Here is a 57,671-nt window from a genome sequence, read left to right on the forward strand (position 1 = left end):
TAGATCGCTATTAATCCTAAACCGAATATTGGCATTACAGATTTATAGAATCCAAAAACTTCTTTTCTAAATTCCTTTTTACTATCAATTTCACTAAATCTAGGTATGATATAAAGCGTCATTATTGACGTAACGAACATCAAATAATAATCTGAAATTCGATTCATGGCTTCCCAGTATCCAGCTTGCTTGATTCCTAGTTCTTCAATTAAAAAATTACGAATCATTATTGAAGTAAACGGTAATGCAATAGCAGTAACCAAAGCCATTGTTGCATATGGCGCGAACGTTTTCAATACACTCAGACTCATATGTGATATCTTAATTTGAGGCATTAAATTTCTCCGATTGATAATACCGACAAGTGTAATTAAAAACAATAATGAAGGAGCAATCACTGCAGCAATTAATGCACCATCAATATGTTCGATATAGATAAGATATAAGGTGACACTCAGTCCGAGAATCTGACCAATAATATTAATTATCAATAACATTTTAAAATTTGAAAACCCGTTCATTATTCCGAAACAGAACATATTCAAAGAATAAAATGGAAGTGCCAATGCTAATACCTGAATCACATAGCCATAGTTATAATTTGAAGAAAATAGAAAGTCATTTATAAACTCCGCATTATAATAACACAAAAAAGACATTAAAATGGTTGAAAAGAACCCTAAGTAATAGGTCGTAGAAATCGTTTTACTTAACTCTAAAGCATCATCTTTACATTTAGCTACAGTTTTAACAAAGCCGTTGTAAAAGCCTAGAATAGCAAACGATTGTATGGCACTTAAAAAGTTTCTTAAATTACCAATAAGCGCCATCCCTTCTACTCCAATAAAAATAGCGATTGCCTTAGAAGTTAAAATTCCAGCAATTATTTTGGTAGCAATAGTAGCCGAATTAAGATGTGCAACCTTAAACAGCACATTGGTATTAATGTACTTAATAAGCTTTTTCAATTAATAACGATTTAGGGCATTAATAACAGTTTGAACCTCTTCATTTGTCATTACAGGACTTATTGGTATACTTACCACAGTCTCATGAATAGATTCTGTTACAGACAAATATAGTGTTTTATAAGTCGAGAAGGCCTCTTGCTTATGAGGCGGAACAGGGTAATGAATAAGATAACCTATTTGATTACGCTCTAAATATGTTGTAAAATCTAACCTATCTTTTACACGAACTACAAACACATGAAACACATGGTTTTCAGAGTTGTTGTATTCGGGAAGTTCTATTTTATTATTCTGAATTTTCTCCAGATAGATTTTTGCAATATCACGTCGTCTATTATTGTCTTCATCGAGATGCTTAAGCTTTATGTTCAAAAAAACGGCCTGTAATTCATCTAAACGACTATTAATACCTAACGATTCATTTATATATTTTTTTGAGCTGCCATAATTACGTAACAGGCTTATCTTATGTGCTAATTCTGTATCATTAGTAGTTACAGCTCCTGCATCACCTAATGCTCCAAGGTTTTTAGTAGGATAAAAACTAAATCCAGCTGCATCAGCCAAATTTCCCGCTTTTTTTCCTTCATTATCCAAAACAGCTCCATGTGCTTGAGCAGCATCTTCAACGACTAGTAGGTTATGGTTTTTTGCAATTACATTTATGCTTTTCATATCTGCTAATTGACCATAAAGATGAACTACAAGAATCCCTTTTACTTTCGGACTAATGTGCTTTTCAATTTCAGAAGGTGATATATTAAAACTAGCTTCATCAGGCTCCACAAACACAGGTTTTAAACCAGAATTAATAACTGACAAAATACTTGCTATATACGTGTTAGCAGGCACAAGAATTTCATCATTTGGTTGCAACTTTCCAAGTTCTATATAGGCTTTGAAGATTAATGTTAGTGCATCTAATCCATTGGCTACTCCAACACAATGTTTTGTACTACAGTACTTAGAAAAATTGGTTTCAAAGGTTTTAACCTCGTTTCCAAGAATATAATATCCTGAATCTAAAAAGGACTTGAACTTTGACGAATATTCGTCTTCAAATCTAGCGTTGACTTTATGTACATCTAAAAAAGGAATCATAACCAAATGTCATTTAAACGATTATAGTTTTTAGTACTCATTTTATAAAAATCATGGCTTATAGCTCTAGCTCCAAAACTTTCCTTCCATTTTAATAACCCACGATTAACTTGCTGTCCTTGATTTTCGTTAGAAATACCAAAACTAAAATAGCGTTTGTGTTTAAATTCAGTATGAATCAATTGATCAAAAATGGCATCCAATCCTGCTAAATCCTTTTTTGAATCTAGAGTTGATATATATTGTGCATGCACAACTTGATCAGTCTCAAAAACAGTAACTCCAGCAATAATCACATCATCATGATACGCATTAAACTGTCTAATGTGTTTTGGGAATTTGGTCTTTAAGCTATTTATATCTTCAACATTGTGTGTTGGTAATGCTTCATGTCGTTCTTTTAAATTCGGAATAAGAATCATATTAAAAAACGCTTCACAATCTTCTACTTCTTTTACTACAACCTGATTTGATATTGCTTTCTTTAAGTTTCGTTTTCGATTTGAAGAGGTGATTTTCAATGGTTCCCTAAAATCTATTACTGTAGAAATGTCTTTTCTAATAATTTGTGCATCTGTTTTAAATAACAAAAAATCCATTTCATCACTAGGCAACATATGATATATCTTAGGTAGCAATTTCAACTCGAGGTTATCAAAATTGTTTTCATTTAAATATTTCAAAAGAATTTTAAATGCTTCTAAAACATCTTCAAATTTACAGTCTTTCTTAAGTAGTAAACCTCCATAACTTAAACCTTGATGAGAGTATACATGACTGCCTTTGCTATTTGCCGGAAGCAATGCAAAAAGATCGTTGCCTTTATACAACATTAAAGAAAAGTCATTGAATCTATCACTATGATAGTCCATGAAGTCTCTTTGAAATAAAAATGTAGCATTTTTAGAGGTTGCCACGAATTCATCCCAATGATCTTTAAATTCTGAATGATATGGTTTGACTGTAATAATAAACTGATATTTAATAATGATTGAAAATACTAATTTAAGATGGTTTTAAAAACTACATTTCCATTCTGATCTATTAATTCATATACATCAAAAGGTGCGTCTTTTTTTATAATACCATAACTTGAGTTATTTTCTAAAGCATTTAAATAACTTTTGTCATCACTAAGATATGAAAATAAAACCCTAAACAAATTGACATTAGATTTTAAATCTTTATCAACTTGAATATTACCATCAGGCCATTTTATGGCTAAGGCGCTTGAAAACATAGAATGCACTAAATCTTTATCAGATTGCTTTGTTTTTGATTGCTTCATATAATCAAATCCAACATATCCTCCATGATCAGCCATTATAATAATTATACCATTTGAGTCTTTATTTACGATATAATTTACTAGATCTTTAATCCAAACATTTGCTTCCTTTATACGTTTTTGATATAATCTTTTTTCTTCTTCTTTTCCTTTAGATGACATATTATCGACGCTAATATGACCTGGTAGATATCTTTCAATAAAAAAGAAATTATTGCCTTTATTAGAACTGTTTTCTAAAGCAATTTTAAAATCATGAGTAACATCTTTTTCGAAATCAAAACCTTTTGAAAAATAAGGAATCTCATTTAAATCAATGTTGCAATAATCAAATTTTAAATTAGGTCTATTAACTAAAAAATAAGGTGAATCTACAATTAAGTGAGTTTTGTAATCATTATTTTTAAATATTGAATGTACAGGATTATTACCTGCAATCATATGTCTTGCTTTTCTCAACTCACCTCCTATATTTTTTGAAAAATTATAATAATGATGCTTCATCATAAAAACAGACGCATTTGAATGCAATGTTGTAGTATAATTGCTTCTGTGATTCGAATACAATTTAAAATTTGAATCCAACAAAAAACTTTCAAAATCAGTGTTTTCAATTTCATATAAATCATTCCCTAATTCTGAAAAATTAGCATAACCATCTGGCTGAATGAAATACACATTAGGGCTTTTTTTAAATACTACTTTTTCTATGTCATCTGGAAGTTGTTTCCATTCATTATTATAGGTTATTACATTATATACATCTGTGAACAATTGAAAAACAACAATTGACGCCATCAACAATTGAACTACAATTATTTTTTTATAAAATTTATAAAATTTGATAGTTAAGACTATAGACACTACAATTGAAATAATTAAGTACATATAATTTACTCCAAAAACACTAATAATTATGAGAACAAAAAAACTACAGAAATTAACAAATGGTATTACATACTTCTTAAACCTAATAAATGTTGAACTATTAGAAGTAATTAGTAAAAATAAGATCCCTAAGACTACTGGTATAACAATAAAAATACCAATAAATTCAAGTACTCTTTTTAGAGTTTCTATATAAGTAAAATTCAAGTTACAATAATGTAATAAAGGATAAAGACCCGAAGACACTCCTGCAATAATTGGTATTTGTTTCTTAGAATTAACAAATGCTGAAATTATATGCCTTAATTTATTTATCATTTTTAACTTTTAAAAAAAACATCACACGATGAGAACCCTCAATTGGTCTTTTTTCAATAAGATCAAAGTGAGATAAATAACAATTTTCAAAATTTTCAATAGTATAAAAATCGAAATGGGCTTTAAATTCTCCTTTAGTATTCAGTAAACGTTGTACCCAAGAATCCTCACGTTTTGGAAACTCAATAATTAAATTCTGAGAAAACGATGCGAAAAAATGAGCAGACATCTCAAATGGGACATTACCAGATAAAGTCATGTGATGAATTACAGCCAATGCCGAAGTCACGTCAGGAGCATACTTTGCAATTCTTTCTATAAAGGATTGACGTTCTTTGTTTTCAAATCCTACAGCTGCTGAAGGATTAAGAACATCCAATACAAAAGGAAGCATATTACTTTCTTTGTTAGATTTAAGAGTTTTATGATTAAAGTCAACAGAATTATTATCGATATCACAAACTAATGCCAATTCAAAATCGTGATTTATTTGTCTTACAAAAGTGCCATCATTTCCTCCTACATCAATGATTGATTTGGCATTGAGACTAGTAACCCAATTATCAATTATCCTCGCTTTTTCTGTAAAAGCAGCATCTGTATAATTGGTTTTATCATAATAATTTCCCCATTCACTATGTTCTTTTAAAGACAACTTCTTTATATAATCATACAGGGAAGTTATGATATTAAGTTGCGCTTTTTTAGACAACTTAGACTCCTTTGCTTCACCCTTATAGTCTTCATTGTGTTTGTCTTCAAACTTAGCTAATAAGTGTATATTAGAATATAAAAAAGGATTCAACTTGGTCTTGAATGGCAACATTGACGATAGCATTTTTATTGGAATTCCATCAATGAAATTGCTCATCAATTTTAAAGATTGAGCACCATGGAAATGAGCTAAGACTAGAGGTCCTAAAAAATGGGTTATAAACTGTTTATAAGCTCTCCAAGGCGAATTGTCTTGATAAAAATCAAAAGACAAGGTGTCGACAAAAACGGCCTTTCCATTATGAAAAGCAACATTAAATGCCGTTGCATCTTTAAGAGAAAAATCGTTTTCTAAACAGTACTTCTGCAACTTTAAAGTAAGTAATGCTGCTTCTTTGTACTGATTAAAACTCCACTCATAAGGATAAGTTATAAAAGGAATTTGTTCAGGCTGAATTACAATTTCAGTATCAGAAGATGAAACTTCAGTATGCTTAATTAGTAAACCTGCTTTACTTAAGGTTTCAAATATATTAGCCTTTTTTAAAGCTTGATACTGTTTAAAATAAATAGGAAAGATACGACGCTTAACGATGCCTTCATCTATAAAAATATATCCTGAAGGATCACGAAAAGATGAAGAATGCCTAATGTTAGTCGTCACTTGATTTTTTGTTTTCTATATCGGAATCTTCAATATTAATATCATCAAACAATTCATCCTCTTGTGACTTAGTAGCACCAAAGAATAATTTGATCTTATACACTAGGTTCTTAGAAAACAAAAGCACTCCAGCTACTGCAGCAACAATAGCTTGAATTATCATTGCTCCCAACCCTGGATCAAAATATAGAAAATACATTGTTTATTTTTTTGTAAATATACACAAGAGATTTAATAACCGACCACTAAATAAAATGTTACATAAAAAAAGGAACCCAAAATTGGATTCCTTTTTTTTAAATATTTAAATTTTCCTTTACATATTCTTATTACGTTTACGATCTACTTCCGTTAAGTAAATTTTACGTAATCTTATGAACTTAGGTGTAACCTCTACATATTCATCTTTTTGAATGTATTCTAAAGCTTCTTCTAAAGAGAATTTAATTGCAGGTACAATCTTAGCTTTATCATCAGCACCAGAAGAACGAACATTACTCATCTTTTTGGTTTTAGTAATATTCACAGCCATATCATCACCACGAGAATTCTCTCCAATCACTTGACCTTCATAAATATCTTCACCTGGAGATACGAAAAACTTACCTCTATCTTGTAATTTATCAATAGAATAAGGGATTGCTTGTCCTTTTTCCATAGACACTAGAGATCCATTTTGACGTTCTGGAATTCCACCTTTTAACGGTTGGTATTCTTTAAAACGGTGAGCCATAATCGCCTCACCTGCAGTAGCAGTTAATAATTGATTACGTAAACCAATAATACCTCTTGATGGCACCATAAATTCACAAACCATACGATCACCTTTAGCTTCCATGCTTAACATTTCACCTTTACGCATCGTTACCATTTCAATAGCTTTACCTGAAACTGTTTCTGGTAAATCAATTGTCATCTCTTCAACTGGCTCACATTTTACACCATCAATTTCTTTAATGATTACTTGTGGCTGTCCAATTTGTAATTCATAACCTTCACGACGCATTGTTTCGATTAATACCGATAAGTGTAATACACCACGGCCAAAAACCATAAACTTATCTGCACTATCTGTAGGCTCTACTTTTAGGGCTAAGTTTTTCTCTAGTTCCTTATTTAAACGATCTTTAATATGACGAGATGTTACATACTTTCCATCTTTCCCAAAGAAAGGCGAATCATTAATTGTAAATAACATACTCATTGTTGGCTCATCTATATTAATAGTTTTTAAACCTTCAGGAGTTTCCCAATCAGCAACAGTATCACCAATTTCAAATCCTTCTAATCCAACAATTGCACAAATATCTCCTGTTTGTACACTATCAACTTTTAAACGTCCTAGACCTTCAAAAACATGAAGTTCTTTAATTTTTGATTTTACTATACTCTTATCTCTCTTTACTAATGAGATATTTTGACCAGCTTTTAACTCTCCACGAGTTAAACGTCCAATCGCAATACGACCTGTAAATGAAGAGAAATCTAAAGAAGTAATTAACATTTGAGTTGTTCCTTCAGTGATTGTTGGAGCAGGAATATGCTCGATAACCATGTCTAATAATGGTTCGATATTTTCAGTTTCATCTTGCCAATCGTCACTCATCCAGTTATTTTTTGCTGAACCGTAAACCGTTGGGAAATCTAACTGCCATTCTTCTGCACCTAGTTCAAACATAAGGTCAAATACCTTTTCGTGAACTATATCAGGCGTACAGTTTTCCTTATCTACTTTATTAATAACAACACAAGGCTTTAAACCTAAATCAATTGCTTTTTGTAAAACAAAACGCGTTTGAGGCATTGGTCCTTCAAAAGCATCAACTAATAATAACACTCCATCTGCCATGTTTAATACACGCTCTACTTCTCCACCAAAATCGGCGTGACCAGGTGTATCAATAATATTGATTTTTGTGTTTTTATAAATTACAGATACGTTTTTAGACGTAATTGTAATTCCTCTTTCACGCTCTAAATCATTGTTATCTAAAATTAGATCACCAGTATTCTGATTCTCTCTAAATAACTGACAGTGATACATGATTTTATCTACTAAAGTAGTTTTACCATGATCGACGTGAGCAATAATTGCAATGTTTTTGATATTAGCCATAATGATGCCGTATTTTAAGCGTGCAAAGGTACATTAAATTCCTGTGTAAAAAGTGATTCAGTTCAATAATTTGATTATTGCTAATCATTACTCTAATTTAAATGATATGCTATAATTAAAACTCAACAACTAAAAAACTTTAAGTACTGTGAGTTAGTTAATTATATGTTATAATTATGACAACATACAATTTCAGTTCGTAATTTACGTTCTATTAAAGATTAATAGTAAATAGCCACTTCAACCAGCCAAATTTCGGGCAATTTACATCTGATAACAATAACACATATTTAGCAGATGAAACTGATTAATAAATATTCAAAGTTTATACCTTACCTCTATTTTATTGCGGTAATAGTATATTGGTTCACAAACATCAACAGAAGTTTTGGAGTTACGGCATATCCAATTCTTTTATTCGGTATCCCGTTTATTTGGCAACTTATAAAACCTAGTAGAAAACTCAATTTTTCCTTAGGAATTACATTTGTTTGTATGTCGTCTTATCTCATTTTGGCCTACTTGTCTGACTTGTTCAATATTGTAAACATGTCGACAATTACAAAACAATTCATTATATATGGCGGACTCTTTGTTGCTGCAAATTTTGTAATGGCTTTATGGATGATTCGCAATAGTATGAAGCGTTCATTTTAAATTCAACACCTTAAAATTCCAAAATTTAATAAGATAGGTTGAGCGTTATATTTTCGTAACTTTGCGCTTTAATTTGAAAATTAAATTCAATGAATCTTCAAGACGTTCCGAAACTAAAACATACCAACTCCAATAACTTCTTTTTACTTTGTGGTCCTTGTGCCATTGAAAGTGAAGACATGGCAATGCGTATTGCTGAAAAAGTTGTAGGCATTACTGATGGTTTAAAAATTCCTTATGTATTTAAAGGAAGTTTTAAGAAAGCCAATCGTAGTCGTATTGATAGTTTTACAGGTATTGGTGATGAAAAAGCGTTAAAGATTCTTAGAAAAGTATCTGAAACTTTTGACGTCCCAACAGTTACTGATATACATGATGTTTCTGATGCTACTATGGCAGCAGAATATGTTGATGTCTTACAAATTCCAGCATTTTTAGTTCGTCAAACAGATTTAGTAGTCGCTGCAGCCGAAACTGGTAAAGTGGTTAACTTGAAGAAAGGTCAATTTATGAGTCCAGAAGCTATGAAGCACGCTGTTCAAAAAGTAAAGGACTCTGGAAACGATAAAGCCTGGATTACAGATCGAGGAACTATGTTTGGTTATCAAGACATGATTGTAGATTTTAGAGGCATTCCTACAATGAGAGCGTATGCTCCAACTGTTTTAGACGTCACACATTCCTTACAGCAACCAAACCAAAGTATTGGTGTTACTGGAGGTCGACCAGACATGATTGAAACTATTGCTAGAGCTGGAGTTGTTAATAACGTTGATGGTTTATTTATAGAAACACATTTTGATCCTGCAAACGCAAAAAGTGATGGCGCAAACATGTTGCATCTAGATAATTTAGAAAACTTATTAAGTAACTTAGTTGCGATTAGAAAAACAGTTAACGGTTTATAGGTAATGATAAAAGATATCGATTTTAGAGAAGCGACTCAAGATGATTTACCAGAAATCACCTCTATTTATAGAGATACTATTAGAGCCGTTAATTCAAGGGATTATTCTGAAGAACAAATTGAAGCTTGGTCTTCTGGCGCTGATGATTTAAAGAAATGGCAAGATAGAATTAAGAAATTCTATTTCTTAGTTGCTGAAGTTGATAATCAAATCGTAGGATTTACATACCTGAAAAACGGTTTCTATCTTGAAAATATATTTGTACATAAAGATTTCCAAGGCAAAACCGTTGGTTCAAAATTGTTACGTATCATGGAATCTCAAGTGTTGATGAATGGTCACAATGTTATAAAGTCTGATATTAGCACTTCAGCATTTCCTTTTTTTGACTCACACTATTATGACGTTGGAAAGAAACAGAAAAAATCATTCAAAGGACAAGTCTTTGATATTTACGTCGTGTTTAAAGAACTCTAAAATCACTTCAAAAACGATTTATGCTTGTGCTTCTCTACCTCTTTCAATATGAGAATAAACAGCTCGTCATTGATATCTTCTAATTGTTTATATCGCATCGATTTGACTACTTTACGATTTTCAGACACCATGTGTTCTGTATATTTCGTCAAATGAGCCGAATGCCAAAAACCAACGTCGACATAATCTTTACTTTGATTCAAGTAGCATATTGGTCTCGAGTTAACATAGTAACAAGGTATTCGCCATTTGTATTTTAGTACCGCTTCCGGAAAACTATGTTCAATAAGAATCTGCAAGTGCATTAGTATGGACTTAAATGGTTCTGACTGTTTTAATATATAGGCTTCAGCTGGTTTCAAAATTTATGGATCTTAATCTAATCTCAAAATTAACAATAATTTTTAATCAATAATTCAAATAATTTTATTTACTTTGTATTTCAAAGTACTTTTACATGGAGTCAAAAAACTATTTAGAAGATATCACCGAGATAAAATCGATGATGACTAAATCCTCTCGCTTTATTTCACTTAGTGGATTATCTGGAATACTCGCAGGAATTTATGCACTTATTGGTGCGACAATAGCCTATTACCTCGTGGCAAACTCTGTTAGAGGCTATCTAATTTTGGATGGCACAATTTTCAGGATATGTGTCGCTATATTATTAGGTGTTGCCTTTCTAAGCGTTTTAACTGGTATTTATTTGACCACGAAAAAGGCTAAGAAAAATGGCGAAAAAATATGGGATAGCTCATCAAAACGATTGTTATTCAATTTTCTAGTTCCTTTAGTTACTGGAGGCATATACATACTCGTAATATTAAATCAAGAACGTTACGGACATACAGCCGCACTGATGTTGATTTTTTACGGATTAGCACTAGTAAATGCTTCTAAATACAGTTTAGGTGACATACGGTATTTAGGTTATACAGAGATTGTTTTAGGATTAATATGCGCTACAATGCCCACTTACGGCTTTTGGTTTTGGGTACTTGGTTTTGGTATTATGCATATTATTTATGGCGCTTGGATGCACTTTAAATATGATCGTGCTTCATAACCTGAGGTTTTAATAACTTTGAGCCTTCATAGAAAATTAAAAAACTAGACATTGAGTATTATAAACAACATAAACAAAGCCTTTGATCATAGAATCCGATTAGGAATCATGTCTGTGTTGATGGTTAATGAATATGCCGATTTCAATACACTAAAGGAATTGCTAGGAGCCACAGATGGTAATTTAGCAAGTCATACCAAAGCTCTTGAAAAAGCTGAATACATTTTGGTTGAAAAACAATTTATAGCTAGAAAACCAAATACACGCTACTCTACTACAAAATTGGGTAAAGCAGAATTTAAAAAACACATTGAAGCACTAGAAAAATTAATTAATACACAATAAATCTTTTTTTTTACACGTTTACTTTGAAATACAAAGTACTTTTAAATGCACAAACAATGGAAAATTCAAACACACCTCAGCAAAACAAGCCACAAACAAACAGACTATCAAATTGGTTGAAAACATCAATCACAGCAAGAATGCTAATCGTTGGCTTTCTAGTAGTAGTATTATTAATTCCTCTATCATACATCAACACTCTAATCAGTGAGCGCTCGTTTCGTCAAGCTGATGTTGTAACAGAGATTAATGATAAATGGGGAAACAATGTATTGGTTTACGGACCAATTTTAAAACTGCCCTATAAAACCTATTCTGAAACTAAAACCTATAACGAAAAAACTAAAACCTATTTAAAGGAAACCAAAACGCATATGAATTTTGCTTACATATTTCCTGAACGTTTAAATACAGATGTAAATGTTGATTCAAAAACACTAAAACGAGGCAATTTTGAATCTGCAGTATTTACGACTAATATGGATTTCTCAGGGCATTTTATACCTATAAATCTAAATGATAAAGGCATAAAATCTGAAGATATTGTTTGGGATAAAGCTTCCGTTTTAATACAAACAACAAATTTGAAAGGCATTAAAAGTGAAATGGTATTGAAACTAAATTCAGACAGTTATAATTTTCAGACCAATTTCAATACTGATGAAAACGAAAACAGCTATTTAGATACTTTAGAATCTAATTTTATTAAATCTGAGGGCCTTTCAGATTCCGAAAATGACAATTTCAGTATCAGCATTTCATTTAATGGAACACGACAAATCGATTTGATTCCTATAGGAAAAACGACAACCATGTCTATGACATCAAATTGGGCAGATCCAAGTTTTGTTGGTAATTATCTTCCAAATGATGAAACTAAAGAAATCACAAAAGAAGGCTTTAAAGCAGACTGGAAAGTTCTTCATATTAATAGAGCTTTTTCACAACAACACCTCAATAAAGTCCCAAACCTTAAAGCGTTTGCATTCGGAACGAAATTCATGGTCATGGTTGATGAATATCAAAAAAGTGAACGTTCTGCTAAGTATGGATTTTTAGTCATCGGATTGACATTTTTAATCTTCTTTTTAATTCAAACTATGAGCAAGATTGATATTCATCCATTTCAATATTTAATGATTGGAATAGCATTAACCATGTTTTACACATTACTAGTTTCTATCTCAGAACATAGTGATTTCTTAAAAGCGTATTTGGTAGCAGGTGTTTCAGTAATTGCACTTATTACGCTGTACTCTAAATCGATCCTTAAAAACTTAAAGTTCCCAATGTTCATCTGTTTATCATTAACCGCTTTATACACGTTTATCTATGTTATCATTCAATTAGAGAACTACGCGCTATTAGTTGGTAGTATTGGCTTATTCATGATTTTAGCAATTGTCATGTTTGTGTCAAGAAAAATAGATTGGAATAATGGTTAATTAGTTGGTGGTGTGACCTCGTTCCGCTTTCCTTTTTGAAATGAACGAGGTTTCATTTAATTCACTTTATAATGAAAAACAATATAAATCACACAGGACAAGTTACTGCGCTAATGAGCTTTATAATTGGTACTTCGTTGTTAGCCTTATATCTTTATTTTGGACATAATTTCATTCCATTAGGGTTTGCTTTAGCTTTTATAATTATCGCAATTATTGTCAATAGCGTCTTATTTATAGCCATCATAGGAACAACAATATTGAGAAAAACATACCAATTAGAAGCTTTAAAAACCTGCGGATTGATGCTACTTAATATTCCTATCGCTATACTTTACTTTTATATGGTCGTAACATTTCCATATCAAAATATGCTATTATGAAACAAGCTTATTAAAAATCGTATCACTTGTACAAATCAATACTAGCGAACAGCATGTGACAATTAAAAAAAACAATAAATAAAACACACATGAAACTTAAAATAAATAAAGTCTATCTTATTCTAACAATAATCATTCTGCTTTTAGAAATCTGTATTGCAGCATTTTTAACCGAAGGTTTTATACGACATACTTTTGGAGATTTTTTGGCGGTCATTTTATTGTATTGTGGTATTAGAACTTTTATTGAAGCCAATCCAATCTATATTGCAATTAGCGTTTTAGCTTTTGCTTTTATTATTGAGTTTGCACAATTGTATAATATGTTAGATTACTTAAATCTAAGACAATATAAGCTCGTCACAATTATACTAGGAAGTACGTTTCATGTCTCAGACTTAGTAGCCTACGCATTTGGAACGATTACAATTTTACTTATAGATTTAAAAACAACAGTATGGAAACCTTAAAAACACTAATTCTTGACCGATTTAAAATACTATCGATTCTTACTATTTCTATGGTTCTGAGTATCGTTCTCTTAATGGTAAGAATGAAATTAAATCAATCCTTTTACTTATTATTTTTAGTGTGGAATTTATTTCTAGCCGTCATTCCGTTTGCGATTACTACTAGTTTAATAAGCAAGACTAAGCCTAACAAAATCAGATTAATACTATCATTTGGAGTCTGGTTACTTTTCTTACCAAATGCACCTTATATCGTCACAGATTTATTGCATTTAAATAATTCTCCACAACGTTTATTATGGCTAGATGTATTGGTAATTGTATCGTTTGCCTTTAACGGATTGGTTTTGTTTATGCTATCACTTTCTGATATGGAAAAACTACTAAAGCTATATGTAAAACCACAATTCATGTTCTCGATAATGCTTTCCATTTTTGGGCTGACAGCTTTCGGAATTTATCTCGGACGCTTTTTACGATATAACTCATGGGAACTACTCAATAATCCGATAGCGCTTTTCTCTGATATTATACACATCCTTTTTCAGCCTAATATTGAAGCGTGGATATTCACCTTAACCTTTGGCGCTTTTTTAGGGATGAGTTATTGGATGCTTAAAGCATTTTCAAACTCAAAAATGTAAAAAAAGAGACGCTTACAAACAATAAAAGGAAAGCATTTGCTTTCCTTTTATTGTTTAAATATTATATAATCTAATTATCTGTAGGATCACTTGGATCTGTTCCGTTGGCTATTTCATCTCCATTTGAAACCGTATCGCCATCACAATCAAGTGCATTCCACTCATCAGTTTGATCATTGAAAAAATTACAGCTTCCATTATTAATTAAATCGAAAACACATTCATTTAATGGTTCAGGGTCACAAGCATTTGGATTCGGATCACCATCACAATTAGCTTCTTGCCAGTAGCCATTTACTAAATTAATATCAAAATTAGCTACATTGTAGTCACAGACATCAAATGCATTTGTACCATCAATAGCTTCTTGACTATCAAGAACTGAATCACCATCGCTATCAACATCAGGAACACTAGTATCATCATTTGGATCTGAACCATTTTGTGCCTCAAAACAATCGGTAAAACCATCATCATCACTATCATCATCATTTGGATCTGTTATGTTTCCGTTAGGATCACAGTTAGAATTAGGGTTATTTACTCCTGAAAGTTCTTCACAATCGGTTAAACCATCTTGATCAGAATCTACATAATTTTCATAAAAATATAATTCAGAAATATCAGATTGATTAGACACAGTATTTGTAGCTTTTACAAAAACTGAACTTGTAGATCCATCGTCAATAAACGGATTAGGCAAAGGATTTACATCAGCTTCTGCGTCTGCTTCTAACAAGTAAAATGAATACGTATTATTTATTAAACCTGAGTAAGCTTGCGCAATTATCACATCAAAATCAAAGACTAAGTTTGGAATACAACCTGTTCCAAAAACTTCAGCAGCATAGATTAACACATCTAATTCGTCTAAATAATCTGGTGTTTGGTCACCATCACTATCATCATTAGTTGGATCTCCATCATTATCACGATCCTCGTCAGCAGTATTAACACCATCTCCATCATCGTCTTCATCTAAATAATTTGGAGTTCCATCTCCATCGGTATCATCATTATCAAGTTCGCCATCACCATTTAAATCTTCATCTATGTCTAAAACACTGTCATTATCGCTATCTGTTAAATCTACACAAGACATTTGCGTTCCTAAATCTGTAGTTGGAACCGTAAAGTTCCCATTAGTAACATCAGTTGTTTGTCCATTTAATAAATCGACTACTAGCGCGGCATATGTTGTATTATCACTACAATAAGCAATAGTTAAATCTAACATTCCATTATCTATAGGAATGGTTTGAGTAGAATCGTTATAAAACAATTGCATATAACCGTTAGTAATTGGGTTTCCTGAACAATCGTTAAATACACCAATGAAATTGGTAATCAATGCATCTGCATCAGGTACTTGAATTGTAATGTTCTGATCGGAAGCAAAAGGTCCAATAGTTGTCGTAAAACTACTTGACACGCACCCAAAATCTGGAACGACCAAAGTTAACACATCATCTGCTGGAACTAATCCGCATTCAACACCATCAATATTTGTATAACCATAAGATCCTGTAGAAGCCAAAGCAGGAGAATACAAATCAAGTGCTGCATAAGGCAATGGGTTACCATTTGTGTCAGTTAATGTAATGCAAAGTGTCACTGCAGGATACTGGAAATCCCAATTCCAAAAAGAGAAGTGAGACACGTCTCCAACATATTTATTTCCTTGAAGCGTTGCTTGGCTTTCTTCTTTCCAATAACCGCCTTCTTCATCAAAAGACCAAAGTGGTATAGTTGAAGGTGTCGAAGTTACATTTTGAGGAACAGGAACAGATATTTCTGCGGTACTGCCATCGGCTAATTGTAATTCTTCATCTGAAGCACTAAGCAGTTCAACTGCAATCATACCATAAGTTTCTAATACTCTTGGACTTCCGTTCGCGTTTTCGGCAAACAACATTCCTGGCATTTGATACTCCATACTATTATCATCTGGGCTTAAATGTTTTAATACCACTTTTACTGCTCCATTATAACTAACGCCTTGTAGATTTGCAAAGTTACCATCAAATGTAACTTGTGTTCCATTAGGTAAATCTACTGTACTTGTTTCACCAGAATTAATAGTAGCTGTAGTATCTAAACTCAATAACATAATAGTTACTTTATTAATACCAGCTGAAGGCACCAAAGCTCTAGAACCATCAATAAATCCGTCTTTAGAGGCTTTTATGTACGCAAATTTCTCGAAAACTGATGCGTCTTCTATTGAAAAAATACCATTTGCATCAGTAATAGCAGTACTAAGTCCAACTGAGATTGTAACACCTGAAACAGGGTTTTTATCTTCGTTAAGTACAGTTCCTATAAAACGAGCATTATATGGGCTTCCAAAATTTTCAGAAAAATTGGATTCTTGTTCTTGTTGCTCATCTGGTTTATCTGTATTCCAATTGTCATCTTCTGAACAAGATGAAACGATTAAAACTAAAAGAACGAATAAGACACTTTTAAATACTTTCATAGATTTATTTAATTGTTGTTATTAGATAGATGTACTATTATACAAATGGTTGCGTGTTAAAAATAAGAATATTTAGTCAAGAAATCTTCTCCACTAAAATTAACTTATATATATAAAACAGTTTTATCCTACATCTACATAATTCTGTAGATATTTAAAGCGTTCAGTAAGTTTACCATCTTCAGTAGTAATTTTTGCTCGTTTTAATATTCCACGTTCGTCATCATTAAAAAAAGCAGGAATCACGTGTTCTAAAAACATCTCTCCAAATCCTTCACTAGCATCTTTAGGAAGTTCACAAGGCAAATTATCAACAGCCATCATCGTTATGGCTTTATCAGCATCATAAGCGACTTCTGTTTCTGTGTGAGGATCGTAACCATAAAATGGATCTGCAATTGTTGATGGTCGGATTGTACTTGCTACTGGTCCATCAATATCGCATGAGATATCAGCTACTAAATTGATTCTAAAATCAGGATGTTTTGCGTCTTCTCTAGTAAACAGATATGGTGCATTATTACCATAGAAATGTCCTGCAATAAAATAGTCGGTTTCTTTAGCATAAGGCATAAAGTTACTTTCATAACCTGATGGGTCTTTATAGAATTCTGACTTCATACCTACTTTACCATCGATGCGTTTAGCATATTCCATCACATCTGCCATGACGTAAACTGGTTCTGAAAATTGAGAAGTAAGATATATAGCATCACTCACTTGTTTAATTTTTAAGTGGTCGAGTATTTCTTTTGCTCCCATGGCTACTTTCCCAGTTCCGGTAAGTAGTATTTTTATATTTGGAAGGGTGATTTTATCTAATTCGGCTTTGACTTCATTTAGGTCTGCTAGTGTTTCAACCTTTGGAAGTTCAAACAATCCATCTCTTAAACCTAATGCTCTAAATCCGTTATAAGCACCAACCAATCCAGCATAACGCCCAAACCCAATGAGTCTGGTTCCGCTTTGTTTTACAATTGTTTCGTGATCATACATTTCGATATTTTTGTTAAGCATATCGACCAATAATTTTCTATTGTAAGGTTGTTTTTTAATGGTATGTGAAAAATAGAAGTATTTTTTATTTGGTAGTAATGCCTCAAGAGGCACTTCTTTTACACCAATCATGACATCACAATCAGACACATCATTGGTTACTGTAAATCCTTGAGCTTTATACGCATCATCTGAAAACACTCGAATATCGGAAGACTCGACAACAAATTCTGCTTGTGGAAATTGTGCTCTAGCTTCTGCCAATTTTTCTGGTGAAAATACCACGCGTCTATCTGGTGGATTCTTACGTTCTTTGATGATTGCGAATTTCATATGAAACAGGAATTATTAATGTAATAACTGACAAAGTTGGCAGTTGTTAATATTGGTATAGAATTTGTACGAAAATAATAGTAAAAGTAGGGTTATACAAACTTTTTGATAACTTTGCATGATGCGTTAAGGATGGAATGGTTTGTTTGAGCTCCTCGCAGAGAGCGAGTAGTGAGAGCCTGACCTGAAAGGGAACGCCAAAATAAGATTTACTAAAATGGGGTCGACTGGTTTTGACAGCGAGATTCATTAAACAGTAAGCACGTCGTGTAATGACATTGATACACGTAAAAGGCTAGGTCAACTTTTTAAACGGCGAGAATAACTACGCTTTAGCTGCATAATCTGAATTATAGTAAGATTAAGCCTTGTCCTACTAGGTAGGAGTGCTGAATGTCTCAAGAAAGCCTTGGTTAATGGCGTTCTTAATATAGGCATCGTAAATATTGACTTAGATTAGGTAGCACTTTGATGCCTTTTCGAGATTAAGAAGTTAAGTTGTAAGTGGGTTGTCTTTTGCCAGTTTACAATCGAAAATCTAATGAAAGAATACACGTGTAGAAAGCTCTTTAATAGCTTGTTTGGACGAGAGTTCGATTCTCTCCGACTCCACTTATGAAATCCTGTAAATATCTTATAATTAGATTTTTACAGGATTTTTAATTTAAAAAATGTACGATTAATGTACGATAAAATATCTTGTTTATGAATCAAATGCATAAAATCTATTATGACATGAGACTAATTACTAAATTATTAGAGCATCAGGTTAATCATGATTATGATATTGATACCATCTTGATTGATAAAAATTTTGATGATGATAATAACGAAGATGAAGTCGATTTATTGAATATTGAGAAGTTAATGAACTATCTAACTTTAAATAAAACCCATTCTAAAACAGTTTTAAAAAAAATTTACACTCAAACTAAACAAGCTATGGACTTGTATTACGAAATAGAAAACCTTCCAGTTAAAAACATAGAAAAAGAATTTTGGTATTATGATAATAAGACAAAAGAAGTTGAACCAAGTCCTACTTCTGATTTTATTAGGGTAAAAAACTTCACTCATTTTTATACTATAAATCCATTTTCAGATAAATCATTTTCCATTACATCATACTTTGATACAAAATACTGTGGTTTTTGTGAGCATAATTCAGTTACGAAAGAAAACATCAGAATAATAGAAAAGTCTGCCTATAGAAACAATTGTAATTGTAAAAAAAAATATATCGAATCATTGAATTTTAGACGTATTTCACTCATAAAATTAATTACTCAGGTTGATGTTTTAATGAGCTGGCTGTTATTTACATATCCCAAATTTGAAAAGTCAAAAAACAAACCTCCACATGCTAATAAGGATAAACAACTTTCAAATTCGACATCAAAAGACTCCAATTCGAATGAAATATCCGAACAAACCCAAAAATTGATTTGGTTTAAATTAGGTCTACATTTTGCCAAAGATGAAGTTTTACCTCTTGTGAAAGAAGGTCTATCAAAATCCAAAATAGCTATTAAATTAGGTAACTCGTCTTATAAACCTTATCTATTATCTTCACTCAGCCAAAATTACGCTTCCAATCAAGATAAAAACATCTTTAATAAAGACTACGATAAAGTTGCAAAAATAGTTAAGTATTGTAACGATAATAAAATAGAAATATGTACTTCTTTTACAGAAATGTCTAATTTACAGTGATTTAAAAAATGATACTCGATACTTTAGATACTAATTTGAAGTACCAAAAGTACCAACGTTGATTTACATCATAATAATTAAAATTATAATGTATGAACAACGAAACAATTATTCTTCAAGGAGTATCCTTAAACGAACTCACAAACTTGATTAATCAAGGAGTGAAAACACAACTCGACGACCTAAGTCGAAAACTACTAAACAAAGAAGATCAAACTGAACTTCTGACAAGAACAGAAGCCTGTGACCTTCTAAAAATAGATTCAAGTACACTTTGGACTTGGACTAACAAAGGAAAGGTCAAAGCCTATGGGATTTCCAATAGGCGCTATTACAAACGAACTGAACTTATTGAATGTTTAACGCCTGTAAAATAATCGTATGGAAAAAGCAGAAAAAGCAGCAAAAGAAGCTAATCAGATGTTCCTTATAAAGGGCACGTTGAGTGAAATTAAAATCATGAAAAAATGTGATCCAGAAATGAATGCAGTAAATGTGAAATATATCTTAGATGATACGAAACCACCTAAGGTAGGGTATTTAACCGTATACATAAATTAAATATGAGTCAATATATAAGAATTGGAACAGATTACTATAAAATGGCACAACGTCCTTTACATAGTGGAGACAAAATCAATACGCTTTTAAAATGGAAAAAAAGTGAGATAATTACTGATGAAGGTAAAGATGCCCTTGATAATGTGGAACGTTATGATGGTTTTTGCTTAATTCCATCACATAAAAACTACCAACAAACTATTGATGGATTCTATAACCAATATGAATCTATCTCAGAAGATTTGAAAGTTGGAGAATTTCCAAAAACGTTATCATTCTTAAAGCACATATTTGGAGAACAATATGATTTAGGCTTAGACTACATTACAATTCTATGGCAAAATCCTACACAGATACTACCTATCCTCTGTCTTGTCAGTGAAGAACGAAAAACAGGGAAAACAACCTTTCTAAATTGGCTTAAATTGATTTTTCAAGGCAATATGACTATCAATAAAAATGAAGACTTTAGAAGTCGATTTAATTCTGATTGGTCAGCAAAATTAATTGTCGCAGTGGATGAAGTTTTATTGGATAAACGAGAAGATAGTGAGCGTATAAAAAACTTATCTACTGCATCTTCTTATAAAACAGAATCTAAAGGCGTTGACAAATCGGAATCCTACTTTTTTGGAAAATTTATTTTATGCTCTAATAATGAAACTAATTTTATTCAAGTTGATAAAGATGAAATTCGGTATTGGGTAAGAAAAATAGATAGCATTGATGATAATAATGAAAACCCTGATTTACTTTCAGAGTTAAATAAGGAACTCACCCATTTCATGTATTTCATAAATACTCGAAAAGTAAAGACCAAACGAAAAAGTAGAATGTGGTTTACCAAGACACAAATTTTCACAGAAGCATTGTCTCGCTTAGTTAATGGAAATAGAACTTTTCTACACAAAGAGATTGAGCAAATTCTAATTGATGATTTTATAAAGTTTGAAGTTGACGAACTAAAATACACATCAGGCGATTTAGTAGAAAAATTGACTACCAATAATATTCGAGCTTCTGCCTTCCAAATAACTAACATTTTGAAAAAACATTTTAATTTGGAAAGCAAGAATGGCTCATATCCCAAATACTACTTAACCCAAAGTCAAATTGACAATAAACATAGTGTTAGCAAGACAAATAACAAGGGGAGATACTTTGTGTTTGAAAAAGAAAACTTTCTGGAATAGAAATATGTTGAGTTGTTGAATAGTTGTTTCCTTTAATTGTTTCTAAAAGGATTAATGGGAACAACAACAATTCAACAAATGGTCAACAAATATATATTTCATCATAATTGTATCCTGTCGAATACTTGTTGAACTTAAGTTTCCTCAGAATACATTATTTCTATTGGTAGAAAAAGACAAATTCAACAATTCAACACAAAATGATGTTTTATATAAATATCTGGCGATTTTCATGTGTTTTGAGTACAAAACGACTCATTTTGAGTACAATTGTTATCAAAATCGATAATTTGCAATGGTGTTGCAATGGTGTTGCAATGGTGTTGCAATGGTTTAGCAATGGTTTGATATATGATAACATCTGTAATCAAATAATTAAAAGTTTTAAAAAACATTTCAAATGACACATATAATGACTTTATTTATTTCTTATCAAATCATAATTATTTTAGACTTTTATACGTAGTTCTACGTATAAAAAAGTGCATATAATTGTTTAATTTTGAGAACAACATTAACTTGTATTTTTATAATACGGATATAAACAATTGATTATATCTTAATGTTGCCCACAATTAAACGAAACCAAATGTCAGAGGAAATAAAACAAGTTTGGTATGCCAGTTATGGTTCTAACATTTTGGAAAGCCGATTCCATTGCTACATTCTTGGTGGACAACCGAAAGGCTCAAAGAAAACTTATAAAGGTTGTTCAGATAAAACTTTACCACAGGGCAAAGAGGAAGTTTATATCAACAGCGAACTTTATTTTGCAAAAAAATCTAAAAGTTGGGATTCTTGTCGTGTTGGATTTATAAATACGGAATTCAACGATAAAATTCAGACTTTCGGGAGAATGTACTTAATAACACCTGAACAATATGTTGAAATTGTAAAACAAGAAACTAATCATAAAGGAGAATTACTCATTGATTTTAAGAAAGCTAAAGAAAAAGGCTCTCTTATTATTAAAGAAAAATCTTGGTATGGAAACTTACTTTATTTGGGCGAGCAAAATGGGAATCCTATTTTCACATTTACGAATGAAAAAAATCTGAACGAAGAGATAAATCCGCCAAGTGAACAATATTTATTAACGATTATAAACGGACTAAAAGAAACCTATAATTTAAACGAAATCGAGATAAAAGAATATTTTGAAAATTTGTCAGGAATTAAAGGTCACGGAATTGAAAAAAAATTAGCGGAATTAATAAAATCGGAATAAAATAACTGTGGGCAACAACGTGTATAATTAATTGCTATAGCAAGTGCTTACTTGGAAAATTCCTTCGGAATTTTATCTGGCAAGTATTTGTTTACTAAATTAGTTGCTTAACCACGCAACTAACCATACGCATACACGTTTTAGGCAATTTAAACCACACCGCATAAATTATGGATGAAACTTTACGAATTTATTGGAAGCTTTATAACGAGATATTTACTAATGAAATATTGATTCATAAAAGCCATAATTTACTTAGAAAATTTGAAGAAGAATTCATTGAGGGACCAATACTTGAATTAGGTTGCGGACAAAGTAATTTTTTGGTAGAGTTTTCAAAAACTGGAAAAGAAATATTTGCAATTGACAACGAAGAATTCCAATTAAACTTATTAAAAAAACGAATTGAATCATACGCTGGGAAAGATGCTGGAAAATTGCATTTATTAAATATTACAATCCCAGAAAAAGAAATTCCACAAGAGATATTTTCTTTAGTTATAGCTACTGATTTTTTACATTTTTTCCCAATGAGAGGATGTAAAAATATCATATCTCAGATAATTTCAAGAACCCAAAAAGGTTCTTTAATTTACATCAAAGTTCATTCAAAATCACATTCTTATAATGATACCTCAGATACAGGAATACACGAGTATTATAAACATTTTTTTACAGAAAAAGATTTTACGGAACTGTTTGACGATAAATATTTCGAAAGAATAATTTTCTCTAATACAGTTCAGAATATTAGATCTAAGTTTACACGAGAAATGCAAACAAAGTGGACTAAAAAAGTGTTAGATGAATATCAAATTTTTGATCAATTAGAAAGGCAAGCAATTTTTGAAGAAAATAATAAAGAATTAAATGTTGGATCTTTAGAATGTGTCTATAGACGAAAATAAAAACTACCTACAACAAAGTACTGTGGTAAAAACAATTAAAATTAGTAAGAATAAACAAATAGTAATTTATTTCTTATATAATTCAGAAAAGTCAAAAATTTTAATCACTATACGTAGAACTACGTATAAAAAAGTGCTTACAATTGTTTAATTTTGAGAACAACATTAACTTGTTTTTTTTATAATACGGATATAGGCAATTGATTACTTCTTATTGTTGTGCATAATCTAAAAATCTAAATGAAGAAAGAGAAAGAACATAAAATAAGGAATTTTTACTGGTTAATTTTACTCGTAATTTCGCTATGGATTATCAGTTGGATTGTTACAGATAATTTATATTGTTCAGTTGCAGATAGAGGTGCTTTTGGAGATAAGTTCGGTTTTATTAATTCACTTTTTTCTGGACTTGCATTAGCAGGTATTATTTACTCGATTTTTCTACAACAAAAGGAACTTTCCCTACAACGGACTGAATTAAAAGAAACTAAAGAAGAATTTAAAGACCAAAATTTCCAAACGACATTTTTTAATCTTCTTAAATCACAAAATCAAATCGCTAACGATATTTCTACTTCTATATCAAATATAAAAACTTATGAAAGAGAAAATAGTTTTTCAGTTAAAGGGAGGCATTTTTTCAATCAATCAAAAGTTGAACTACAAAGAATAAATAAAGTATTATCAAATGATAGATATTCAAATTATTCTAAATGGTCGCAAGAAGATGAATATGAAGGACCACAAAGTCAATGGGAAGCAGATGACTTAACAGATTCAATGAAAATTTCTTTTACATTTAAATACTACAAAATTGACAAAGAAACTTGGGAGAATTCTAAAGACCAAAGCCCAATTGATAGAGCCGAAAGGCTTTATGCAATTTTCTTTAATAAATTTCATTTTGTCATAGGTCACTACTTTAGACACATTTATCATATTCTATTATTTCTTGAACAAACTGAAATTGAAAAAGGAGATAAAACAGAAAATGATTTAGAAAAAACAAAAGTTGAAGCGGAATTTAAACAATTTGCTGAATTTGTTCAGGCTCAAATGTCAACACCTGAATTATTTCTGCTATTCTACAACTCACTTTCCTTTCCTAAACTTCAACGTCTTTTAATTAAATATAACACCTTGGAAAATCTTGCAATTGAAGATTTGTTAAGTACAGAACATAAAATAGATGGAGTAAATTTAAAAAGTAGAAAAGAATTATTGAAGTAAAGACTATGCACAACAATGGCTATAATTAATACGGGTTTTGGTGCTTAACCCAAAGTGAAGCGCATTAAACAAAGTCCGCAAAATTTTCAATTTTGCGTGTCTATTAAATAAAGAAAAAATTAAAAATTTGGCTAAGTGTTAAATCGAAACTTCAGTTCTCTGAATTCCCGTACTAACCATAGCTGAGCCGTTGGCGATCATTAAAAAAACCAGAAAAACATATTTATGATTCATAAAATTGAAAAGCTAATTTCCATTGGTAAGTTTAAAAATCATGTTGCAAGTGGAGATGTAGCCTTCAAAAAATTAACTCTTTTTTATGGGGATAATGGTAGCGGGAAAACAACACTTACCTCCATTTTAAGATCTCTTACTCAAAACAAAAAAGAGATAATAGAACGTAGAAAATCTATTAATCAGTCGACTCCCCAAGCTGCTCAATTTGTACAAAGGACTCTTACTGGTGATATTAATCACACATATAACGAAACTAGAGGTTGGTCATCTCCAATAGCTGATATAGAAATTTTCGACATTCATTTTGTAAATGAAAATATTTATTCTGGATTCGAGTTTAATGATGAGCACAAAAAGCAGTTACATCAATTTGTAATCGGTGCTCAAGGAATTGCATTACAGCAACAAATAGAACAAAACAAACTTGACAAAACAGCTTCAAGGCAAACTCAGACAACGTTAGAAAACCAGCTTATTCAGTGGGTAGGAAACAATTTGACATCAAATCTAATTACCTCATTTTTATCAACACGTGTTTCAGCTTCGAATAATATTGACCAACTAATAACGTCAGCAGAAACTGTTTTAACTAATGCCAAAGCTAATGCTGTAATACAGTCTTTGAATACTCTACAATCCGTTGCAAAATTAAATTCAGGGATTGATTTTATTTCACTAATCACAGACTTACAAACTACCTCTGAGGCAATTCAAGATTTAAGCCTTCAAGAATTATTTTCAAATCATTGCTCAGATTTGACATCAAATAGTCTTGAAGAATCAGAAAGCTGGTTAAAAAAGGGTTTTGGTTATTTAACCAAAAAGAAAGATGACAATAGCACAAATTTGAATTGCCCATTCTGTCAGCAAGAAGTTGACGATTCTATGGATATCATTAAGGCTTATACAATTAAGTTTAATACAGAGTTTAACGCGTTGGTTAAAAGAATGGAAGGCCATTTAAAAACTGTTCAAGATTTCAATCTTGACCTTGCAATTCAAAACCTTAGTAATAGTAATACCGCAAATACAAAACTAATTACAGCTTGGACGGCACATTTACCAAGTACTACTCAAGCTCCCGTTTTTACCGTTATTAGTGATGAAACTATTTTACGTACTCAATTTGCTGCTATTGAACAGTCTATCCAACAGAAGATCCAAAATCCATCGCTGTCGGTTGCGATAGATGCCTGTAATACTTTTAAAACCTCCTTGGAGACAATTGACACAAATATTGACACCTATAACTTAAGTGTCGTATCATATAATTCTGGTATTACAAGTTTTCGATCAAACTTAAAAACCGTTGTTGATGCACAAGTAGAAGTTGACAAATTAAAAAGAATTAAAAAGCGTTTTGAAACAAATATTAATTCCTTATGTACCCAACTGACTGCGGAAAGGCTAAACTTAAGAACATTAACCAGCGCATATCCAACTTTAGTCCAACAACAAGAAGCCGCAGCCACTACTTTTTTCAGTAGTTATAAAACAAGAATAAATCATTATTTAGGCACTGTATTCAAAACTCTATTTCGAATTGAAGATGTTATTCATGTTCCTCCACGAGGTGGTGCCTCTCAAAGTAAAATAGGCTATAAACTAACAATTGATGGTAATGACATTTCGTTTGATTTAAGTCAAATCAACAATGCAAAAGACTGTTTAAGTGAAGGAGATAGGAGTACTATAGCATTAGCGTTTTTCCTTTCCAAGTTGGATATAGATCCAAATATCAGTAATAAAACATTGGTTTTTGATGACCCTTTGTCAAGTTTTGATAGTAATAGAAGAATGTATACCGTACAATTAATAAAAGATTTATTCCCAAGGATAAAACAAGTAATTGTTCTAAGCCATAATGAATATTTTTTACATGATTTATCAAAAGGATTTGCCCCGAACATAAAAAAGGCTTTACGAGTCTCTGAAGATTTTATTGCTAAAGCATCAAGGATTGAACCGCTTTCTCTTGAGCTATTAGTTGAAAACGAATATTTTAGACATATAAAAGAATTAGAAGAGTTTTTGCGAAACCCTGACTTGAACAAAAAGGAAATTGTATTAGGCTGGTTAAGAAATGTCCTTGAAGCACACCTTAGATTTAAATTTTATCGACAATTAAGTGGTTTACAACCTAACAGACAAACATTTGGAAATTTAATAAGTCATTTAATAAGCCAAAATGTTGTTTTCAGAGAAGGCTCTAATAGAGCTACAATAATTTCTAAGTTAAATTTAATAAATGGTATATCATGCCGACCACATCACGGTGACCCAATTCCTGATTATTCTACTTTAGGAGTAGATCCAAATTCAATGACAGTTACAGAATTGGCTCATTTTGTAACTGACACATTAAACTTAGTCGACAATGAGCTTTAAAAAAACGAATCGTTAACAATGTGTATAGTGCATAGCACCCTGCGGGATACTACGACACCATACACGGAACGTTGCCAGTAATTTGAGTGAACAGCAGAAAACAAAAAAAAATTATGACATCATACATCAATTGCAACAAACCTAAAGAGCCATTTGGCAGAATTAAATGTAATAATTGTAAAGCTCAATTTGACTTTGAATTTGATTCTATACAAGCACCATACAAAGAATCTGGAATTTTAAAATGTACTTGCGGAGTTGATTTGGTAAAATGGAATAGTACAACTGAACCATATTTAGTAGGTATTAATGATAATTGAGATAAATACAGATTATTGTTTTGAATGTGGTTATAAAGCGACTGAATTTCATCATATAATTCCTCAAGTCTTTGGAGGAACGAAAACAGTACCTTTATGTTCAAGTTGTCATATGAAAGTTCACGGAATAAAAAGTGGAAAACGAATTGACAATCACGTAGAAAACACTAAAAGAGGAATTGACAGAAAAAGAGTTTGGGAACTATTTTCAGGTTGGATAATCATTAAAAAGTATAATTTCGACAACAGAAAAGATTTTAAAGAATATTACTATAGTATTTTTGGTAAAACACTTTCTTATAACAAAATTTATAGCATTTATGAAAGACTAAACCAACTCGAAGACGACTTCCTTTTATCGCTATTTAAAAACGAAATGAACAGTACACTAATCTCATTTTTTATTGACGAAAATGAATTTAAAGTTATTGACGAAAAAATAATTAATCTTATTTCAAAAAATATAAAAAACAATGTTGGAACTTTAGGAAAACCTAAAAACTTAACTAAACAAGCTATTAAAAATGGAGTGAAAAAGAGAAAGCAAAAAGCTCTAATTGACCCAATAAACATTGAGAATATAAGATATATCGTAAAACAAAAAAATAAAGGTCTAACTTTTTACGAAATTACTAAAGCAATGAATGAAATCGGTTTAAAAACAAGAAGTGGTAAACCAATGAACCAAGTTCAATGTAAAAGACTTTTTGAAAAAAGCTTGAATAATTAATTTAATGAACGAAACGATGAAAACACTACTGCAATAAAGGAGACATTTAAACATCATTTTGGAATTGATACAGATCAAATAAAACCAATATAAATAACATTGTATAACACCATGTAAAATTAATTGTTTGGCAAAAGCCTACTTAAGAAAGTCCTCACGAACATTTCATATGTGATTTAACAACTAACTTTAGTTCTTAAAATACACAACTAATCTTACACAATAACGATGACACCAATTAAAAAAAATGATAAAATTCAAAAATGAAAATTCCTTTTTAGAAAATTTAGGATTTGCAAACTTGGAAAGAATGCATACCGAATTTTTAGCATGGTTGATATCGGATAAATGTAATGCTGTAACAAAAGAAAATAAACTTCATTTTCTATCAAATATTACAGAAATAAAAGACATAACTGAAATAAAGAGCATACAAACGGAAATTGACCAAATTGACCTTTTAGTAGAAACAGATAAAGGCTTAATTGTACTTGAAAATAAAATTAAATCTTCACAACATTCAAATCAATTAGAAAAATACAGAAAACATGTTTCTAAGTTTTATCCTAATTCCGAATATTTCTTTATTTTTTTAACACTCGCACCAGAAGTTCCTCACGATTCCCATTGGAAACATATATCATATAGCTCTATATATCCATATTTAGAAATTTTATCTAAAGAAGAACACAAGGACAAAGTGTTTATCGAAGATTATATACTTAATCTGAGTAAAATTTTAGCCTCATTAAATAATGTAATTAAATATCCAGAAAAATACGATAGTGTATTCGAAAATGGAAAATTAAAAAAGTCTGACAAAACCTCATTAGTTTTCACTAATAATATTGAAACATTTATATGCGAAAACCAGTTGGAAACTATTTTTCAAAAAGCTTACCTAAGTAATATATTAAATTCTTATGAATTTAGCATGTTACAAGGTTTTATGACTGAAACAAGGGGCACTGCTTTATTAGACTTCCCGATTACAGAAAATATTAGTATTAATGATAGAAAAGAAAAATACAGAACTTTCATACAACTGCAAGGAAGCAATATTAAATTTGCTCTATCTGTACAAAAGGACTACTCTAAGTCACACAAAAATTGGATTAGTCCTATTCTTGAAACCTTTAAAAAACTTAAAGAAAATACTTCCAATAACTACACAAGTTATAATCCACCCATATCGAAAGCATACGTTTCAGTTTCTAAAAAAACAATAAAACCATACTGGAAAATGCCAAAAAAGGAATTATCAGAACTAATTAAAAAAGAAATTGCTTTTGGAAAAGGGCTGTCAAAAATACTAATTGAAAATTTGAAGTAAAAACTGCTGGAAACACCGTGTATAATTAATGCTTTACTCCTACTTCAATTAAAATTTACATATTTAAACAACTGATTTGTGCAACATTTAAGAAAAAGCAGTTAAGCTTAAATGACAGAAAAGGAAAGGTATTAAAAAATTACTTTAAAATTCAAATATTAACTTTTAAAAACGATCATTAAAATCTTATGAAAAAAATTATATGCATTTTATTTCTAACATTTTGCGTAGGCTGTATTTCAAAAAAGGAATCTGGTTTAAAATCCAATATAATGGACTTAAAAAAAAGAAAATGACAGTTTAAAGGTTGAATTAGAAAAATTAATTACGGCAAACAAAACATTAAGGTATAGAGTAATTGAAAATGACACAAAACAAAATTATTATAAGGGAATTAAAAAATATTCTCATCAGGAAATAATTGACATTTTGTTAGAGAATAGAAAATCCTATTGTCCAGATATTGCAGAATATAAAGATTTCGTTGTAAGGGAAATTGAGGGTAATGTTTTTGATGTAAGATTTAAAACAAAAGAACATGATATAATTACGGATTCTTATCAAGGAGAACCTGATATAATTGTAAGACCATGGTTAAATCAAATTTATCGAATTACATTTAAGGAAGATGATGAATTTAATCTGAAACAAATAAAAGGTTCAATGCCTTGTTTGTTGAAATAACGCTGTACAACAACGGATATAAAAGATCACCACTTTTAACCTACATCAAAACGTACTTGCTATTTTCCTGCTTATGAATTTCATATACTTTTAAGACTTCTCAATTTAAATAATTAACGAATAATATAATTCACTATTAAATCTAAATAACTTTTCTCATTGGGCAAAGTGTCAATAGCTACTTTGTTTTCCTTTTCGTCAGTTGCATGCCAATTTAATCTAAAAATATTTTTAGCTATTAAGTTTTCGTTTATCCAGCTTTTTGGCTTGTGATTACCTAATTCAGAACTATCTCTTAATAGAAGAAACGAGTTTAAAATAAAGGTTTTGCTGTGGTTTTTAGACAACTCTTTTTCTAATCTAACTAAAGTATCATTATTTGCTTTATCTGCAATTTTTACTTTTTCATTGTCTAAAAGTGTCGTTGCATCTTGCATTCCCATTTGTCCTTTAGGGTCTATAAAATTGATATAAATTGTATCTTCTTTTATCATCCATAATATAAAATCTGGATAGAATACTTGAGAATCATCATTTAAATAAATCCCTATACTTTTTAAGGTTTCTACATTACGCATTAAGTATATTTCGTATTCCTTAAAATCCTTGTTATCGTTAAAGTAGTTTGAAGCATCTTGGATAAATTTCTTTTCACCTGCATTTAATTTGTCTGGTGTTATTTTTAAATCTTTCTCACCATCAACATTATTTCGCACTTCTCTTAATAAAGGATTATAAATATGATTGCCAATAGTATCAATTTTTAAACTTTCAGCTATGGCATCTATTTCATTTTCAAAAGCAGTTACTTCTTCATCTATTTCTTTCTGCTTTTTAAACGTAGTTTTACCTCTTGACTCTTTAGTAGATTCTATTGTTTTAATTATGTAATATTTATCAATAAAGTCACCTTTTAATTTTACTGTACTTTGATTTAATGGCTCTTCATATTCGTAATTACTATTATTAATGTACCAATTTACTTTGTTTTTTAATTTCTTTAAAAAGTCTACTGTTACCTGTGTAACCAAATTTCCAATTAGTTCAACATTAGTTGTATCTAAAGATGATTTATACTTTATTTCAGTAATAAAAGTAAGAACATCATTAATGCTTAATTGCTTACTATTTGTATTGAGATACAATCCATTATCTTCTTGAAACTCTGAAATAATATTTTGTAATTTATTTAGATTAATAAAGACACTATAATCCTTTAAGAAATTTGAGAGCTCCCCTTTAATATTTACACCTTCTTTATTTCTATCTGGTCTGTAATCTAAATTGATTGAAAAATTATTTACCGTATCGTCTTTACTAACTCCGTTTTGATAGAACTGTACTTTAAAACTATTATTTGACAATAAAGCTACTCTGCGTTGTGCAATTTCAACTTTAGATAGTTTAAAAATAGGAATGCGTTTTCTAAACTCTTCAAACTTAATTTCTGTATTGTCATTTAGTTTTATAATACTTGGATTTACTTCAATCTCATATTTTTTAATTATTTCTAATTCTTTATTTACTGCACCTGTAAAGGTTTCCAAATATGATTTTTTTAATGAAAAAACAGTTAATGTTTCAATTTTACGAAGTTTATCTTCCTCTTTTGTATTCTTTAATTTAAAGTAATCTTCATTATGTTCTGGAAAGGTACGTTTACCATTATTTTTTAATCCTTTGATACGAACACCTCTACCAAATATTTGAATAATCTTATTACCTTTTGAGCTTCCTAAATTAATTAAACCAATTACAGATACTCTAAAACAGTTCCAACCTTCAGCAAACTTTCTACTACCTATTAATACATTTATAGGCGAGTTTTGGCTGTCTATGTTTTTAAAAGAATAACGCTCTATATTAGATACAATTACTTTATCTCTTGGATTTTTAATAATGTTATCATTCTCTAAATCGTTGATAAACTTTGCTCCATTACCTACGTTTACAATCCCCCAATAACCACCATTACCATAAGATATTAGAATTTCATCATCAGTTTCTGGATTTCGTGTTAGCGTAAGTTTACCTGTAAACTCTTCATTAAAAAGGTATTTATAGGTTACTTTTTGCTCATCAGATAAATCAGCTAAAAAATTGACAATGTTTGTAATATCTGAAACCTCTGGGTCTTCGTTTTTAGCAGACTTATCCTTGTTGTTAACTGTATTACCCATAAAGGCAATTAAAGGCTTGTCTGGATGTTGTGAGGCTTTAAATATGTCCTTTTGAACAGAATAATCTATATGATGCCATAAGTCTATCTTCTCATTAATTACAGATAGATTTCTATGCAAATTATCATCAAAACTTTTTTCTAAAACATCATCACCTACTTGCTGAAAGTAATAATCTTTACCATAACCATCTTTATAAAATAAGTTATAATTATAATCGTAGACTATTGACTTTTCGTAGTCTTTTTCTAAATCTCCACTAATGTTATGAAAGGTTGCAGAATACTCAAACAAGAAACTGTTTTCTATATTTAAACGCTTACGTAATGTCATAAAAGCACCATCTGTACCTGTATTACCAGTTGTACTTAAACCAATATGTGCTTCATCTACCAATATCAATCTACGATACGATTTACTTTCTGGAAAGTCGAAAAAATCATTTGGTTTGTTTAATAAAGCAGCTGTAGTGTCTATGGTTAAACGCACCGTATTACGGTACTTTGTATTTAGAAACTCAACAAAAGGTGTTAGTTCTCTTTCGTGTTGGTCTATAAGGTTTACACCAGGCGTTGTCATTATAATTTCAAAATCTCTAAAGTTTTTACAATGTGCTATGTATTGAAAAATATTAAGATGCATTATAATGGTTTTACCACTACCTGTAGCCATCCAATAAGCTAAACTTTCTTTAGAAAATACAAAATCGTGTTCGTCTTTTTTAGCGAGATACAATTCTGTAAAGTATAAAGCTAATATTTGATAGTAACGTAAGTTTACTTCTTGCTCTTGATTACTTTTTAAATAAGCATTGTAGGTTTTTAAATGCTTTTGTACACTACTTAAAATATCATTATCTAAACCTAAAGTAGTATCGTATAACTCTAATTTGTCTTGATAAACGGTTTCCCTAAAATCTACGTCTGGATGCGTTAACCCTTGTTTACGCAGATGGTTGTATAATTTTAACTCCATTGCGTTTTTTTATTGGTTAAATATTTCTTTAGAAATAATTTTAAATTCTATATCTGTATTATCTACTTTTAGATTATTGCTTTTATCTAAATTAAGCGTTGCAAATTCTGCATTTACTTCTATGGTATGAATGTTAGTGTATTTAGAAGCTATTTCAATAATTTGGGTACTGTCATCTTCATTAATAGCAATATCTCGCCAAATAACTAACACACCATTGGTAGTTTCTATTACTTTGTAGTATTTCTTATTTAATTCATAGGTTTTAGCAGACTTTATAAAATAACCTTGTAAATAATTATAGGTTTCTATTACATCTATAAACCCTTGTTGTGTAGGTTGCCCATAACTAATAGTAGTTCTAAAAGGTGTAAATATGTTTAGTGTAGTATCTAAACTATTTTCTTCGGGTTTGTATAAATATTTAATTGGTAAGTTTTCTGGTAATGTACCTTTATATACTTGTAAATTATCTAATACATCTTCGTATTGCTCTAATACCTGATACTTAAAGATGTGTTTTGATGAACCTAAACCTGATGGCACTTTTGATTGCCATTTATTAGAAAATATACTTTTGCATATTCTTGGTTTTAATACAGAGCCAAAATGTTTCCCCATATCAATTAGAATATATTTCCTTTTTTTGTTTTCTGATAAGTTCTGGTTTATCACAGAATGACCTGTAGTTCCAGAGCCTGCGAAAAAATCTAAAACGTATCCTTTTTCAATATTCATTGAATATATAATTCTATCAATTAATTTTGTTGGTTTAGGATACTCAATAATACCGCCCAGTCCCATATTTTCCAACTCGATACTTCCATCACTTTTAAAACTAAGAATAGACCTCAATAAGAAAGATTCAACTTCTTTTAAATACGTTATCGAACTTGGTTGAGTTTTTTCATTAGTAGAATACCAAATTTTCCCTTTCATCATACTTCCATCTGGCAATGTAAACTCAATGCCATCCTTTTCAGCTTGATCAAAAGTTGTTTTAGTCCATCTCCATCCTCTGTCTGGTGCTGGTGCTGGTTTATTTGTAACAGGATTTATAACCTTATATTTTTCTCCTTGTGAATTAGCATTTGGCCAAGACATATTTATTTTCCCCCAAATTTCATAATTAGAATCAAGCTCACAGTAAAGAGTTATTCCTCTATCATATCCTTGCTTTTTATAAAACTTTTTTAATTTTATTCTTGTATCTTCTATTGAGAAACCGTCTCTTTTACACTTGTCTACAAAATCATATATTATTTCTAAATCATCTTTCAACATTAGAAAACTTAGCTCTTTTTTCTTTCTTTCATCCCAGTTTTTTGTGAATAAGTATATAAACTCGTGTATATTACCAATTCCCTTATCGTTTTTTGGTACACGTTTATTCCAAGTTATTGTTTCTATATGATTTTGTTTCTTAAAAGTTGATTGTAATAATGAGCCAAAATTTAGAAATTCATTTTCGTCACAACTCGCAAAAAAAGAACCTTCATTATTTAATAATGGATATGATTTTTGAAGAGTTTGATTTATTAAAGAACTCCACGAAGAGGATTTAAAAGAATCTTTATATATAAATCCATCTTTACTCGTGTTATATGGTGGATCGATATAAATTCCTGAGACCTGATCTTTAAATTTTGACCCAACAATATCCAAAGCTTGGTAATTTTCAGAATTAATTAATAATCCATTGGTTTTATTATCTAAGTCATCAATTTCAGAAAGTATTTTATCCTTAAATGAGTTTGTTCCATCAGGTTGTTTGAAGCATTTGGTATCTAACACTAAAGTTTGGTTGGCTTTTATATCTTCAATAGTTTTAATTTCTAAAAAAAATAGGTTTTGCCACTCTTGTAGTTGAGCATTGTTTTCTAAAATTTCTTGATAATAGTTTTCATCTATATAATCTACCGTAATACAATACTCGCTTTCTACTACTTTTTTCTTTTTAGTAAATAAGTGTTTTTGGAAATCTTCTATAGTACTTAAAAATTCAATTATACGTGCGCTTACTTTATCAAATGCTTTTCCAATTAATAAGGTCGTATTATCTAACTTACCTGCGTAAATGCTTTCTAAATCATCAAAAATGTAATTTTTAACGTATCTATTTTTTTCGTTAGTTAAAAACTCGTTTAGGTTTTCGTGTATAAAATAATCAGCATCATTACCAATGTAGAAACTGTTTAATTTTTGGTCTAATGTATAAAGTGATTTTAAAGTTTCGTCTGTAAACTGTTTTGTTTCTTCATCATATAAACGTACACCTCTATCAAAATTGTTTTTTACTTCTTTTTCAATTTTCAGTTTCTTCTGACGTAAAGCAGATAAACCTTTTATAGCTCCGTTTTGTACTTTGTCAAAATCTTTAGTTAAGTCTACAAATACTTGTTTTGTTTTATCATCTTTAGTGTATTCAAGGTATTTGTCAATATCTGTTTCTTTAAATACCTCTTTATAAATAGCTTTGAAAATATCTACTTTAGAGGTAGATGCATCAGAAAGATTAAAAACAACTTGATAAATAGTTTCTTTAGTAGCCTTGTCTTTTATTTTTTCGATTCTATCAAAACGATAATGTTTTAATTGGCTGTCTTTGTTGTTGTTTTGGCTTGTTCCTTCTTCTTCGCTATTCTCATTCGTTTCTAAACGGTATTCTATTTTTTTACCATTTAAATCAAACTTAATTGCATTGAAAGATGTACCTGTTTTAATGTATAAACTGCCTTTATGTTTCCAGTGAAACATTGTGTCACTACCATTATAACCTGCTTCGTAAGGTACTTTGTATAAATCTCTACTCCTGTCATTGTATCCAAAATCTCCGTTAGAATAATACATTTGGAAAAACCCAAGTATATGATTGTAGATTTTGTCTTTAAGCTCGTCTGTTATTCCTTCAGATTTAGATAGCGTGTTTAAGGTTTCTGTTAGTTTAGTTTTCTTGTCTTGATTTTGCTCTGTACTAATAAATAACTCTAATTGCTTGTAATTAGCTTCTGGGTCATTAAGTAAGCTATCTTGATTTAAAGTCTTTAGAAAGTTATATAAATCAATAGCATCCGTTTTTTGGTTTGCAAGATTTACTTCTTTTAATGTTTCTTCAATAGTTGGTGCTAAATCGTTAGGATTATCTCCATCGATAAAGCTTTCAATATGGTTACGTTTAAGGTTGTATATTTTATAGATTCCGAAGTCCAAATCATTTTCATTGAATTGGAACATTTCTTTAAGGAAGTATTTTAAGTTGTCTATTGATTTTGACATTGTTATTCTGTAGAGTGGTTATTATTAAAAGTATATAAAAATATAAATCTTTTTCTCTAAAAGCTTACTATCTCTAAAAATTAAAAATACTTCGTCAGCTCAACTGCCAAATCCTTGTTACTCTTACCTATATAATTCAAGAACATAGCTTCCGTGCTATGCCCTGTTACGTTAATTAATAAAGTGGTTGGTATTGTTCCGTAAAAATTAGTTGCAAATGAACGCCTACCTATATGACTGGTCACAAGTTGATGCTTAGGATACAAACCTGAAACAGTTCTTATTTTAGACACCTTTTTATCTTCAGAAATGTTCTTTTGCTTCTTACCTTCAATAACTTCATCTATTTCCGCCAATTCACAAACCTCCTTTATATACTCATTATAACGTGGGTCAGATATCTTTCTCGGGAATTCTCCATTACGTCTATTAAGTACCTCTAATACTTTTGGATGTAACGGCACCGTCATTAATTTTCCTGTTTTAACCTGTCTAAATTCTATGAATTTTTTACCACTCTCTAATCTAATCATATCCTTTGTAAACCTCATAAAGTCAGATACTCTCTGTCCTGTAAAACAACTTAGGACTAACCAATCTTTAGCATTTATCAAATAATCATGTTCATACTCCTTTTTATCAATGGCATCTAACTCCTCGAAGGTTAAAAATATTTTATCTACAATCTCACGTTTCAATTTCAAGGTATCTAACTCTGGGCTTGTCAAAACACCTTTACTCTTAGCGTATTTACAAAACGTTTTAATAATTACAAGTTCTCTATGCGTTGTATTTTGTGAGTAGCTTTCCTTTTTATAGTAATTCACAAAATGCCGTTTAAACTCATCATTTATATCAATAATGAATATCTGTTTACCGAGATAAGATTGAAATCTCAACATTTTATTTTTTACAACATAATATTTTTTAATTGAAGCAGGTTTATTCTCTCCTTTCTTTGATTTAATATAACTATCAATAACACCAATAAGATCATTAGGCATATCCTCAATTTTTTGTATTGGATTATAATACTTTTCCATCTGCTCTTTCAACCAAGCATTTGTAAGACTTTTTTTATCAAAAGTTTCATTAAAAATATCAAGAACATGTTTTTGAATTTTGCTTAAATCAAAATTAACTTCTGCTTGTTTATTTTTAATATCTAAATCTTTACTATTTGATTTATGTAAATTTTTCCAGTAGGTACGAGAAACTTCATATTGAGTTTTTGCACTTAAAACTTTATCCATAAAACCATTTTCAGAATTACCATCGGCTACCCTATACAAAAGTCTAATATTCAAATTTGAAACATCCCTTTTTGAACGATATAAAAAGTTAATTGTAGCCATGTAAGAATAAGAATTTATTTACAGTACAAACATAATACAATTATTAAAAAATTGTACGATAGTTGTACGGTAAAATCAAAACTAACCAAACCGCCCCCAATGTAGAACAACAATAAAAAATCAATAAATCCTTATATTTATTGACTTAATAGATATTATTCCATTAAAAATAAGGGTTATAAAATATATTTGTTTGAACGTATCGTGTTCTCTCCGACTCCACAAATTAACCCTTGTATTTATAATAAATACAAGGGTTTTTGTTTTCCTTAAACTAAGGTCTGTGATAATTTAATATTACATGCCTGATTTAAGAGGAGTTGCTGTTGTACTCATATCTCGAATACAAATATACTTTCCATCTCGTTTCTCAAAATAGGACATATAATTTCCGTTATCCAATTCTTTACCAGAAGCATCGAATTCGGTCCACGAACCAATCTCAACAGCAATATTGCCTTCAGCAAATAAGTCTACAACCTTGTATACATTATAATTTGTAGTGGTGTCTTTAGCTATCTCTTTTGCAATATTGTCTCTTATGGCATTCCTTCCAAAAAGAGGTTGTTCGTTTTGACCATAACTAATAGCGTTCTTGTCGTAATACGCAGCTACTGCATCGGCATCTTTAGCCTTTTGTCCTGCAGCATAGCCATCTTCCATTGCTTGGATTTCGGTCTTAACTTTTTCCATGTCAATAACTTCTTCTTTTTCTGTGTCTGCACAGGCTGAAAAAATTAAAGCCGTAAGTACTAGAAACCCAAATAATTTAATGTTTTTTCTCATAATAGTTATGTATTGTGTTGGTTTAGACAACAATATACAACTTAAGCATGTGGATAATGTAGTTAATTGCTATTATCACAGATATAATTGACGAAAAAATAGACTAACAAGGTATAGAATTGGCCTCATTGTGAAGTAATTACTGACTTTTAAGAATTATTGTGACTTTTTGGAAAAATTGGTGTCTTAATAGTAAAGGGTATATAATCATCCTTGAATAATGAAACATAAAGTAAGTCCTTAAATGCGGATCTCTAAAAAGAAACATTAAGAAAAAAAACTCCAGAGTCAGATAATTATCTGAATCAATATCGAAATACGATCGAAGTGTTTCGATATTTTTGTTTTAGAATCTAATGGAATGAAACCAAATTTTAATACTGAAAAACGATAAAAACAATCACAAAATCTATTTTTTTTTAACTATATAAGATAAAAGAGTATTTTATCTTATATTCGATGAATGTACTACAAAAAAAGGTTCTTGTTATGAAAAAAATCCTATTTACATTATTCGTTTTTACTATCCATCAAATAGTCGCACAACCGTTTACAACGCCATTACCAATACCTCCAACACTAAGTGGACCAGTATTTAATTTAAACGTCAGCCCTTCTACTAAGCAATTTAAACCTGGAACCATTACTAATACGTTTGGTGTTAACACGAACTATTTAGGGCCAACTTTATTAATGGATTCTGGAGATTTTGTCACTATTAACGTTACCAATAACTTATCTGAAATTACCACTATGCATTGGCATGGCATGCACATTCCAGCCATTGATGATGGTGGTCCACACTCCCCTATTAGTCCAGGCGAAACATGGTCACCAGATTTTACGGTCATGAACAAAGCTTCGGTTTACTGGTATCATCCACACACAATGGGACTTACTAATCTGCATGTTTCTCTAGGTATTGCCGGGTTTATTATTGTATCTGATCCTGAAGAAGCTGCCTTAACCTTGCCTCGTACTTATGGTGTTGATGATATACCTATTGTGATTCAAACAAAACTATTAGATAACGATAATCAAGTTCAAATATCATCTCAAATGGATAGTATATCTATGGTGAATGGAGAAATAAAACCATATGTAAATGCACCAGCACAAATGGTACGTTTTAGAGCATTGAATGGCTCATCATCCAGAACTCTCAATATTGGAACTGACGACAATAGAACACTTTACCAAATATCTTCTGATGGCGGATTATTAGAAAACCCAGTACCATTGACAAGAATCCTATTGTCTAATGGTGAACGTGCAGAGTTTTTAATGGATTTAACTAGTGAAAGTATTGGTAGTACCTTTCAGTTTAAAAGTTATATGTCTGAAATGCCTGCAAATATAGAAGGTGGTGCAGGTTCCGCAGGACATCCTAATCCGTTATTTGGTACTGATTGGAGTTTTATGGAAGTAAAAGTTGTTACTCAAACCGCAAGTCCAGTGACTACTTTCCCGGGTACTATGACAACCTTAACTCCATTTCTAGAAGGCGATGCTGCCGTAACTAGACCAATGGAATTATCAAATAATGCTCAAATTAATGGAGAAACCATGGACATGAATGTTATTAATGAAGTTATTGAACTTGATGATATAGAAATTTGGACGATTACAAATGTGACTGGAATAGCACACCCTTTTCATGTTCATGATGTTCAGTTTTACATTCTTGATAGAGATAATGGTGGTGGACCTGTACCTCCTTTTGCTACTGAATCTGGACTAAAGGATACTGTTTTAGTTGAAGCCGGTGAAACTGTTAGAATTATTTCAAAATTTGAAGACTATGCAGATGAAGTTATACCATACATGTATCATTGTCACAATTTAATTCACGAAGACTATGGAATGATGGGACAATTCACTGTTGTGGATTCAACTCTAGGTACTGCAGAAGTATTAAACACAACAGTCACCATTTTCCCAAATCCAACCACCGATTTTTTAAATTTAAGCATTCCGGAATATTATGATGTTGAAGGCATCATTATATTTGATGTAAATGGAAAAGAAATTCTTAATATTTCCTCTCCTATCAAGCTCATCGATCTAAGCGATTTGTCTTCTGGTGTATATCTATTAAAAGTATTTACTGCGCAAGGAGAAGTATCAAAAAAAATATTAAAGGACTAAAGTCTTACTGGATTATAAACAGGAAATTGTTTAGCAAGATTGCAATTAAAACGTGATACAAGTAGGTGTATGATTAACTAAAAGCTAATCATACATATTTAGTTTTTTTGTTTGGAATACTTTTATCCTAATGAATGTTCGGCAACTAGTTTCACGAAATCCATGGAACTAATCATTCCTTTGATTTTTCCATCTTCCATCGCAACTATATGATGTACATCATGTCTTAACATCATTTTCGCTGCTGCATTAGCACTTGAATCTGTATGAATAACATGAACATTGGAAGACGTCATTACATCCTCTACAATCGCACTACTGCTTACTTCTTTGCTTATATCTGTTGCAGTAATAATGCCACGAATAGTGATTTCAACATTTGGTGTTTCATTAGAATACGAGATAATAGGGATGGCATGAATTCCTTTTTCCTTCATAAGTGCCCTAATTTCTCTAACGCTATTTCCACCTGTAGCAGTAGTTACAGGAGTAGACATAAAATCTTTTACTTGTATTCGCATAACTAATGTTTTAAATTAATAATAGTTGACAATCCGCTTAATTTGTAGTAAAAATAAGATTCTGGAAGCCTACTTCATATGATAAAAATCATGTTTAGCCGGACAACTTAGATCTGCTTGAGTATTTCGAGTTGTTATTTTATGCCGCTCTGCAATGATAAAACAGAACACTTTTATAAATTGAATTCCTTCAAGTTCGTTATCTTTTACTAATTTAGACTTAACATATTCAACCAAATCACATACGAACAGGTTGGTGAAAAATAAAAGCAGAATCAATTCAATAGAAACACATATTGTTCCCACTGTCCCTTCTCCTATTCGGCTTCAAGAATATGGTGTTGGTATTTTCATTGCAGCTTTAACAAAATCAGCATTGAAAAAAGCACTCAAGAAAAAATTTATTAAGGTTAATGATGTCATTGCAACTTCAGCTACTTTAATAACTGGAGGAGAATGCATATGCTTATCTATTCCAGAAGAAGTCAATCCGAATACGAAACTAATCTTTCCTCTTAAAGTTTTATTTGAAGATGAATATTTAGCAGTTATTCATAAACCTGCTGGTATTTTGGTTAGTGGCAATAGTTTTAAAACTATTGCTAATGCCTTAGCTCAAAACATTCAACGAAGTAGTCTTCCAGATGCTACAAAACCTCAGCCTGTTCATAGATTAGATTATGCGACCACAGGTATTTTATTGGTTGGAAAAACGAGTAGCAGTATTCGCGAATTAAATAAAATGTTTGAGGACAAAACGATTGAGAAAACATATTATGCAGTTACTATTGGAGACATGAACGATCAAGGAAAAATTATTTCAGAAATTGATAGTAAGAAATCGCAATCCAATTATAAACTATTCGAATCAGTTTCCTCAAAAAGATTCGGCAAACTCAATTTGGTTGAATTGAAACCTCAAACAGGTAGAAGACATCAATTGCGTAAACATCTTTCTAGTATTGGATTTCCTATCCTAGGAGATAAAGAATATGGAATTGAACCTTTAATTTTAATTGGCAAAGGCTTGTATTTACATGCCTATTCTTTAAATTTCAAACATCCATTTACAAAAGAAGAATTCTATTTAAAAGATGAACTTCCTAAACGATTTATGAAATTATTTTCTACTAAATAAGACTTATGCCAAAATCATGTAAAATGGTTCCTTTGTTATCCTCCCACTAGAAAAATCATACGAATTTCACTCTGGCTAGTTTTCTTTTACTAATTTAGTTTCTGCTAACGCAACACAGGAGCAAATCGACCTAGACAGATAAACCATATTTGATCACGTTAACTGCAATTTGGGAAAATTATATGAAAAGTAAAATTCGGCAAACCTTAGCTAAACTAGGTTATTATACAAAACCAGATTTCATAATTATTGGAGCTCAAAAATCAGGTACCACTGGATTGTTTGACATTCTTGATAAACATTCGTGTATTGCTTCTTCAGCGATGAAGGAAGTACATTATTTTGATAATGATGAATGGTTTAATAATAATAAGATTTTTGAGTATCATTCCGTATTTCCATTACCTTATAAGTTGAATGCAAAATCAAAAGCATTTGAGGCCAGCCCTATGTATATATATCATCCAGAAGTAGCTTCTAGATTACATCATTACAATCCGAACCTTAAACTCATACTTTCACTAAGAGAACCAGCTCAAAGGGCTTTTTCAGCATGGACAATGTATCATCATCATTTTAAAACTGGTAAATATTCCTATTTACACGATCCACGAACATTCTCTGAAGCCATAGCTGAAGAGATTATTGGTATTGAAAAAGAATCTTACTATACAAACCCTATATCTTATGTAAAACGAGGTATCTACCATCTTCAAATAGAGAAATATCTAGAATATTTCAAAAAAGAACAATTACTGATTTTTGAAGCAAATACTTTGAGAAAACAACCTGACCAAGTATTAAAAACCATACAAGATTTTATTGATGTACCTCATGAAAAACTAGACTTTATAAGTTCAAACTCGAGTAAATTAAATGAGAAGGACAAGTACAAAAATGACATCATAAGTTTACAAGAATTTTATAAACCATATAACGAAAAACTGTTTAATCTTCTTGGTGAAAGATATGATTGGAATTCTAATGAATAATATATTAGTCAAATAGAGCAGTCTGTATTGCTTATTATTTAAGATGATTTGTCCAAAAACTAATCGGCTTTTCAATTATTAAACTTCTATTAAAGTGTTAAACTTTTGTAAATTCACAAATCATATGTTGTATATGCAACATTTATTTGTATGTTTGCATTATGAAATATGAATTACATCATTGTATAAGTTCAAGGTTAAGAAAACTAGCTAGAATAGCAGATGGTCATATGCGTAATTGCTTAAAGGAGTTTGGAATAACTGAAAACCAAATGACCATATTATTTGCTTTAAGTAAACTAGGTAAAGTAGAACAAGGCAAAATTGGTGAAGCTTTGGTCCTGGAAAGATCTACGGTAAGTAGAAATGTAAAACTACTAGAAAAGCAAAAACTGGTAAGAAAAACAACTGCCTATCGTCCTGAAATAGAATTGACAAATAAAGGAATCGCGCTGGTAAATGAACTAATTCCTCATTGGGAAAAAGTTATGGATTCTTATATCGACTTGTTAGGCGATTATGGAACAGCTCCACTCGAAAAATTAGAACAACGCCTAAAATAAAAAATTTAATAACAATGTTGTATATGCAACATATAAATTATGAAACAACCAAACATAAAATCCGATTCTGAACCTTCAGTAAAATTAGTTTCAAATACAACACCTCAAAAACCCATTTATTGGAAACAGGTTTTAATTACAACTTTAACTGTTTATCCATTACTTATGATAATACAGTGGTTACTAAATTTACTAACTCCTATGCAAAGTATTCCCAAAGAATTAGCTGTATTAATTGCAGTCTCTGCCGTAGCTGCATTAATGGTTTTTCCCATCATGCCATTAACCATGAAATTCGTAGGATCATGGTTGTACAAAAAGTAAATTTTCCAATTAGATAAATAACAATAAAATGAAAACAGAAACCATAACAAAACAGAATCATTTACTCGATACAAAGACAGTAATACTCAAAAAAAACAACAGGATTATTCGCTATGCTGAGTTGGGTAACAAGTCAAAACCGACAATTATATTATTGCATGGAGTTCCCGAAAATTTACATGCTTGGTATGCTGTCGCTCCTAAACTCTCAAACGATTATCACGTCTTGGCAATAGATTGGCCAGGTTTTGGTGGAAGTGAGCCACTTGGTTCGTCAGAATCCTATAATTCACAAAACTTTGCTGATATAGTAATTGACTTTATGGGTACAATGAAGATTAAACAAACCATTTTGTTAGCTTCAGATATTGCTCTATTACCAGCACTTTTGATTGGTCTTGAACAACCTGAACTAGTTTCGAAACTTATAGTTATGGATGGCATTCCGTTTCCAAGAAAACAATATGCGTCTTGGGAACTAAATAGTTTTGCCAGAAAGGGTTCAATCATAGGAAAAGCTTTAGTTCGCTGGTTTCCTGGTATAGCCGCTCAAACAGCCTATCTCAAGGGTTTTTACAGAGGGCATTCTATTCCTAAAGAAGTTCGCAAAGAATTTTCGATAGATGGTAAAAGCGAACATACCAAAGATGCATTTCTGTCTTATTTTCAAAACTTTCACATTGGACAATCCTATTTTGAACAAAATACTCACAAACTACTTACACCAGTATTGGTTGTATGGGGCAAATATGATCGCTTCATTAATATCAAACTTGCACACGAGATTGTTGAGAAGCTCCCAAACGCTAAACTCGAAATAATTGACAAATCTGGTCATTATGTACATATGGATAAGCCTATGGCATTAGTAAAAGCAATAACAAATTTTTTAAACTAGATAAATAACAAATAAAAAGTAAATTATGGAAACACAAATTCTAATTACCGGAGCAACCGGAACAACAAGTCAATATGCCATTCAACATTTAGTTGACAAAGGCATAAAAGTAAGAGCAATGGTAAGAACTATTGACGATAGAAGTAAACATCTTGAAACACTTGGTATTGAAATCGTAAAAGGAGATTTTCTCGATATTGATTCGTTAAGACTTGCATTAAAAGGTGTCAACAGAGCATTTTTTTGTTACCCTTTCGCAGATCATTTACCTAAAGCTGCTGCCTATTTTGCAAAAGCCGCAAAGGAAGAAAATGTTGAAATGGTAGTAGAAATGTCCCAAATGGGAGCGCATGAGAATACGCCAAGTCCTGCAACACAAAACCATCTAATTACAGAAAGTATTTTAGATTGGGCAGATGTTGGAGCTGTACATATCAGACCAGGTTTATTTGCTTGGAACTATTTAGGTTTTGCAGCACCAACGGTAGCGACTCAGCAAAAATTTTATTATCCAAATTCAGAAGCTAATTATACTATTATTCATCCAAAAGATATAGGAGAAGTTGTTGCCGAAATTTTAAGTGATGATGAACTGGAGAAGCATATTGGAAAACGATATGACCTAACCGGAAATAAAACATATAGCGCTTCTGATGTCGCACAAAGCATTGGTGAGATCATAAATCAGGATATAGAATATATTCCAATTACCGTTGATCAATGGATTGAAGCCATTAAAGATCATCCATCTATTAATCCGTTTTTAGCAAAACATTTACGAGAATTTAGTAGTGAAGTATCAGATGGAAGATTCAATAGAACGACGACTGTTGTTAAAGACATTACAGGCCATGAGCCAAGAACTTTTGAACAATACATTAAAGAACATGAAGCTGCATTTATAAACTAAGAAGTAACAGTTTTATAAAAGTAAGCACTCTTTTATAGTGCTTACTTTTATTGTTTTAATATGAATGACACCTTTAATCGCAGTCAAAATTTTATATTAGTTTCATCATTTCAATGGCGACACCAGATGCAGAAGCTGGATTTTGCCCTGTTACCAAGTTTCCGTCAGAAACCACAAAAGGATCAAATGGTTCTGTGTATGAAAACTGACCACCTTGTTTTATTAGTTCAGCATCAAGCATAAATGGAATGACCTCATTTAATGTGTGTTTGTCCATGTTCTCTTCAGCTTCAGTAAATGAATTGATACGCTTCCCTTCTAAAAGATTTTTACCGTTTGATAAAGTCACATTTAATAGTGCTACTGGACCATGACACACTGCACCAATTACACGACCGCTTTCATATACCTTTTTGATGGTGTCTTTAACCAATGGGTTAGAAACCATATCAGTCATTGGACCTAAACCTCCTGGGAAAAATATTGCGTCGTATGCCTCAATATTGATGTCACTCAATTTATGACTAAAATTTAGGTGTTTAAAGCCATTGCCTTCTTTAAAATTCTTACTTATTAATTGTGAGTCATCATATCCTACAAATGGAGGAGCACCTCCTTGAATACTTGCAAAATCGACGACATGGCCTTCATTTGTAAATTCAAAGTAAGGGTCTGCTACTTCCGAGAATTCATAACCTGCAGGATGTTTACCTGTTCCAGTAACGTTAGTACTTGTTACTATAAATAATATATGTTTCATTGTTTTGTGTTGTTTAATAATAATTCAAACTAAAGGAATCTGCATAAAGCTTCCTTTAGTATGAATGTGTTTTAGGCCAATACTTTATTTCCAGAAACACCAGCTTTATGTAATGCATCTGCAAGTTTCTTAGGTGCAGTTTCTAAAGGCACATGTCCATATTCTAAAGTCACTGATTCTTCAATCCCTAACATTTTTTGTCCATGCCTTTGTGCTTTTAATGTAATTACTCTATCTAAAGTCGTTTCAATATATGCTTTTGGAACATTTCCAAAGTTTTCATCTGTCGTGATTACTTTTTCAAAAAACGGTGTTGTAGATTGTAAAACTAATTTTGGTAATACGGCATCTATTTGTGCTTCTGTAGCTCCACCAAATATCACATTTAAGATAGTTTCTCTACTCATTGTTGCTGTGCTTTTATCTTCAGAAAAGATTAAATTTTCAAGGAATTCACTGCCTTCGTCTTCTTCAAAAATTTCAACTGCAGTTTTCCCTTCGTAAGGCATGGCTGAAGCGACAAAAACTAGCTTTTCAATTTTCTCTGGCATTTCTTCAGCAACCTGAGAAATTACGAATCCACCAAAGCTGTGTCCTACCAATATAACTTGACCTTCAGTTTTCGTTAATTCTTCTTTGACACGATTAGAATAAAGCGCCATATTGATCTCAGATGTAGGTGTTGTGTCATCACCATGTCCAGGTAAATCGATGGCATTCACGGTATGCCCATTTTTTTCTAAATAAGCTGATGTTTCTTCCCATGACCAAGCACCTTCCCATGCGCCATGGATTAATAAAAATGTTTTGTTTGAATTTTTCATTGTGGTATGTTTTTAATGTTAATAATTTATTTTTTATAAATGGGCATCGTGATTTTGATGCCCATTTACAATTGCTATTAATCGTAGTGAGGAGAATTCATTCCTCTACTTGGTAATTCACCTCTGTCTACATCAAATAATTTGACAGTTACAGATGCATTGATAGCCCTTCCTTCTTCAACATATGGTCCAGTTGCAAAATCCCAAGCTGTTTCTTCGTTTTCAAATTCATACAAACCTCCAAGTGTGTTTGTATTCATTCCAACTAACCATGTTTTACGGATTAATCCTGGTACAGTTTTTAGCCTTTCATTTACTGGCTCCCAAATTTCTGGTGTGAAATTCGGTACGTTTGATTGTAGTTCACCATACAGGAAAACTCTTTTTGATTTACTCATAATTTTTGTTTTTATATTTGTTTATTATTGTTTTAATACTGATACAAAGTTGAGGTTACTTTGAGGTTTAAAAGTTGTCATATGACAACGTTTTCAGTTTGGCTGTTTTTTGAAACTGCTCAAGGATTCTGTATGTTTTAAGGAGCGTGTCCATAGATCTATTTGCTCAATGGCTTGCGTTAGTGCCGAAATTTGAGTGTTGTCAAAATGTCGTTTTAAAAGCATGTATACTTGCTCATAGTTTTTACTATTATTAGAGTTAAGTATATAATCTGTCAAAGCGAAAAGTGCACGCTCTTTTTCTGAAAAATATGGAACCAGATTCCAAACAGAAACTAAGGACAGTCTTAAATCAGTTTCTCCAAAATTTTTTAGTTCGTTTAAGTGAAGATTAATAGAATAGTTGCAATTATTTAGGTAGCCAATTCTAAGTCTGACTAATTCTAAATGACGGATTTCTAATGTAGAATTCATGTTTCTATTAATTGTTGAAACAACTACTTCGACCTTAAGTCGAAGTAGTTAAAACTGGTTACCTATTACCCTTTAGAAATTGCTTCTCCTAATTCTTGATTAGTCATTGCTATTCCGTCAAGGTTCCATCCACCATCTACGGCATGTACAACATTCACATAGATGTTATCTTTGGGTTGTTTCCCTCCAGATAGCTTGTAAATAATTTCGGTAACTTCAGCAAAATGTTGTTTAATAACTGTTTGGTCTGCAAGTGCAAATGAAGGGACTTTCCATTCGGCCCAAGCCCCTAAGAATTCTTCTCCTCCAGAGAAAGATGAACCTTTAGGTACAATATGTACATTGGCAGTGATATTTGGTGTCATAACTGTATTGCCAGTTAAACCATGATTTTTTAATAAGGAATTAGTAATTTGAACTATGGCTTCCTTTACTTTTTCTGAAGGCAAGACACCTTCTGTTAATGTTAATGTAAGTGGCATAATATATCTGTTTTAAATTGCGAACTTTAGTGTTCATCAACATTACAAAGGTGCCACCGAATAGAATTTTAATAGTTGTCATATGACAACGTTTTCAAAGAATTGAAAATTGAAAAGAGGATAAAAAAAAAGCCCTTTACTGAAAGGCTTTTGCATGTTTAATAAAATAATTGAAACTAAGATTCAATTTTTAAAGTTGTGCCCGTAATTTACTAAGTGTAGAGTTTGTCATCCCTAAATATGAAGCTACCGCTTTGCTGGATATTCTGGTTAATAGTTTAGGTTCATGCTCCATAACCCAGCGCAATTTATCAATACCTTCCATTCCTAAAAAGCTATAAATCCGCATTTGAGAGTGGATAAAAGCAAATTCCATAAATTTATTATAAACATCTCTAAATTCAGGAACGGTTTCAACAAGTTTAAAAAAACTATCGCGACTTATAATAAGCAAGTCTGAAGGTTCAATAGAGACTAAGAAATCTCTCGATGGTTTCTGCAAAACAAAACTAGTAATAGCTGTAATTATTTGATCTTCCAAGGCAAAATATGCTGTTGCTTCATTCCCCTTACTATCAATTTCATACATTCTTAGACAACCTTTATTTATGAAGTAAAAATTCTTACAAACTTGACCAACTGAACACAAAATTTCATTACGCTTTGTTTTTAAAGGTTTAAAATGTGAAGTGACTTTTTGGATTGATTCACTATTAATGTTTGAATTATCCTTAAGGTATTGTTCTAATTGGTTATACATTTTTTACTGGTATTTATACGTTATGAAATATCGTTTTTAAGATACAAAATGTATTTAATAATTTTATAGCAGTCCGGAGTTATCTATATCTACTGGAAGGCAAAACCTGTTTATGAACTAAATAGTCAATGTTTAAAAAAAGTAAGCACTAATTTATAGTGCCCTCTTTTATTTTATTAAGGTGAATGATGCCTTTAACCCGACACAAAAATTTCTAGGGAGTTTATCAACACCAAAAATTGCTCTTGAATGAGTTCCCTTTGAGCCAAGAATTTTTACAAACAGGTCTGAAGCTCCATTGGCAACAATAGGAGATTCGTCCCAATCCTCACCAGATTGAAAATATACATCGATCTCATTTAAACCTACTATATTATCAAATCCAATTTTAGCATTAATTTGAGCTAATACATTTAACGCACAAAGCTCCATAGCTTCATATCCTTCTTGTGTTGTTAATTCATTACCTAATCTTCCCTGAAACAAATATGTCTCATTCTTAATTGGAAATTGGATGGCAATGTAAGCTATATTTCCTCTTGTATTCACTGACACATAAGAACCTCCTGGAGTTGAAACTTCAGGTAATTCGAGGTTATACTTCACTAGGTTTTCAATTGGATTCATTTTAAAAATACTTAAGTTAATTATTAATAATCGGTATATCCTATTTCACTTGGCGAATAAAAAGTATCCATATCTGGCGCTACTAATTCTGTATTATTCTGAAGTTTTTCAACCAGATTAGGGTTAGATATAAAAGGTCTTCCTACGTACACTAAGTCTAAACCACTCGCTAAAATAGCATTTGCTTTTTCTTCTGAATTAACATCACCACCTGAAATCACAACACCTTGAAAATTTTCTTTAATAATTTTTTTGATATCCAGTGTGAAATCAGGAGCACCAAAAGCGACTCTCTGATCGACAATATGAATATAAGCCAGTTCTATTTTTGCTAACTCACGAGCAAGGTAAATGAAAGTTCCTTCCAATGCTTCGTAATCAGATTGCATATCATTATACGCTCCATAAGGTGAAACTCGAATTCCTACTTTATCAGAACCAATCTCATCCGCTACTTTTTTAGCAGTTTCTAATACAAATCTAGTTCTGTTTTCAATTGAACCTCCATACTGGTCTTCTCTTCGATTGGATTTAGGGTTCATAAACTGATTCATTAAATATCCATTAGCCGCATGCAATTCAATACCATCAATTCCTGCTTCATTTACTAGTCGTTTAGCAGCAACAACATATTCGTTTTGAGTACTCACTATCTCGTCAAGCGTCATGGCTTTTGGTGAATCATGTGCAACCATTCCTGTTTCTGTAAACATCTCGCCTGCCGCAATAATACTAGATGGAGCTAACGTCACAGTTCCATCTGGCATATTTGCCTTGGCTGTAATTCTCCCTGTATGCATTAGCTGTACAAATATTTTCCCTCCTTCAGAATGTACCGAATCTGCGATTTTTTTCCATCCAGTAATTTGTTCATCCGAATAAGCACCTGGTATACGTGGATACCCAATACCATTTGGAGACGGTGAAGTACCTTCACTTATAATGAGTCCTGCACTCGCTCTTTGTTGGTAATACTTTGCCATCAAATCGTTTGGAATATTGTCTATAGCTCGACACCGAGTTAATGGTGCCATTACAATTCTATTTTTTAATTCTATGGTCTTTCCCAATTGGAAACTATCAAATACATTCATTTTTTTTATTTTAAACATTCATTGATTGACTTTTAGTAAAGTCTATGAATGTGTATTAATTATAATTTAGATTTCAATTACTATTTGTCGTAATTTCTGTGTTTCATTTCAGATTAATTGAAAAAAATCTTGCACTCCTAAATATCTACTTACTGTAAATCCTTCCGCATATTTAGCATTGATTGGTCTTCCATAAATACTATTGATGCTTTTTACTTGGTCTAATAATCCTAAGATAGAGTTAGGCTCGTTTTTTTTGGGTTTCACAAATTGTGATTGGAAGGCTTTAATCGCTTCAATTTTTTTGTCCATCTCTGTTGAAATATCGATAACAAAATCAGGATCAATAAAATAATCTTGAATGTAATGATATACTGTTTTTGGTCTCCAAGGACCTTGAGCCTCTCCATTTAAAAAAGTTTCCTTCTTTTTAAGACCTGATAAAAACGAGGAATCTGCAACCAATTTCGCAGCATTAGCGTGATCTGGATGACGATCATAAATGGCATTGGCCAATACAATTTCTGGCTGGTATTTTCTAATTGCTTTAATGACTAATAACCGACTTGCTTCGTTATTTTCTATAGAGCCATCAGCTAGTCCTAATTGTTCTCGATATTGAATTTCTAATATTTTAGAAGCATCATCTGATTCTTTTTTTCTAGTTTCTGGAGTTCCAAAAGTTCCCATTTCACCAGCTGTCATGTCTACTATAGCAACTGTCTTACCTAATGCAATATGCTTTAATAAAACACCAGCTGCTGCACATTCTACATCATCAGGATGTGCTCCAAAAGCTAAAATATCTACTTTATAATTTTTCATTTAAATTTTGGCCTTACTTATTTAACTTCTTCCTATTTCTAGAATTTGACGAATCATCTGATTTGTGAAACCCCATTCATTATCATACCATGTCATAACTTTAAGCAAGTCTCCATCTACAACTCTGGTCATATTCAAATCTACAGTTGAAGCATAAGGACTCTTTACTATATCTGAAGACACTATAGGTTCTGTTGTTGTCGACAAAATGTTGTTATATCGTGATGTTTTAGCTTCTTCCTCAAAAATGGCATTTACTTCTTCAACCGTAACAGGTCGTTCCATTACAAAAGTCAAATCTGAAAGAGATCCTACAGGAATTGGAACTCGTATCGCTACTCCATCAAATTTCCCTAAATATTATGGTAAGGCTTTCGTTGTTGCAATTGCAGCACCAGTTGTTGTGGGCACAATATTAGCAGCACCAGCACGACCCATTCTATAATTCTTTTCAGAAGGTCCATCTACCATGCTTTGTGATGCTGTATAGGCATGGACTGTTGTCATAATTGCCTTTTTAATTCCAATTCTTCTTCCCAATACTTCAACTACAGGACTAATGTTATTTGTAGTACAACTTGCGCAGGAGAAAATGTTGGTTAGACCATCTTTTGAGTTTACACCATGAACTACTGTAGGTGTATCTTCACTTTTTGTAGGTGCGGAAATGATTACAGTCTTAGCTCCTGCCTTGATATGCTTTTCGGCATCTTCACGAGCTGTAAAGAAACCCGTGCTTTCAATAACTACATCGATGTTGTTATCTTTCCATGGTAATTCTTCAGGGTTTCTTAAAGAATTGTATTTTATTTTTTGTCCGTTTATGATCAGGTTTTCAGCATCGTGAGACACTTCTTTTTCATAGATTCCGTAGACTGAGTCATACTTTAAAAGATATGCTATATTTTCAATCGAAATAATATCGTTTACTGCTAATAGTTCTAATTCTGGTGTATCTAAAATTACTTTTAAAGCCGCTCTTCCGATACGACCCATTCCGTTTATTGCTATGTTCATCTTACATGTATTTTATAGTTTGACTTTTTCTTTTAGTTCATTAATTTCTTTCTCTAGTGAGTCAATATATTTTTGTTGAGGAGAAAAGGCATCTTCAATTTCATTTACCGTATACCTTGGAGTAATGTGTTGCGGACAATTCCAATCATAGGCTTCAATATGGAAAACCATCATACGTTCTGGTCGAAATTTGTAATCTTTCAAATCGAGTGACTCAAATAACTCTTCATTATCTTTAAGTTCTATTACTTCCGCTTTAGCGAAAACCTTGAGTCGTGTCTTAGTTGGGTAATCTACCATGATTAGAGATACATTTTTATTAGTTGCCATATTTCCAACAGACACATATTGCTTGTTCCCCACAAAATCTATAAATCCTATTCGTTTTGAATCTAATACTTTTAAAAAGCCTTTTGGACCGCCACGATGCTGTATATATGGGAATTCTTTCACTCCAATTGTTGCCAAATAAAAACTATCTCGATCCATGATAAATGATGTTTCCTTATTCGTTAACCCATCAATCACATAAAACTTTTCCATACGCTCATAACTTTTGCGACTACCAGCTTTTTCTTGTAATTTTTTTACTGATTCTGTGAATGCTATTTCTGCGAAGTTTTTAGCCATGATGTTTATTATTTAATTATGATTGTTTTGATTTCAAAAAATAATAAGGGAAGAAAAATCATTATAATCCTTCTTCCCATTTTATTATTTCGCTATTAATGTTTTAAAGTCATACTGAATTAAAAAAATCAATGGTATTGCATAAGCTAAATGTCTAACTAAAGTTATTATCGGTGTCATTGGTGACATATCGATACCTGCTACTCCAGCTCCTAATAATGGCAGCATAAATAACCACACTAATGCGATTGTTTCGGCCACTACAAATAAGACAGCTCTAAACCATTTTGGTCCCCAAAGCGATGGAGCGATTCCAGCAAAAAGTATGGCTAATAAAATACCGTTTCCATAATGTCCTGCTACTCCATAAGTTAATCCTAATCCTGTTTTTGCTCCTAAAACACTTGGGATATCCCACCATGTTCCAGTTAATAATAGTCCAAACAAGTCGAATAGTATTGTTCCTAAAAATCCAGCTAGTATTGCGTTTTTCCAATTTATTGTTTTCATTTCTCTGTGTTTTAATTGTTATATAAATTTTGTTTGTAAGGCCATGGAATAATGCCTTCTCTTATTCCACAAATCGCGTTTATTGATTTTTAGTGATTCAAGTTTCGAAAGAATTACTTTTTTGTTTAGTTTTCTCATGAGTTCTATGCTTTTGAATTTTCAATGAGGCAAATTTCGGTTGTGCAAACTTTAAAAGCGTTGCCTTATGACAACGCTTTTAAAAACTATATTTACTTAATTAATGTTATTTTTTTCTAAGAAATTCAGAATGTAATTAGCTATTTCATCACCTTTCTCTTCTAAAGCGAAATGACCAGTGTCTAAAAGATGAAACTCTAAATTCTTTAGATCCTTTTTGTATGGATAAGCGCCATCTGCTGGAAAAATGTAATCGTTTTTACCCCAAACAATCAATGTTGGTGGTTGATGGTCTCTAAAATATTGTTGCCATTCTGGATATAAAGGAACATTAGTTCTATAATCATAAAACATGTTCAATTGAATTTCAGCATTTTCTGGTCGTGTAAGGTGTTGTAAATCTATATTCCAGTTGTCTGGACTAACTTTAGATACATCTTGTACACCATGTGTGTATTGCCATTTTAATCCGTCTGGTGAATGAAAACCTTCTAATGCTTTACCATTTTCAACAGTGTAGTCATTCCAATATTTCTTAATAGGAATCCAAAAGTCTTTTAAGCCCTCGTCGTATGCATTACCATTTTGAATGATTAACGACTCTACACGTTCTGGATATTTAGCTGCTATTCTGAAACCAATTGGAGCTCCATAATCCATTAAATAAATACTATATTTTTCGACATTCTTTTTCTCTAAGAATCCTTCTATAATTTTAGACATATTGTCAAAAGAATAAACAAAGTCTTTCGTTGAAGGCTGTTCACTTCTTCCATATCCAGGATAATCTGGTGCTAAAACATGATAACGTACAGACAAGTCTGTAATTAAATTTCTAAACATATGAGAAGATGTTGGGTATCCATGTAACAGTAAAATAGTTGGCTTTGATATATCACCAGCTTCGCGATAAAAAATATCGATACCATTAACTTCTATTGTTTTGTGAAATGTAGCCTGTGATTTAGGTAATAAATCCTTGCTTACGTCTGCATTTTTTGGAGAATTAAATGAAAATAATCCAAGGGATAAAACGGCTAATAAAGTAATACCCAATACTGATTTTAAAATTTGTGTTTTCATAATTTAATAATTTAAATGTTGGTTTAAAATGATTTGATAAGTGTTGCTTATCTGTTTCTTCTTTTGCTGTTCCAAGTAAAGCTGTTTGATTTTTTTGTTCTGCTTGAAATTTGATTAGTGTTTAATGTTCTCATGATTTCTGTTGATATTTAATTGGTTAATATTTTCGATCTTCTTTTTTAATAGTAATGTCATTGGCACTCATATCTCTAATCTTCATCAATCCTTCTTTGTCAAATTCCCAATGCTCATTGCCATGCGTTCGCATCCATTGTTTTGTTTTTGCATCTTGCCATTCATATTCGAAACGTACAGAGATACGATTGTCTGAGAAAGACCATAAGTGTTTTTTAAGTTTATAGTGCAATTCATTTTCCCATTTATGAGTTAAAAAGTTTGCAATATTTTCACGTCCAACAAAAAATTCTCCTCTATTTCTCCACTGAGAATCTATGGTATATGCCAAGGCTACGCGTTCTGAATTTTTCGTATTCCAAGCATTTTCTGCTGCTTGTACTTTTGCTGTTGCTGTTTCCCTTGTAAATGGTGGAATTAATGTATTCATAGTTTTTAATTTTCGTACAGACAAGTCTGTTTTTGTTATTTTTTAAAAGAATTAAATAATTCTAATTTTTAATATCTAGTTTAAGATCTTTATACAAGCTTGTTTAGCAGAATCTATTGGCCAACTATCCTTTTGAATTTGAGAAAGAATAATTGCTCCTTCTAATAATATTAGCACTTGATCACCTATACTTTTTACGTCTTCAGTTTTAAATTGTTCATCTTGTTCTAAAAGTTCATGAATCCATTCTCGAAATTCATTTTTATGTATTACGGCCTGGTGCCTTATTTTATCATGATCCTTTGGTAAATCTGTAATAATATTTTGCCATCCACATCCTCTAAATTCAACATCTTTTAACCAAACATATAAGTAATCAAAACTAGCTATTACTTTTTCTTTGTTTGTTTTATTGGGCTCTACAAAATTTGTTAAATTTCCCATCCACATGTAATGTCTTCCTTGTAAGTAAGCTACTGCTATATCTTCCTTTGATCTAAAATATCTATACATACTATCTTTAGATACGTTAGCTTCCTTTAATATTTTGTTTATTCCTGTTTGATTGTAACCTTCAAAATAGAATAAATTTGAAGCCGCTTCGATGATTCTTTCTTTTACTCCCAA

At 31.3% G+C, this 57,671-nt stretch carries 57 protein-coding genes, 1 other RNA gene and 1 pseudogene (2 of these 59 cut by a window edge); 29 read left to right on the forward strand and 30 right to left on the reverse strand.

Features of this window, described 5'->3' with window-relative positions:
• The 7 genes from RH81_RS06035 to typA form a co-directional block, all read right to left on the reverse strand.
• On the reverse strand, positions 1 to 968 hold the 5' portion of the coding sequence (locus tag RH81_RS06035; protein ID WP_033959008.1) for an O-antigen translocase. The gene continues 334 nt to the left of window position 1, outside the view; only the first 968 of its 1,302 coding nucleotides appear in the window; its start codon is at positions 966 to 968; its stop codon lies off the left edge, out of view.
• A complete protein-coding gene (locus RH81_RS06040; protein ID WP_033959009.1) occupies positions 969 to 2,072 on the reverse strand; it encodes a DegT/DnrJ/EryC1/StrS family aminotransferase in 1,104 nt (367 codons plus the stop codon).
• Entirely contained in the window at positions 2,069 to 2,944 is an 876-nt protein-coding gene (locus RH81_RS06045) for a GNAT family N-acetyltransferase (protein ID WP_241478963.1), read from the reverse strand. Before RH81_RS06045 ends, RH81_RS06040 begins: the two co-directional genes overlap by 4 nt.
• A gap of 128 nt (positions 2,945 to 3,072) precedes the next feature.
• The gene (locus RH81_RS06050; protein ID WP_033959011.1) at positions 3,073 to 4,566 is read right to left on the reverse strand and encodes an alkaline phosphatase family protein; all 1,494 of its coding nucleotides are present in this window, start codon (positions 4,564 to 4,566) and stop codon (positions 3,073 to 3,075) included.
• Positions 4,556 to 5,944: a nodulation protein NoeA gene (locus RH81_RS06055; RefSeq protein WP_033959014.1), complete on the reverse strand. Its 1,389-nt coding sequence runs from the start codon at positions 5,942 to 5,944 to the stop codon at positions 4,556 to 4,558. The genes RH81_RS06050 and RH81_RS06055 overlap by 11 nt, the downstream gene beginning before the upstream one ends.
• Complete coding sequence (locus RH81_RS06060) at positions 5,934 to 6,143, reverse strand: hypothetical protein (RefSeq protein WP_033959015.1); 210 nt, start codon at positions 6,141 to 6,143, stop codon at positions 5,934 to 5,936. Before RH81_RS06060 ends, RH81_RS06055 begins: the two co-directional genes overlap by 11 nt.
• 117 nt (positions 6,144 to 6,260) lie before the next feature.
• Entirely contained in the window at positions 6,261 to 8,060 is a 1,800-nt protein-coding gene (gene typA / locus RH81_RS06065) for a translational GTPase TypA (RefSeq protein ID WP_033959017.1), read from the reverse strand.
• A gap of 297 nt (positions 8,061 to 8,357) precedes the next feature.
• Between typA and RH81_RS06070 the strand changes: the two genes are divergently transcribed.
• The 3 genes from RH81_RS06070 to RH81_RS06080 all read left to right on the forward strand — a co-directional run bounded on the left by RH81_RS06070 (position 8,358) and on the right by RH81_RS06080 (position 10,102).
• A complete protein-coding gene (locus tag RH81_RS06070; protein WP_033959025.1) occupies positions 8,358 to 8,717 on the forward strand; it encodes a hypothetical protein in 360 nt (119 codons plus the stop codon).
• Between the two features lie 89 nt (positions 8,718 to 8,806).
• Positions 8,807 to 9,625 carry a 3-deoxy-8-phosphooctulonate synthase gene (gene kdsA / locus RH81_RS06075; RefSeq protein WP_033959026.1) on the forward strand — a complete coding sequence of 273 codons (819 nt, stop codon included), beginning with the start codon at positions 8,807 to 8,809 and terminating at the stop codon, positions 9,623 to 9,625.
• 3 nt (positions 9,626 to 9,628) lie between these two features.
• Positions 9,629 to 10,102 (forward strand): GNAT family N-acetyltransferase, encoded by a 474-nt coding sequence (locus tag RH81_RS06080; protein ID WP_052172440.1) that lies wholly within the window; start codon positions 9,629 to 9,631, stop codon positions 10,100 to 10,102.
• 2 nt (positions 10,103 to 10,104) lie between these two features.
• Here the strand turns inward: RH81_RS06080 and RH81_RS06085 are convergent, their stop codons facing one another.
• Positions 10,105 to 10,464 (reverse strand): DUF1801 domain-containing protein, encoded by a 360-nt coding sequence (locus tag RH81_RS06085; RefSeq protein WP_033959027.1) that lies wholly within the window; start codon positions 10,462 to 10,464, stop codon positions 10,105 to 10,107.
• A gap of 95 nt (positions 10,465 to 10,559) precedes the next feature.
• Between RH81_RS06085 and RH81_RS06090 the strand changes: the two genes are divergently transcribed.
• The 6 genes from RH81_RS06090 (at position 10,560) to RH81_RS06115 (ending at position 14,458) form a co-directional block, all read left to right on the forward strand.
• Positions 10,560 to 11,171: a hypothetical protein gene (locus RH81_RS06090; protein WP_033959028.1), complete on the forward strand. Its 612-nt coding sequence runs from the start codon at positions 10,560 to 10,562 to the stop codon at positions 11,169 to 11,171.
• Positions 11,172 to 11,222: 51 nt separating this feature from the next.
• Entirely contained in the window at positions 11,223 to 11,516 is a 294-nt protein-coding gene (locus tag RH81_RS06095) for a winged helix-turn-helix domain-containing protein (protein WP_033959029.1), read from the forward strand.
• A 56-nt stretch (positions 11,517 to 11,572) separates the two neighbouring features.
• Positions 11,573 to 12,961 (forward strand): cell envelope integrity protein CreD, encoded by a 1,389-nt coding sequence (gene creD / locus RH81_RS06100; RefSeq protein ID WP_033959031.1) that lies wholly within the window; start codon positions 11,573 to 11,575, stop codon positions 12,959 to 12,961.
• 71 nt (positions 12,962 to 13,032) lie between these two features.
• On the forward strand, positions 13,033 to 13,344 hold the full coding sequence (locus RH81_RS06105) for a hypothetical protein (protein WP_033959033.1): 312 nt from the start codon (positions 13,033 to 13,035) through the stop codon (positions 13,342 to 13,344).
• An 89-nt stretch (positions 13,345 to 13,433) separates the two neighbouring features.
• On the forward strand, positions 13,434 to 13,814 hold the full coding sequence (locus RH81_RS06110) for a ribosomal maturation YjgA family protein (protein ID WP_033959034.1): 381 nt from the start codon (positions 13,434 to 13,436) through the stop codon (positions 13,812 to 13,814).
• A complete protein-coding gene (locus RH81_RS06115) occupies positions 13,802 to 14,458 on the forward strand; it encodes a DUF1361 domain-containing protein (RefSeq protein WP_052172441.1) in 657 nt (218 codons plus the stop codon). The genes RH81_RS06110 and RH81_RS06115 overlap by 13 nt, the downstream gene beginning before the upstream one ends.
• A 70-nt stretch (positions 14,459 to 14,528) precedes the next feature.
• Here the strand turns inward: RH81_RS06115 and RH81_RS06120 are convergent, their stop codons facing one another.
• Together RH81_RS06120 and RH81_RS06125 are read right to left on the reverse strand one after the other, a co-directional pair.
• Positions 14,529 to 16,937 (reverse strand): carboxypeptidase-like regulatory domain-containing protein, encoded by a 2,409-nt coding sequence (locus tag RH81_RS06120; protein ID WP_033959036.1) that lies wholly within the window; start codon positions 16,935 to 16,937, stop codon positions 14,529 to 14,531.
• A 123-nt stretch (positions 16,938 to 17,060) separates the two neighbouring features.
• Positions 17,061 to 18,266 carry an NAD(P)-dependent oxidoreductase gene (locus tag RH81_RS06125; protein ID WP_033959040.1) on the reverse strand — a complete coding sequence of 402 codons (1,206 nt, stop codon included), beginning with the start codon at positions 18,264 to 18,266 and terminating at the stop codon, positions 17,061 to 17,063.
• A gap of 219 nt (positions 18,267 to 18,485) precedes the next feature.
• On the opposite strand from RH81_RS06125, the gene ssrA reads away from it, so the two are divergent.
• The 13 genes from ssrA (at position 18,486) to RH81_RS06185 (ending at position 30,791) form a co-directional block, all read left to right on the forward strand.
• Positions 18,486 to 18,881, forward strand: a transfer-messenger RNA (tmRNA) gene (gene ssrA / locus RH81_RS16730).
• A gap of 120 nt (positions 18,882 to 19,001) precedes the next feature.
• On the forward strand, positions 19,002 to 19,979 hold the full coding sequence (locus RH81_RS06130; RefSeq protein WP_152604797.1) for a hypothetical protein: 978 nt from the start codon (positions 19,002 to 19,004) through the stop codon (positions 19,977 to 19,979).
• Between the two features lie 92 nt (positions 19,980 to 20,071).
• Positions 20,072 to 20,356, forward strand: coding sequence for a helix-turn-helix domain-containing protein (locus RH81_RS06135; protein ID WP_033959044.1), 285 nt, complete (start codon positions 20,072 to 20,074; stop codon positions 20,354 to 20,356).
• A 4-nt stretch (positions 20,357 to 20,360) separates the two neighbouring features.
• A complete protein-coding gene (locus RH81_RS06140) occupies positions 20,361 to 20,540 on the forward strand; it encodes a hypothetical protein (RefSeq protein ID WP_033959045.1) in 180 nt (59 codons plus the stop codon).
• 2 nt (positions 20,541 to 20,542) lie between these two features.
• Entirely contained in the window at positions 20,543 to 21,733 is a 1,191-nt protein-coding gene (locus RH81_RS06145; RefSeq protein WP_081988238.1) for a primase-helicase family protein, read from the forward strand.
• Positions 21,734 to 22,322: 589 nt separating this feature from the next.
• Positions 22,323 to 22,961, forward strand: coding sequence for a hypothetical protein (locus RH81_RS06150; RefSeq protein ID WP_033959328.1), 639 nt, complete (start codon positions 22,323 to 22,325; stop codon positions 22,959 to 22,961).
• A 170-nt stretch (positions 22,962 to 23,131) separates the two neighbouring features.
• Positions 23,132 to 23,869, forward strand: a complete 738-nt coding sequence (locus tag RH81_RS06155) for a class I SAM-dependent methyltransferase (RefSeq protein WP_033959047.1) — start codon at positions 23,132 to 23,134, stop codon at positions 23,867 to 23,869.
• 240 nt (positions 23,870 to 24,109) lie between these two features.
• The gene (locus RH81_RS16400; protein WP_052172443.1) at positions 24,110 to 25,099 is read left to right on the forward strand and encodes a putative phage abortive infection protein; all 990 of its coding nucleotides are present in this window, start codon (positions 24,110 to 24,112) and stop codon (positions 25,097 to 25,099) included.
• Positions 25,100 to 25,324: 225 nt separating this feature from the next.
• Positions 25,325 to 27,724 (forward strand): AAA family ATPase, encoded by a 2,400-nt coding sequence (locus RH81_RS06165; RefSeq protein WP_033959049.1) that lies wholly within the window; start codon positions 25,325 to 25,327, stop codon positions 27,722 to 27,724.
• A 113-nt stretch (positions 27,725 to 27,837) separates the two neighbouring features.
• The gene (locus RH81_RS06170) at positions 27,838 to 28,044 is read left to right on the forward strand and encodes a hypothetical protein (protein WP_033959051.1); all 207 of its coding nucleotides are present in this window, start codon (positions 27,838 to 27,840) and stop codon (positions 28,042 to 28,044) included.
• Entirely contained in the window at positions 28,034 to 28,774 is a 741-nt protein-coding gene (locus RH81_RS06175) for an HNH endonuclease (protein ID WP_033959052.1), read from the forward strand. Before RH81_RS06170 ends, RH81_RS06175 begins: the two co-directional genes overlap by 11 nt.
• Positions 28,775 to 29,021: 247 nt before the next feature.
• Complete coding sequence (locus tag RH81_RS06180) at positions 29,022 to 30,107, forward strand: PD-(D/E)XK nuclease family protein (protein ID WP_033959053.1); 1,086 nt, start codon at positions 29,022 to 29,024, stop codon at positions 30,105 to 30,107.
• A 429-nt stretch (positions 30,108 to 30,536) separates the two neighbouring features.
• Positions 30,537 to 30,791 (forward strand): hypothetical protein, encoded by a 255-nt coding sequence (locus RH81_RS06185; protein WP_033959055.1) that lies wholly within the window; start codon positions 30,537 to 30,539, stop codon positions 30,789 to 30,791.
• Between the two features lie 113 nt (positions 30,792 to 30,904).
• Here the strand turns inward: RH81_RS06185 and RH81_RS06190 are convergent, their stop codons facing one another.
• The 4 genes from RH81_RS06190 to RH81_RS06205 all read right to left on the reverse strand — a co-directional run bounded on the left by RH81_RS06190 (position 30,905) and on the right by RH81_RS06205 (position 39,363).
• Positions 30,905 to 33,946 (reverse strand): DEAD/DEAH box helicase family protein, encoded by a 3,042-nt coding sequence (locus RH81_RS06190; protein WP_033959057.1) that lies wholly within the window; start codon positions 33,944 to 33,946, stop codon positions 30,905 to 30,907.
• Between the two features lie 9 nt (positions 33,947 to 33,955).
• Positions 33,956 to 37,222 (reverse strand): DNA methyltransferase, encoded by a 3,267-nt coding sequence (locus tag RH81_RS06195; protein WP_052172444.1) that lies wholly within the window; start codon positions 37,220 to 37,222, stop codon positions 33,956 to 33,958.
• 80 nt (positions 37,223 to 37,302) lie between these two features.
• Positions 37,303 to 38,577: a phage integrase SAM-like domain-containing protein gene (locus tag RH81_RS06200; RefSeq protein ID WP_052172445.1), complete on the reverse strand. Its 1,275-nt coding sequence runs from the start codon at positions 38,575 to 38,577 to the stop codon at positions 37,303 to 37,305.
• A 297-nt stretch (positions 38,578 to 38,874) separates the two neighbouring features.
• On the reverse strand, positions 38,875 to 39,363 hold the full coding sequence (locus tag RH81_RS06205) for a DUF4440 domain-containing protein (protein ID WP_033959058.1): 489 nt from the start codon (positions 39,361 to 39,363) through the stop codon (positions 38,875 to 38,877).
• A 489-nt stretch (positions 39,364 to 39,852) separates the two neighbouring features.
• On the opposite strand from RH81_RS06205, the gene RH81_RS06210 reads away from it, so the two are divergent.
• A complete protein-coding gene (locus RH81_RS06210; RefSeq protein WP_161791973.1) occupies positions 39,853 to 41,511 on the forward strand; it encodes a multicopper oxidase domain-containing protein in 1,659 nt (552 codons plus the stop codon).
• 122 nt (positions 41,512 to 41,633) lie between these two features.
• On the opposite strand, the gene RH81_RS06215 is transcribed toward RH81_RS06210, so the two are convergent.
• A complete protein-coding gene (locus RH81_RS06215; RefSeq protein ID WP_033959060.1) occupies positions 41,634 to 42,032 on the reverse strand; it encodes a CBS domain-containing protein in 399 nt (132 codons plus the stop codon).
• A 256-nt stretch (positions 42,033 to 42,288) separates the two neighbouring features.
• On the opposite strand from RH81_RS06215, the gene RH81_RS06220 reads away from it, so the two are divergent.
• The 6 genes from RH81_RS06220 to RH81_RS06245 all read left to right on the forward strand — a co-directional run bounded on the left by RH81_RS06220 (position 42,289) and on the right by RH81_RS06245 (position 46,857).
• On the forward strand, positions 42,289 to 43,170 hold the full coding sequence (locus tag RH81_RS06220) for an RluA family pseudouridine synthase (protein ID WP_420912076.1): 882 nt from the start codon (positions 42,289 to 42,291) through the stop codon (positions 43,168 to 43,170).
• Between the two features lie 182 nt (positions 43,171 to 43,352).
• Complete coding sequence (locus RH81_RS06225; protein ID WP_033959062.1) at positions 43,353 to 44,162, forward strand: sulfotransferase domain-containing protein; 810 nt, start codon at positions 43,353 to 43,355, stop codon at positions 44,160 to 44,162.
• 230 nt (positions 44,163 to 44,392) lie between these two features.
• The gene (locus RH81_RS16405) at positions 44,393 to 44,725 is read left to right on the forward strand and encodes a MarR family winged helix-turn-helix transcriptional regulator (RefSeq protein ID WP_277619910.1); all 333 of its coding nucleotides are present in this window, start codon (positions 44,393 to 44,395) and stop codon (positions 44,723 to 44,725) included.
• A gap of 39 nt (positions 44,726 to 44,764) precedes the next feature.
• Complete coding sequence (locus RH81_RS06235) at positions 44,765 to 45,049, forward strand: putative antibiotic biosynthesis monooxygenase (protein ID WP_033959064.1); 285 nt, start codon at positions 44,765 to 44,767, stop codon at positions 45,047 to 45,049.
• A gap of 28 nt (positions 45,050 to 45,077) precedes the next feature.
• Complete coding sequence (locus tag RH81_RS06240; protein WP_033959066.1) at positions 45,078 to 45,947, forward strand: alpha/beta fold hydrolase; 870 nt, start codon at positions 45,078 to 45,080, stop codon at positions 45,945 to 45,947.
• Positions 45,948 to 45,972: 25 nt separating this feature from the next.
• Positions 45,973 to 46,857, forward strand: a complete 885-nt coding sequence (locus RH81_RS06245; protein ID WP_033959068.1) for an NmrA family NAD(P)-binding protein — start codon at positions 45,973 to 45,975, stop codon at positions 46,855 to 46,857.
• A gap of 91 nt (positions 46,858 to 46,948) precedes the next feature.
• On the opposite strand, the gene RH81_RS06250 is transcribed toward RH81_RS06245, so the two are convergent.
• From RH81_RS06250 to RH81_RS06320, 15 genes and pseudogenes are all read right to left on the reverse strand, one after another.
• Complete coding sequence (locus RH81_RS06250) at positions 46,949 to 47,617, reverse strand: type 1 glutamine amidotransferase domain-containing protein (RefSeq protein ID WP_033959070.1); 669 nt, start codon at positions 47,615 to 47,617, stop codon at positions 46,949 to 46,951.
• 71 nt (positions 47,618 to 47,688) lie between these two features.
• Positions 47,689 to 48,441, reverse strand: coding sequence for an alpha/beta fold hydrolase (locus tag RH81_RS06255; RefSeq protein WP_052172448.1), 753 nt, complete (start codon positions 48,439 to 48,441; stop codon positions 47,689 to 47,691).
• A gap of 77 nt (positions 48,442 to 48,518) precedes the next feature.
• Positions 48,519 to 48,839 (reverse strand): YdhR family protein, encoded by a 321-nt coding sequence (locus tag RH81_RS06260; RefSeq protein ID WP_052172449.1) that lies wholly within the window; start codon positions 48,837 to 48,839, stop codon positions 48,519 to 48,521.
• Between the two features lie 93 nt (positions 48,840 to 48,932).
• Positions 48,933 to 49,313, reverse strand: coding sequence for a carboxymuconolactone decarboxylase family protein (locus RH81_RS06265; RefSeq protein WP_052172450.1), 381 nt, complete (start codon positions 49,311 to 49,313; stop codon positions 48,933 to 48,935).
• 65 nt (positions 49,314 to 49,378) lie between these two features.
• Positions 49,379 to 49,795: a hypothetical protein gene (locus RH81_RS06270; protein ID WP_033959074.1), complete on the reverse strand. Its 417-nt coding sequence runs from the start codon at positions 49,793 to 49,795 to the stop codon at positions 49,379 to 49,381.
• A gap of 190 nt (positions 49,796 to 49,985) precedes the next feature.
• Positions 49,986 to 50,555, reverse strand: a complete 570-nt coding sequence (locus tag RH81_RS06275; protein ID WP_033959076.1) for a Crp/Fnr family transcriptional regulator — start codon at positions 50,553 to 50,555, stop codon at positions 49,986 to 49,988.
• Positions 50,556 to 50,723: 168 nt separating this feature from the next.
• On the reverse strand, positions 50,724 to 51,182 hold the full coding sequence (locus RH81_RS06280; RefSeq protein ID WP_033959078.1) for a RidA family protein: 459 nt from the start codon (positions 51,180 to 51,182) through the stop codon (positions 50,724 to 50,726).
• Positions 51,183 to 51,205: 23 nt separating this feature from the next.
• Positions 51,206 to 52,294 carry an alkene reductase gene (locus RH81_RS06285; protein WP_241478964.1) on the reverse strand — a complete coding sequence of 363 codons (1,089 nt, stop codon included), beginning with the start codon at positions 52,292 to 52,294 and terminating at the stop codon, positions 51,206 to 51,208.
• Positions 52,295 to 52,384: 90 nt separating this feature from the next.
• Positions 52,385 to 53,101: a bacillithiol biosynthesis deacetylase BshB1 gene (gene bshB1, locus RH81_RS06290; RefSeq protein WP_033959080.1), complete on the reverse strand. Its 717-nt coding sequence runs from the start codon at positions 53,099 to 53,101 to the stop codon at positions 52,385 to 52,387.
• A gap of 21 nt (positions 53,102 to 53,122) precedes the next feature.
• A pseudogene (gene gap / locus RH81_RS06295) lies at positions 53,123 to 54,118 on the reverse strand (type I glyceraldehyde-3-phosphate dehydrogenase).
• Between the two features lie 12 nt (positions 54,119 to 54,130).
• Positions 54,131 to 54,748: a pyridoxamine 5'-phosphate oxidase family protein gene (locus RH81_RS06300; protein WP_033959086.1), complete on the reverse strand. Its 618-nt coding sequence runs from the start codon at positions 54,746 to 54,748 to the stop codon at positions 54,131 to 54,133.
• Between the two features lie 84 nt (positions 54,749 to 54,832).
• Complete coding sequence (locus RH81_RS06305; RefSeq protein ID WP_033959092.1) at positions 54,833 to 55,258, reverse strand: hypothetical protein; 426 nt, start codon at positions 55,256 to 55,258, stop codon at positions 54,833 to 54,835.
• Positions 55,259 to 55,492: 234 nt separating this feature from the next.
• Positions 55,493 to 56,479 (reverse strand): alpha/beta fold hydrolase, encoded by a 987-nt coding sequence (locus RH81_RS06310; RefSeq protein ID WP_033959093.1) that lies wholly within the window; start codon positions 56,477 to 56,479, stop codon positions 55,493 to 55,495.
• Between the two features lie 157 nt (positions 56,480 to 56,636).
• The gene (locus RH81_RS06315; RefSeq protein ID WP_033959094.1) at positions 56,637 to 57,044 is read right to left on the reverse strand and encodes a nuclear transport factor 2 family protein; all 408 of its coding nucleotides are present in this window, start codon (positions 57,042 to 57,044) and stop codon (positions 56,637 to 56,639) included.
• A gap of 75 nt (positions 57,045 to 57,119) precedes the next feature.
• Positions 57,120 to 57,671, reverse strand: the 3' portion of a protein-coding gene (locus RH81_RS06320; protein WP_033959095.1) for a TetR/AcrR family transcriptional regulator. It continues 9 nt past the right edge of the window; only the last 552 of its 561 coding nucleotides appear in the window; its start codon lies beyond the right edge, outside the window; it ends in the stop codon at positions 57,120 to 57,122.

The organism is Psychroserpens jangbogonensis (assembly GCF_000797465.1).
Taxonomy (GTDB): Bacteria; Bacteroidota; Bacteroidia; order Flavobacteriales; family Flavobacteriaceae; genus Psychroserpens; species Psychroserpens jangbogonensis.

What these genes read in the sequence shown, in the direction of transcription:
- RH81_RS06235 (WP_033959064.1), top strand. Translation starts at nt 44,765, where the DNA reads ATGAAACAACCAAACATAAAATCCGATTCTGAACCTTCAGTAAAATTA.
- RH81_RS06200 (WP_052172445.1), bottom strand. Translation starts at nt 38,577, where the DNA reads ATGGCTACAATTAACTTTTTATATCGTTCAAAAAGGGATGTTTCAAAT.
- RH81_RS06310 (WP_033959093.1), bottom strand. Translation starts at nt 56,479, where the DNA reads ATGAAAACACAAATTTTAAAATCAGTATTGGGTATTACTTTATTAGCC.
- RH81_RS06165 (WP_033959049.1), top strand. Translation starts at nt 25,325, where the DNA reads ATGATTCATAAAATTGAAAAGCTAATTTCCATTGGTAAGTTTAAAAAT.
- RH81_RS06050 (WP_033959011.1), bottom strand. Translation starts at nt 4,566, where the DNA reads ATGATAAATAAATTAAGGCATATAATTTCAGCATTTGTTAATTCTAAG.
- RH81_RS06145 (WP_081988238.1), top strand. Translation starts at nt 20,543, where the DNA reads ATGAGTCAATATATAAGAATTGGAACAGATTACTATAAAATGGCACAA.
- typA (WP_033959017.1), bottom strand. Translation starts at nt 8,060, where the DNA reads ATGGCTAATATCAAAAACATTGCAATTATTGCTCACGTCGATCATGGT.
- RH81_RS06215 (WP_033959060.1), bottom strand. Translation starts at nt 42,032, where the DNA reads ATGCGAATACAAGTAAAAGATTTTATGTCTACTCCTGTAACTACTGCT.
- RH81_RS06125 (WP_033959040.1), bottom strand. Translation starts at nt 18,266, where the DNA reads ATGAAATTCGCAATCATCAAAGAACGTAAGAATCCACCAGATAGACGC.
- RH81_RS06130 (WP_152604797.1), top strand. Translation starts at nt 19,002, where the DNA reads ATGAGACTAATTACTAAATTATTAGAGCATCAGGTTAATCATGATTAT.
- RH81_RS06300 (WP_033959086.1), bottom strand. Translation starts at nt 54,748, where the DNA reads ATGGCTAAAAACTTCGCAGAAATAGCATTCACAGAATCAGTAAAAAAA.
- RH81_RS06060 (WP_033959015.1), bottom strand. Translation starts at nt 6,143, where the DNA reads ATGTATTTTCTATATTTTGATCCAGGGTTGGGAGCAATGATAATTCAA.
- RH81_RS06110 (WP_033959034.1), top strand. Translation starts at nt 13,434, where the DNA reads ATGAAACTTAAAATAAATAAAGTCTATCTTATTCTAACAATAATCATT.
- RH81_RS06120 (WP_033959036.1), bottom strand. Translation starts at nt 16,937, where the DNA reads ATGAAAGTATTTAAAAGTGTCTTATTCGTTCTTTTAGTTTTAATCGTT.
- RH81_RS06170 (WP_033959051.1), top strand. Translation starts at nt 27,838, where the DNA reads ATGACATCATACATCAATTGCAACAAACCTAAAGAGCCATTTGGCAGA.
- RH81_RS16405 (WP_277619910.1), top strand. Translation starts at nt 44,393, where the DNA reads ATGCGTAATTGCTTAAAGGAGTTTGGAATAACTGAAAACCAAATGACC.
- RH81_RS06180 (WP_033959053.1), top strand. Translation starts at nt 29,022, where the DNA reads ATGATAAAATTCAAAAATGAAAATTCCTTTTTAGAAAATTTAGGATTT.
- RH81_RS06090 (WP_033959028.1), top strand. Translation starts at nt 10,560, where the DNA reads ATGGAGTCAAAAAACTATTTAGAAGATATCACCGAGATAAAATCGATG.
- RH81_RS06265 (WP_052172450.1), bottom strand. Translation starts at nt 49,313, where the DNA reads ATGAATTCTACATTAGAAATCCGTCATTTAGAATTAGTCAGACTTAGA.
- RH81_RS06040 (WP_033959009.1), bottom strand. Translation starts at nt 2,072, where the DNA reads ATGATTCCTTTTTTAGATGTACATAAAGTCAACGCTAGATTTGAAGAC.
- RH81_RS06275 (WP_033959076.1), bottom strand. Translation starts at nt 50,555, where the DNA reads ATGTATAACCAATTAGAACAATACCTTAAGGATAATTCAAACATTAAT.
- RH81_RS06225 (WP_033959062.1), top strand. Translation starts at nt 43,353, where the DNA reads ATGAAAAGTAAAATTCGGCAAACCTTAGCTAAACTAGGTTATTATACA.
- RH81_RS06250 (WP_033959070.1), bottom strand. Translation starts at nt 47,617, where the DNA reads ATGAAACATATATTATTTATAGTAACAAGTACTAACGTTACTGGAACA.
- RH81_RS06240 (WP_033959066.1), top strand. Translation starts at nt 45,078, where the DNA reads ATGAAAACAGAAACCATAACAAAACAGAATCATTTACTCGATACAAAG.
- RH81_RS06285 (WP_241478964.1), bottom strand. Translation starts at nt 52,294, where the DNA reads ATGTTTAAAATAAAAAAAATGAATGTATTTGATAGTTTCCAATTGGGA.
- RH81_RS06190 (WP_033959057.1), bottom strand. Translation starts at nt 33,946, where the DNA reads ATGGAGTTAAAATTATACAACCATCTGCGTAAACAAGGGTTAACGCAT.
- RH81_RS06150 (WP_033959328.1), top strand. Translation starts at nt 22,323, where the DNA reads ATGTCAGAGGAAATAAAACAAGTTTGGTATGCCAGTTATGGTTCTAAC.
- RH81_RS06140 (WP_033959045.1), top strand. Translation starts at nt 20,361, where the DNA reads ATGGAAAAAGCAGAAAAAGCAGCAAAAGAAGCTAATCAGATGTTCCTT.
- RH81_RS06260 (WP_052172449.1), bottom strand. Translation starts at nt 48,839, where the DNA reads ATGAGTAAATCAAAAAGAGTTTTCCTGTATGGTGAACTACAATCAAAC.
- RH81_RS06245 (WP_033959068.1), top strand. Translation starts at nt 45,973, where the DNA reads ATGGAAACACAAATTCTAATTACCGGAGCAACCGGAACAACAAGTCAA.
- creD (WP_033959031.1), top strand. Translation starts at nt 11,573, where the DNA reads ATGGAAAATTCAAACACACCTCAGCAAAACAAGCCACAAACAAACAGA.
- RH81_RS06155 (WP_033959047.1), top strand. Translation starts at nt 23,132, where the DNA reads ATGGATGAAACTTTACGAATTTATTGGAAGCTTTATAACGAGATATTT.
- kdsA (WP_033959026.1), top strand. Translation starts at nt 8,807, where the DNA reads ATGAATCTTCAAGACGTTCCGAAACTAAAACATACCAACTCCAATAAC.
- RH81_RS06305 (WP_033959092.1), bottom strand. Translation starts at nt 55,258, where the DNA reads ATGAAAACAATAAATTGGAAAAACGCAATACTAGCTGGATTTTTAGGA.
- RH81_RS06205 (WP_033959058.1), bottom strand. Translation starts at nt 39,363, where the DNA reads ATGAGAAAAAACATTAAATTATTTGGGTTTCTAGTACTTACGGCTTTA.
- RH81_RS06070 (WP_033959025.1), top strand. Translation starts at nt 8,358, where the DNA reads ATGAAACTGATTAATAAATATTCAAAGTTTATACCTTACCTCTATTTT.
- RH81_RS16400 (WP_052172443.1), top strand. Translation starts at nt 24,110, where the DNA reads ATGAAGAAAGAGAAAGAACATAAAATAAGGAATTTTTACTGGTTAATT.
- RH81_RS06105 (WP_033959033.1), top strand. Translation starts at nt 13,033, where the DNA reads ATGAAAAACAATATAAATCACACAGGACAAGTTACTGCGCTAATGAGC.
- RH81_RS06045 (WP_241478963.1), bottom strand. Translation starts at nt 2,944, where the DNA reads ATGGACTATCATAGTGATAGATTCAATGACTTTTCTTTAATGTTGTAT.
- RH81_RS06080 (WP_052172440.1), top strand. Translation starts at nt 9,629, where the DNA reads ATGATAAAAGATATCGATTTTAGAGAAGCGACTCAAGATGATTTACCA.
- RH81_RS06255 (WP_052172448.1), bottom strand. Translation starts at nt 48,441, where the DNA reads ATGAAAAATTCAAACAAAACATTTTTATTAATCCATGGCGCATGGGAA.
- RH81_RS06135 (WP_033959044.1), top strand. Translation starts at nt 20,072, where the DNA reads ATGAACAACGAAACAATTATTCTTCAAGGAGTATCCTTAAACGAACTC.
- RH81_RS06195 (WP_052172444.1), bottom strand. Translation starts at nt 37,222, where the DNA reads ATGTCAAAATCAATAGACAACTTAAAATACTTCCTTAAAGAAATGTTC.
- RH81_RS06175 (WP_033959052.1), top strand. Translation starts at nt 28,034, where the DNA reads ATGATAATTGAGATAAATACAGATTATTGTTTTGAATGTGGTTATAAA.
- RH81_RS06210 (WP_161791973.1), top strand. Translation starts at nt 39,853, where the DNA reads ATGAAAAAAATCCTATTTACATTATTCGTTTTTACTATCCATCAAATA.
- RH81_RS06115 (WP_052172441.1), top strand. Translation starts at nt 13,802, where the DNA reads ATGGAAACCTTAAAAACACTAATTCTTGACCGATTTAAAATACTATCG.
- RH81_RS06270 (WP_033959074.1), bottom strand. Translation starts at nt 49,795, where the DNA reads ATGCCACTTACATTAACATTAACAGAAGGTGTCTTGCCTTCAGAAAAA.
- bshB1 (WP_033959080.1), bottom strand. Translation starts at nt 53,101, where the DNA reads ATGAAAAATTATAAAGTAGATATTTTAGCTTTTGGAGCACATCCTGAT.
- RH81_RS06280 (WP_033959078.1), bottom strand. Translation starts at nt 51,182, where the DNA reads ATGAATCCAATTGAAAACCTAGTGAAGTATAACCTCGAATTACCTGAA.
- RH81_RS06315 (WP_033959094.1), bottom strand. Translation starts at nt 57,044, where the DNA reads ATGAATACATTAATTCCACCATTTACAAGGGAAACAGCAACAGCAAAA.